The organism is Pseudaquabacterium terrae (genome assembly GCF_013266755.1).
GTDB lineage: Bacteria > Pseudomonadota > Gammaproteobacteria > Burkholderiales > Burkholderiaceae_C > Pseudaquabacterium > Pseudaquabacterium terrae.
Genome location: NZ_JABRWJ010000005.1, coordinates 225999 through 282476, shown reverse-complemented (window position 1 = coordinate 282476; position 56478 = coordinate 225999). Strand labels below are relative to the sequence as shown.

Annotated in this window: 50 protein-coding genes (2 of these 50 running past the window's edge); 35 read left to right on the top strand and 15 right to left on the bottom strand. The window is 69.6% G+C overall.

Features of this window, described 5'->3' with window-relative positions:
* Both HLB44_RS17280 and HLB44_RS17275 read right to left on the bottom strand, forming a co-directional pair.
* Positions 1-153, bottom strand: the start of a protein-coding gene (locus HLB44_RS17280) for an SET domain-containing protein-lysine N-methyltransferase (RefSeq protein ID WP_173124753.1). It extends 270 nt beyond the left edge of the window; 153 of the gene's 423 nt are visible here — the first part of the coding sequence; the start codon lies at positions 151-153; its stop codon lies beyond the left edge, outside the window.
* Entirely contained in the window at positions 150-695 is a 546-nt protein-coding gene (locus HLB44_RS17275) for a peroxiredoxin (protein ID WP_173124751.1), read from the bottom strand. The genes HLB44_RS17280 and HLB44_RS17275 overlap by 4 nt, the downstream gene beginning before the upstream one ends.
* A gap of 145 nt (positions 696-840) precedes the next feature.
* Here HLB44_RS17275 and HLB44_RS17270 point away from each other — a divergent pair, with 145 nt between their 5' ends.
* Positions 841-2421, top strand: a complete 1581-nt coding sequence (locus HLB44_RS17270) for a phospholipase D family protein (RefSeq protein ID WP_246312320.1) — start codon at positions 841-843, stop codon at positions 2419-2421.
* Between the two features lie 4 nt (positions 2422-2425).
* On the opposite strand, the gene queF is transcribed toward HLB44_RS17270, so the two are convergent.
* Positions 2426-2887, bottom strand: a complete 462-nt coding sequence (gene queF / locus HLB44_RS17265; protein ID WP_246312319.1) for a preQ(1) synthase — start codon at positions 2885-2887, stop codon at positions 2426-2428.
* A 150-nt stretch (positions 2888-3037) separates the two neighbouring features.
* Between queF and smc the strand changes: the two genes are divergently transcribed.
* The 4 genes from smc to HLB44_RS17245 all read left to right on the top strand — a co-directional run bounded on the left by smc (position 3038) and on the right by HLB44_RS17245 (position 10647).
* Complete coding sequence (gene smc / locus HLB44_RS17260; RefSeq protein WP_173124747.1) at positions 3038-6556, top strand: chromosome segregation protein SMC; 3519 nt, start codon at positions 3038-3040, stop codon at positions 6554-6556.
* Between the two features lie 2 nt (positions 6557-6558).
* Complete coding sequence (locus tag HLB44_RS17255) at positions 6559-7602, top strand: cell division protein FtsZ (protein ID WP_173124745.1); 1044 nt, start codon at positions 6559-6561, stop codon at positions 7600-7602.
* A 91-nt stretch (positions 7603-7693) separates the two neighbouring features.
* On the top strand, positions 7694-9859 hold the full coding sequence (locus tag HLB44_RS17250) for a putative bifunctional diguanylate cyclase/phosphodiesterase (protein WP_173124743.1): 2166 nt from the start codon (positions 7694-7696) through the stop codon (positions 9857-9859).
* 50 nt (positions 9860-9909) lie between these two features.
* On the top strand, positions 9910-10647 hold the full coding sequence (locus HLB44_RS17245) for a substrate-binding periplasmic protein (protein ID WP_173124742.1): 738 nt from the start codon (positions 9910-9912) through the stop codon (positions 10645-10647).
* A gap of 15 nt (positions 10648-10662) precedes the next feature.
* Here HLB44_RS17245 and HLB44_RS17240 read toward each other — a convergent pair whose 3' ends face one another.
* Positions 10663-13266 (bottom strand): M1 family metallopeptidase, encoded by a 2604-nt coding sequence (locus HLB44_RS17240; protein ID WP_173124740.1) that lies wholly within the window; start codon positions 13264-13266, stop codon positions 10663-10665.
* 42 nt (positions 13267-13308) lie between these two features.
* Here HLB44_RS17240 and ligA point away from each other — a divergent pair, with 42 nt between their 5' ends.
* From ligA to HLB44_RS17225, 3 genes are all read left to right on the top strand, one after another.
* A complete protein-coding gene (gene ligA, locus HLB44_RS17235; protein WP_173124738.1) occupies positions 13309-15342 on the top strand; it encodes an NAD-dependent DNA ligase LigA in 2034 nt (677 codons plus the stop codon).
* Positions 15343-15396: 54 nt separating this feature from the next.
* Entirely contained in the window at positions 15397-15936 is a 540-nt protein-coding gene (gene def / locus HLB44_RS17230; RefSeq protein ID WP_173124736.1) for a peptide deformylase, read from the top strand.
* Positions 15937-16031: 95 nt separating this feature from the next.
* Complete coding sequence (locus tag HLB44_RS17225) at positions 16032-17954, top strand: DUF6600 domain-containing protein (protein ID WP_173124734.1); 1923 nt, start codon at positions 16032-16034, stop codon at positions 17952-17954.
* Positions 17955-18000: 46 nt separating this feature from the next.
* Here the strand turns inward: HLB44_RS17225 and HLB44_RS17220 are convergent, their stop codons facing one another.
* On the bottom strand, positions 18001-18663 hold the full coding sequence (locus HLB44_RS17220; RefSeq protein ID WP_246312318.1) for an arylesterase: 663 nt from the start codon (positions 18661-18663) through the stop codon (positions 18001-18003).
* On the opposite strand from HLB44_RS17220, the gene HLB44_RS17215 reads away from it, so the two are divergent.
* Complete coding sequence (locus tag HLB44_RS17215) at positions 18662-19333, top strand: ABC transporter ATP-binding protein (protein WP_173124730.1); 672 nt, start codon at positions 18662-18664, stop codon at positions 19331-19333. The genes HLB44_RS17220 and HLB44_RS17215 overlap by 2 nt on opposite strands.
* Here the strand turns inward: HLB44_RS17215 and HLB44_RS17210 are convergent.
* Entirely contained in the window at positions 19326-19619 is a 294-nt protein-coding gene (locus HLB44_RS17210; RefSeq protein WP_173124728.1) for a hypothetical protein, read from the bottom strand. The two genes, HLB44_RS17215 and HLB44_RS17210, sit on opposite strands and share 8 nt — an antisense overlap.
* A 117-nt stretch (positions 19620-19736) precedes the next feature.
* Between HLB44_RS17210 and HLB44_RS17205 the strand changes: the two genes are divergently transcribed.
* Complete coding sequence (locus HLB44_RS17205; protein ID WP_173124726.1) at positions 19737-20636, top strand: LysR family transcriptional regulator; 900 nt, start codon at positions 19737-19739, stop codon at positions 20634-20636.
* 34 nt (positions 20637-20670) lie between these two features.
* On the opposite strand, the gene HLB44_RS17200 is transcribed toward HLB44_RS17205, so the two are convergent.
* The 4 genes from HLB44_RS17200 to msrB all read right to left on the bottom strand — a co-directional run bounded on the left by HLB44_RS17200 (position 20671) and on the right by msrB (position 22982).
* Positions 20671-21483, bottom strand: a complete 813-nt coding sequence (locus HLB44_RS17200) for a peptidylprolyl isomerase (RefSeq protein WP_173124724.1) — start codon at positions 21481-21483, stop codon at positions 20671-20673.
* 89 nt (positions 21484-21572) lie between these two features.
* Positions 21573-21845 (bottom strand): BolA family protein, encoded by a 273-nt coding sequence (locus HLB44_RS17195; RefSeq protein WP_173124722.1) that lies wholly within the window; start codon positions 21843-21845, stop codon positions 21573-21575.
* Between the two features lies 1 nt (position 21846).
* Positions 21847-22509, bottom strand: a complete 663-nt coding sequence (locus HLB44_RS17190; RefSeq protein WP_173124720.1) for a septation protein A — start codon at positions 22507-22509, stop codon at positions 21847-21849.
* Between the two features lie 29 nt (positions 22510-22538).
* On the bottom strand, positions 22539-22982 hold the full coding sequence (gene msrB / locus HLB44_RS17185; protein WP_173124718.1) for a peptide-methionine (R)-S-oxide reductase MsrB: 444 nt from the start codon (positions 22980-22982) through the stop codon (positions 22539-22541).
* Between the two features lie 143 nt (positions 22983-23125).
* On the opposite strand from msrB, the gene HLB44_RS17180 reads away from it, so the two are divergent.
* The 8 genes from HLB44_RS17180 (at position 23126) to HLB44_RS17145 (ending at position 31717) form a co-directional block, all read left to right on the top strand.
* On the top strand, positions 23126-24778 hold the full coding sequence (locus tag HLB44_RS17180) for a 3-(methylthio)propionyl-CoA ligase (protein WP_281375183.1): 1653 nt from the start codon (positions 23126-23128) through the stop codon (positions 24776-24778).
* A gap of 146 nt (positions 24779-24924) precedes the next feature.
* Positions 24925-26130, top strand: a complete 1206-nt coding sequence (locus HLB44_RS17175; RefSeq protein ID WP_246312317.1) for a branched-chain amino acid ABC transporter substrate-binding protein — start codon at positions 24925-24927, stop codon at positions 26128-26130.
* Between the two features lie 140 nt (positions 26131-26270).
* Positions 26271-27227 carry a branched-chain amino acid ABC transporter permease gene (locus HLB44_RS17170; protein ID WP_217283727.1) on the top strand — a complete coding sequence of 319 codons (957 nt, stop codon included), beginning with the start codon at positions 26271-26273 and terminating at the stop codon, positions 27225-27227.
* Between the two features lie 2 nt (positions 27228-27229).
* A complete protein-coding gene (locus HLB44_RS17165) occupies positions 27230-28534 on the top strand; it encodes a branched-chain amino acid ABC transporter permease (protein WP_173124712.1) in 1305 nt (434 codons plus the stop codon).
* The gene (locus HLB44_RS17160; RefSeq protein ID WP_173124710.1) at positions 28531-29322 is read left to right on the top strand and encodes an ATP-binding cassette domain-containing protein; all 792 of its coding nucleotides are present in this window, start codon (positions 28531-28533) and stop codon (positions 29320-29322) included. Before HLB44_RS17165 ends, HLB44_RS17160 begins: the two co-directional genes overlap by 4 nt.
* A gap of 18 nt (positions 29323-29340) precedes the next feature.
* Positions 29341-30036, top strand: coding sequence for an ABC transporter ATP-binding protein (locus HLB44_RS17155; RefSeq protein WP_173124708.1), 696 nt, complete (start codon positions 29341-29343; stop codon positions 30034-30036).
* A gap of 20 nt (positions 30037-30056) precedes the next feature.
* Positions 30057-30896 carry an SDR family oxidoreductase gene (locus HLB44_RS17150; protein ID WP_173124706.1) on the top strand — a complete coding sequence of 280 codons (840 nt, stop codon included), beginning with the start codon at positions 30057-30059 and terminating at the stop codon, positions 30894-30896.
* Positions 30893-31717: an IclR family transcriptional regulator gene (locus HLB44_RS17145; protein WP_173124704.1), complete on the top strand. Its 825-nt coding sequence runs from the start codon at positions 30893-30895 to the stop codon at positions 31715-31717. The genes HLB44_RS17150 and HLB44_RS17145 overlap by 4 nt, the downstream gene beginning before the upstream one ends.
* On the opposite strand, the gene HLB44_RS17140 is transcribed toward HLB44_RS17145, so the two are convergent.
* Genes HLB44_RS17140 through HLB44_RS17125 form a run of 4 tightly spaced genes read right to left on the bottom strand, consistent with a single transcriptional unit; the run spans position 31700 to position 37208 of the window.
* Positions 31700-33403, bottom strand: a complete 1704-nt coding sequence (locus HLB44_RS17140; RefSeq protein WP_173124702.1) for a long-chain-fatty-acid--CoA ligase — start codon at positions 33401-33403, stop codon at positions 31700-31702. The genes HLB44_RS17145 and HLB44_RS17140 overlap by 18 nt on opposite strands.
* Positions 33404-33427: 24 nt before the next feature.
* On the bottom strand, positions 33428-34633 hold the full coding sequence (locus tag HLB44_RS17135) for an acyl-CoA dehydrogenase family protein (protein ID WP_173124700.1): 1206 nt from the start codon (positions 34631-34633) through the stop codon (positions 33428-33430).
* Between the two features lie 14 nt (positions 34634-34647).
* Complete coding sequence (locus HLB44_RS17130; RefSeq protein WP_173124698.1) at positions 34648-35409, bottom strand: enoyl-CoA hydratase-related protein; 762 nt, start codon at positions 35407-35409, stop codon at positions 34648-34650.
* 14 nt (positions 35410-35423) lie between these two features.
* Positions 35424-37208 (bottom strand): acyl-CoA dehydrogenase, encoded by a 1785-nt coding sequence (locus tag HLB44_RS17125; protein WP_173124696.1) that lies wholly within the window; start codon positions 37206-37208, stop codon positions 35424-35426.
* A gap of 147 nt (positions 37209-37355) precedes the next feature.
* Here HLB44_RS17125 and trkA point away from each other — a divergent pair, with 147 nt between their 5' ends.
* The 14 genes from trkA to HLB44_RS17055 all read left to right on the top strand — a co-directional run bounded on the left by trkA (position 37356) and on the right by HLB44_RS17055 (position 53639).
* Positions 37356-38771: a Trk system potassium transporter TrkA gene (gene trkA / locus HLB44_RS17120; RefSeq protein ID WP_173124694.1), complete on the top strand. Its 1416-nt coding sequence runs from the start codon at positions 37356-37358 to the stop codon at positions 38769-38771.
* Between the two features lie 79 nt (positions 38772-38850).
* On the top strand, positions 38851-40305 hold the full coding sequence (locus HLB44_RS17115; protein ID WP_173124692.1) for a TrkH family potassium uptake protein: 1455 nt from the start codon (positions 38851-38853) through the stop codon (positions 40303-40305).
* A gap of 135 nt (positions 40306-40440) precedes the next feature.
* Positions 40441-42546, top strand: coding sequence for a 3-hydroxyacyl-CoA dehydrogenase NAD-binding domain-containing protein (locus tag HLB44_RS17110; RefSeq protein WP_173124690.1), 2106 nt, complete (start codon positions 40441-40443; stop codon positions 42544-42546).
* A 21-nt stretch (positions 42547-42567) separates the two neighbouring features.
* A complete protein-coding gene (locus HLB44_RS17105) occupies positions 42568-44076 on the top strand; it encodes a M20 family peptidase (RefSeq protein ID WP_173124688.1) in 1509 nt (502 codons plus the stop codon).
* On the top strand, positions 44073-45248 hold the full coding sequence (locus HLB44_RS17100) for an acetyl-CoA C-acyltransferase (protein ID WP_173124686.1): 1176 nt from the start codon (positions 44073-44075) through the stop codon (positions 45246-45248). The genes HLB44_RS17105 and HLB44_RS17100 overlap by 4 nt, the downstream gene beginning before the upstream one ends.
* A 6-nt stretch (positions 45249-45254) precedes the next feature.
* Positions 45255-47078: an acyl-CoA dehydrogenase gene (locus HLB44_RS17095; RefSeq protein ID WP_173124684.1), complete on the top strand. Its 1824-nt coding sequence runs from the start codon at positions 45255-45257 to the stop codon at positions 47076-47078.
* Positions 47078-47290: a hypothetical protein gene (locus tag HLB44_RS17090; RefSeq protein ID WP_173124682.1), complete on the top strand. Its 213-nt coding sequence runs from the start codon at positions 47078-47080 to the stop codon at positions 47288-47290. Before HLB44_RS17095 ends, HLB44_RS17090 begins: the two co-directional genes overlap by 1 nt.
* Position 47291: 1 nt before the next feature.
* A complete protein-coding gene (locus HLB44_RS17085) occupies positions 47292-48083 on the top strand; it encodes an SDR family oxidoreductase (RefSeq protein WP_173124680.1) in 792 nt (263 codons plus the stop codon).
* Positions 48083-48559 carry a PaaI family thioesterase gene (locus tag HLB44_RS17080; RefSeq protein WP_173124678.1) on the top strand — a complete coding sequence of 159 codons (477 nt, stop codon included), beginning with the start codon at positions 48083-48085 and terminating at the stop codon, positions 48557-48559. Before HLB44_RS17085 ends, HLB44_RS17080 begins: the two co-directional genes overlap by 1 nt.
* Entirely contained in the window at positions 48556-49575 is a 1020-nt protein-coding gene (locus HLB44_RS17075) for an NADP-dependent oxidoreductase (RefSeq protein WP_173124676.1), read from the top strand. The genes HLB44_RS17080 and HLB44_RS17075 overlap by 4 nt, the downstream gene beginning before the upstream one ends.
* Positions 49576-49583: 8 nt before the next feature.
* On the top strand, positions 49584-50036 hold the full coding sequence (locus HLB44_RS17070) for a GNAT family N-acetyltransferase (protein ID WP_173124674.1): 453 nt from the start codon (positions 49584-49586) through the stop codon (positions 50034-50036).
* A 94-nt stretch (positions 50037-50130) separates the two neighbouring features.
* The gene (locus HLB44_RS17065) at positions 50131-51795 is read left to right on the top strand and encodes an isovaleryl-CoA dehydrogenase (RefSeq protein ID WP_173124672.1); all 1665 of its coding nucleotides are present in this window, start codon (positions 50131-50133) and stop codon (positions 51793-51795) included.
* A 9-nt stretch (positions 51796-51804) separates the two neighbouring features.
* Positions 51805-52734, top strand: coding sequence for a glutathione S-transferase family protein (locus HLB44_RS17060; RefSeq protein WP_173124670.1), 930 nt, complete (start codon positions 51805-51807; stop codon positions 52732-52734).
* A complete protein-coding gene (locus tag HLB44_RS17055; protein WP_173124668.1) occupies positions 52731-53639 on the top strand; it encodes an SDR family oxidoreductase in 909 nt (302 codons plus the stop codon). Before HLB44_RS17060 ends, HLB44_RS17055 begins: the two co-directional genes overlap by 4 nt.
* Here the strand turns inward: HLB44_RS17055 and HLB44_RS17050 are convergent.
* Entirely contained in the window at positions 53636-54970 is a 1335-nt protein-coding gene (locus HLB44_RS17050; protein ID WP_173124666.1) for an HDOD domain-containing protein, read from the bottom strand. The genes HLB44_RS17055 and HLB44_RS17050 overlap by 4 nt on opposite strands.
* A 142-nt stretch (positions 54971-55112) precedes the next feature.
* Between HLB44_RS17050 and HLB44_RS17045 the strand changes: the two genes are divergently transcribed.
* The 3 genes from HLB44_RS17045 to HLB44_RS17035 all read left to right on the top strand — a co-directional run.
* Positions 55113-55391, top strand: a complete 279-nt coding sequence (locus tag HLB44_RS17045) for a phosphopantetheine-binding protein (protein WP_217283701.1) — start codon at positions 55113-55115, stop codon at positions 55389-55391.
* Positions 55392-55483: 92 nt separating this feature from the next.
* On the top strand, positions 55484-56125 hold the full coding sequence (locus HLB44_RS17040) for a COG4648 family protein (RefSeq protein WP_173124651.1): 642 nt from the start codon (positions 55484-55486) through the stop codon (positions 56123-56125).
* A protein-coding gene (locus HLB44_RS17035; protein WP_246312316.1) for an AMP-binding protein crosses the window boundary here: on the top strand, positions 56122-56478 show its 5' portion. Its footprint extends 1032 nt past the window's final position; the window shows 357 of its 1389 coding nt (coding positions 1-357); it begins with the start codon at positions 56122-56124; the stop codon falls past the right edge of the window. The genes HLB44_RS17040 and HLB44_RS17035 overlap by 4 nt, the downstream gene beginning before the upstream one ends.

Genomic DNA, 56478 nt, shown 5'->3' with positions numbered 1-56478 from the left:
GCGCCCTTCGGCGACGCTGATCGATTCGCCGCGGATCTCGCCGATCTTCTTCTGCGGCGGGATGTCCTCGGCCGCGAAGACGCCGAACCCGTCGATCGCGCTTTTTCGAACCGCGACGTCGAACTTTTGATAGGCCGGGCGGGCCGGATTCACTGCTTCTTCTGCGCCACCCAGCCCTTCAGCGCCGCCATCGTGTTCGCCACGTGCCGCAGCGGATTCAGGCTGGTGAACTGGTAGACGATCTTGCCGTCCGGCGAGATCACGTACGAGGTGCGGTTGGCGTAGTCGGGTTTCAGCGCCAGCACCGCGTCGTAGGACTTCATCACGCTCTGGTCGACGTCGGCGCCGACGGCGAACTTGTTGCGGCACTCGGTGGTCGAGAACTTCTTCAGCGTCTCGATGTCGTCGTGCGAGACGCCGATCACCGTGGCGCCGAGGGTGCGGTACTCGTCGGTCGCCTCGGCAAACTTGTTGGCCTCGATCGTGCAGCCGACCGAGAACGCGGCCGGAAAGAAGTACAGCACCACCGGGCCCTTCTTCAGTGCCTCGGTGAGGTGGAACTTCGTGACGCTGCCGGCCAGAGACGAGTCGATCGCGAAGTCCGGCGCCTTGTCGCCGATGTCGAGCGCCGCCTGGGCGGGCGCGGTCAGTGCCGCGAGCGCGGCGACAACCACGGTGACGAGCGATTGCTTCATTGCGTATCCTTGGCGCCCTTTGGGGAACGGGGCGATCACGTTGGTCATGCCGGGAAGCACGGACATTACATCGGCTATTGCATCGGCCTGTGCATCGGCTTTTGCAGGCAGTGCCGCAAATGATACGCAGCCGCGCGGCGATCGGTTGCGGGCACGGGCATTCGCGGCGCTGTGCGCGCTGCTGCTGCTCGTCGTGCTCGGCGGCTGCTCGTCCTTGCCGCAGCACGTCGAGCGGCCGCTGTCGACCGCCTTGCCGGCGACCACCGCGTCGACGCTCGGCCGCATCGCCGCCGATTCGTCGCCCGACCGCTCGCTGACCGGCTTCCGGCTGCTGCCGATCGGCTCGTTCGCGATCGACACGCGGCTGCAGCTGATCCGCCGCGCCGAGCGCTCGATCGACGTCCAGTACTACCTGATCCAGGACGACGAGACCGGCCGCTACCTGCTGCGCGCGCTGCGCGACGCAGCGCAGCGCGGCGTGCGCGTGCGGCTGTTGATGGACGACCTCTACACCTCGGGCGCCGACCTGCTGCTGCTCGGCCTGGACGCGCATCCGAACATCGAGCTGCGGCTGTTCAATCCGTTCACCGTCGGCCGCGGCGCGTTCACGACGCGTTTCCTGTTCGCGCTCAACGAGTTCAGCCGCGTCAACCGCCGCATGCACAACAAGCTGCTGATCGCCGACGGCGCGATGGCGGTGACCGGCGGGCGCAACATCGCCAACGAGTACTTCATGCGCCACGAGCAGGCGAACTTCGTCGACCTGGACACGTTCCTGACCGGCGCGCTGGTGCCGCTGCTGCAGGAGCTGTTCGACAGCTACTGGAACAGCGAGGTGGTGTACCCGGCGCGCGCGGTGATGCGCAGCGACTTGCCGCCCGAGCTGCTGCGCCGGCAGTTCGAGGCGATGACCGGGCCTGAGGGCACGCCGCCGCCCGAGCCGCCGCCGGTCAACGACGTGCTCGGCTACGGCCCGATCGGCGAGGACCTCGATGCCGGCCGGCTCGGGCTGGTGTGGGCCGATGCGGCGGCGTATGCCGATCCGCCGGCGCGCGACAAGGGCCTGGGCGCCAGCTACGGCCTGGTGCCGCTGGAGGACATCGACTCGGTGCGCTCCAACGTCGTCGAGCTGATGCGGCGCGCGCGCAGCGAGGTCGTGCTGACCTCGCCCTACCTGATCCCGGGCCAGCGCGGCCTGGAATTGATGGAGGCGATGCGCCAGCGCGGCGTCACGGTGCGGGTGCTGACCAATTCGCTGGCCGCCACCGACGAGCCGCTGGCCCACAGCGGTTACCGGCGCTACCGGCCGGCGATGCTCAAGCTCGGCGTCGAGCTGCACGAGCTGAGCCCGCTGCGGATGAGGCGCACGTCTCGCCTGGGCATGTTCGATTCGACGCAAGGGCGGCTGCATGCCAAGACCGCGGTGATCGATCGCCGCCAGGTCTTCATCGGCTCGATGAACTTCGATCCGCGCTCGGAGAAGCACAACACCGAGATGGGCATCTTCATCAACAGCCAGCAGCTCGCGCGCGAGGTGCTGCGGCTGATGGACCTCGACAAGCTGCAGGCCTCGTGGCGCGTCGTGCTCGATGCCGACGGCCGGCTGCGCTGGCTGGCGCAGGACGACGAGAAGGAGATCGTGCTGACCAACGAGCCCGAGGCGACCTTCTGGACCCGCTTCTGGCTGAACCTGCTGGCGCCGCTGGCGCCGGAGGAGTTGTTGTAGCGCGCTACAGCAGCCCGCGCTCCATCGGCATGCTGGGCAGGTCGACCGCCGGCTGCGGCTTCCAGCCCTTGCGGCGGTGCTCGGCGATCACGTTGGTGTAGATGCCGCCGCGCACGTACCATTTGGCCGTTATGCGGATGAAGCGCGGCTGGCTCGCCTTGACGATGTCGTCGAGGATGGTGTTGGTCACCTTCTCGTGGAACGCGCCCTCATTGCGGTAGCTCCAGAAGTACATCTTCAGGCTCTTCAGCTCGATGCACAGCTCGTCGCAGATCATGTCGATCGTGAAGTGCGCGAAGTCGGGCTGGCCGGTCAGCGGGCAATGGCAGGTGAACTCGGGCACCTGGAACTGGATCACGTAGTCGCGCTCCGGCGCCGGGTTGGCGAAGACGTGCAGCTCCTTGCTCGGGGCGCTGGGCGGGTTCGGGGGCATCGGGCGCTCTTTCAGCGCGGGTTTCTTCGCCATGGCGGTGGGTCTTTCGAGAGGGGCGCGATGGTATCATCCGGCCCGCTTTGCGGTCCGGTCGGTCCGCAATAAATCCATACAAATCAACCACTTGCGGATACTTGACGGCGGCGCCTCGAGCCGCTGCCGACAGGCCGGAAGGCCTCGTGCATGCGCCTGAACCAGATCAAGCTCTCCGGCTTCAAGTCCTTCGCCGAACCCACCACCTTCCAGCTGCCGGGCCAGCGTGTCGGCGTGGTCGGTCCCAATGGCTGCGGCAAGTCCAACATCATGGACGCGGTGCGCTGGGTGCTCGGCGAGAGCAAGGCCAGCGAATTGCGCGGCGAGTCGATGCAGGACGTGATCTTCAACGGCTCGGGCAACCGCAAGCCGGCGAGCCGCTCCAGCGTCGAGCTGGTCTTCAGCAACGAGGACGCGCGCGCCGGCGGGCAGTGGAACCAGTTCGCCGAGATCGCCGTGAAGCGCGTGCTGACGCGCGACGGCACGTCCAGCTACTTCATCAACAACCAGCCGGTGCGCCGGCGCGACGTGCAGGACGTGTTCCTCGGCACCGGCCTCGGGCCGCGCGCCTACGCCATCATCGGCCAGGGCACGATCAGCCGCATCATCGAGTCGCGGCCCGAAGAGCTGCGCATGTTCCTCGAGGAGGCCGCCGGCGTCTCGAAGTACAAGGAGCGCCGCCGCGAGACCGAGAACCGGCTGAAGGACACGCGCGAGAACCTGACCCGCGTCGACGACATCCTGCGCGAGCTGAACAACAACCTCGACAAGCTGGAGAAGCAGGCCGAGGTCGCGAGCCACTACCGCGGCCTGCAGGACGAGGGCACGCGCAAGCTGCACCACCTGTGGTTCCTGAAGCAGCGTGACGCGGCGACCGAGGAAGAACGCGTCAAGCAGGCGGTGTCCGAAGCGACCAACGCGCTCGAAGCGCGCTTGGCCGAGCTGCGCCACGTCGAGGCCGAGCTGGAGACGATCCGCCAGGCGCACTACGGCGCCAGCGACAAGCTGCATGCGGCGCAGGGTGAGCTGGCGCAGGCCTCGCTCGAAGTCAGCCGGCTCGAGGAGCGCATCCGCTATGTTGTCGAAGGCCGGCAGCGCGTCGCGCAGCGGCTGGCCGACCTGAAGGCGCAGACGGCGCAATGGGACGAGCGCAAGGGCGCCGCCGAGGCCGAGCTGGAAGACATCGCCGCGCAGATCGAGGCCGCCGACGAGCAGGCCGCGACGCTCGCCGCGCAGGCCGAGGAAGAATCGCTGCGCCTGCCCGACGCCGAGGAGGCCGTGCGCAACGCGCAGTCGCGGGCCAACGAGCAGCGTGGCAAGGTCGCCGAGGTGCAGCAGCAGATCCAGGTGCTCGCGGCCGACAGCCGCAACATCGACGAGCAGGCGCGCGGCCTGCGCACGCGGCGCGACCGGCTGGCCGCCGAGGGCAAGACCCTGGCGACGCCGGACATGAAGCGGCTCGCCGAGCTGCGCACGCTGGAAGCCGCGGCGACCGAAGCCCAGCAGATGGCCGACGCCCGCCTGCACGAGCTGCAGGAGCAGGCGCCGGCGCTCGACGAGCAGCGCCGCGCGCAGCAGGATCTCGTCAACACCGAGGCCCACAAGCAGGCCGACACGGCCGCCCGCCTGGCCGCGCTGCGCGCGCTGCAGGAGAAGGTGCAGACGGAGGGCAAGCTCAAGCCCTGGCTCGCCAAGCATGGGCTGGAAAGCCTGCAGGGCCTGTGGACCAAGGTCCACATCGAGACCGGCTGGGAGACGGCGCTGGAGAGCGCGCTGCGCGAGCGGCTCAATGCCCTCGAAGTCGGCCGCATCGAAACCGTGCGCGCCTTTGCCGACGACGCGCCGCCGGCCAAGCTCGCCTTCTACACGCCGCCGCAGGCCGCGATCAGCAATACGCACCTGACGCTGTCGCCGCTGTCGACGCTGCTGCGCCTGGGCGACGCGGGCCTCACCGCGCTGCTCAACGATTGGCTCGAAGGCGTCTATACCGCTGGCAGCATCGACGAGGCCCTCGCCAACCGCGGCAAGCTGACGCACGGCGAGGTCATCATGACCCGCGAGGGCCATGCGGTCGGCCAGTTCTCGGTCACCTTCTACGCCCCCGATTCCGAGCAGGCCGGCATGCTGGCGCGCGCCCAGGAGATCGAGAACCTGGAGCGCCAGTCGCGCGCGCAGGCGCTGATCACCGACGAGGCGCGTGGCGCGCTGGTGCGCATGGAAGCGGCGTACACCGAATCGGCGCAGCGGCTGGTCAGCGCGCGGCGCGAGGCCGGCGAGACGCAGACGCGCGCGCACCAGTTGCACGTCGAGCTGTTGCGCCTGCAGCAGCAGGCCGAAGCCACCAGCCAGCGCCGCGGCCAGCTCGACGAGGAGCTGGCCGAGGTCGACGCCGCGCTCGAAGGACTCGAAGAACGCCGCATGACCGGCGAGGCGCGCTTCGAAGAACTCGACCTGCAGCTGGCCAACACCCAGGAGCGCCACGCCGAGCTCGACGAGGCGGTGATCGGCGCCGAACGCCGGCTGTCCGATGCCCGCGAGCAGCTGCGCGCGCTCGAACGCCAGGCCCAGGAGTCGCAGTTCCAGGCCCGCGCACTCGCCGCCCGCCGCGGCGAGCTGCAGCGCTCGATCGAGACCGCGGACGCCCAGGCGGCGAGCAACGCGCAGACCGGCGAGCAGCTCGAGATGGAGCTCGGCTCGCTGAACGACAGCGCCGCGCAGGCCGGCTTGCAGGACGCGCTGGCGCTGAAGACCGAGCGCGAACAGGCGCTGGGTGCGCAGCGCAGCGAATACGACGACCTGTCGGCCAAGCTGCGCCACGCCGACGAGCAGCGCCTCGGCTTCGAGCGCAGCCTCGAGCCCTTGCGCGAGAAGATCACCAAGCTGCAGCTCGAAGCCCAGGCCGCGCAGCTCGGCGGCGCGCAGTACCTCGAGCAGTTGACCGCCGCGGCGGTCGACATGGAAGCGCTGGCGGCCGACGTCGCCGCCAACAACGTCAAGCTCTGGGGCCTGCAGGGCGAGATCGACCGCATCAACCGCGACATCGCCGCGCTCGGCGCGGTGAACCTGGCCGCGCTCGACGAATTGACCGCGGCGCGCGAGCGCAAGACCTTCCTCGATGCGCAGAACGCCGACTTGAACGAGGCGATCAGCACCCTCGAAGACGCGATCCACAAGATCGACCTCGAGACGCGCGACCTGCTGGCCAAGACCTTCAACCAGGTCAACGAGCATTTCGGCCGCATGTTCCCGTCGCTGTTCGGCGGCGGCACCGCGAAGCTGCAGATGACGGGCGACGAGATCCTCGACGCCGGCGTGCAGGTGATGGCGCAGCCGCCCGGCAAGAAGAACTCGACGATCCACCTGCTGTCCGGTGGCGAGAAGGCGCTGACGGCGATCGCACTGGTGTTCGCGATCTTCCTGCTGAACCCGGCGCCGTTCTGCCTGCTCGACGAGGTCGACGCGCCGCTGGACGACGCCAACACCGAGCGCTACTCGAAGCTGGTCACCGAGATGTCGCTGAAGGGCACGCAGTTCCTGTTCATCAGCCACAACAAGATCGCGATGGAGATGGCCGAGCAGCTGATCGGCGTGACGATGCAGGAGCAGGGGGTGTCGCGCATCGTCGCTGTCGACATGGAAGCAGCGGTCAGCATGGCGGAGGCGGTCTGAACATGAGCCTGATGGCGGCGCTGGCGATCGTCGGGGCGCTGGTGCTCGCGGCGGTCATCGCGCATGGCGCGTGGAGCGCGCGCAAGGCCAGCCCGCGCCGCGCTGAAGGCCCGGTCGATGGTCCGCGTGTCGAGCCGACGCTGCATCAGCAGCACGCCAACGACCCCGGCATCGTGCTCGACCCCGGTGCCTTGCCGGAGCTGAAGCCGCCGCCGCGCCGCGCCAGCGCGCGGCTCGACCCGCTGATCGACGCGATCGCGCCGATCACGCTCGAGGCGCCGGTCAGCGGCGAGCTGGCGCTGACGCACCTGCCGCCGTCGCGCCGCGCCGGCACCAAGCCCTTCCTGATCGAAGGCCTGAACGCCGAGACCGGCGACTGGGAGCTGCCGGCCTCGGGCCAGCGCTACGGCGAGTTCCAGGCCGGTGTGCAGATGGCCAACCGCAGCGGCGGGCTGAACCAGATCGAGTTCTCCGAGTTCGTGCAGAAGCTGCAGGGCTTTGCCGATGGCGTCGGCGGCATGGTCGAGGTGCCCGACATGATCGATGTCGTCAACCGCGCGCGCGAGCTCGATGCCTTCGCCGGCGAGCACGACGCGCAACTCGCGGTGACCCTGCGCGCCAACGGCGCCGCCTGGTCGGTCGGCTATGTGCAGCAGTGCGCCGGCCGGCGCGGCTTCGTGCCCGGCGTGCTGCCGGGGCGGCTGGTGCTGCCGTCGGCCGAGGACGGCGCGCCGCCGCTGCTGGTGCTGGGCTTCGATGCGCAGGCCGCATTGGCCGAGGATCCGAACATCGCCGCGGTGCGCGAGGTCACGCTGTCGCTCGACGTGCTGCAGACGCCCGAGGTCGCCGAGCCGTTCCCGGCCTGGCACGACGCCGCCCGCACGCTGGCCGCGGACATGGATGCCGCGATGGTCGACGACCAGGGCCGCACGATCACGCTGCACGCCTTCGCCGCGATCGGCGAGGACCTGAAGATCCTGTACCGCAAGCTCGAAGCGCGCGACCTGGCGGCGGGATCGACGGCAGCGCGGCGCCTCTTCAGTTAGCCAGCCAACTGAAATGTGAAAAAAGTGGTACCCGCCGGTGCGGGGGCCGGGCCAGAGGTCAATCCCGGCGCCGGGCGGCCGAACACCGTCCATGACGATTGCGCAATCACCCGGGGCCGACCTCAGCGTCGAGCAGCGCCTCGACCTCGCCGAGCAGGCCCTGCGCCAGAGCCGCCGCGTGCTCGACGTGATGTTCGAGACGATGGAAGAGGGCGTCAGCGTCTTCGACGGCGAGCTGCGGCTGGTGGCGGTGAACCAGCGCTTTCGCGCGCTGTTCGATTTCCCGGCGGAGCTGTACCGTGCCGGCACGCCCTTCGAGGCCTTCGTGCGCTGCAACGTCGAACGCGGCGACTACGGCCCCGGCGATGCGGACCAGCAGGTGCGCGAGCGCGTCGAGCAGGCGCGGCGCTTCGAGCCGCACCGCTTCGTGCGCGAGCGGCCCGACGGCACGATCCTCGAGGTGCGCGGCCGCCCGCTGCCCGGCGGCGGCCTGGTGACGGTGTATGCCGACATCACGCAGCAGGCGCGTGCCGAGCGGGCGCTGCGCGCGAGCCAGCGGGTGCTCGAGAACACCTTCGAGCACATGGACCAGGGCATCAGCATCTTCGATGCCGGGCTGCATGCGCTCGGCATGAACCGCCGCTTTCGCGAGCTGCTCGACTTTCCGGAATCGCTGTGCCGGCCCGGCACCCCCTTCGAGGCCTTCATCCGCTACAACGCCGAGCGCGGCGACTACGGGCCGGGTGATGTGGACGAGCAGGTGCAGGCGCGGGTCGAGCAGGCCCGGCGCTTCGAGCCGCATCGCTTCGAGCGCGAGCGACCCGACGGCACCGTGCTCGAGATCCGCGGCCTGCCGCTGCCGGGCGGTGGCTGCGTATCGATCTACACCGACATCACGCAGCGCGCGCGGGCCGAGCGCGGGCTGCGCGACAGCGAAGCGCGTTTTCGCTACCTGGCCACGCACGACGGCCTGACCGGCTTGCCGAATCGCACCTGGTTCGGCGATCTGCTGACGCAGGCGATGCATGCCGCGCGGCGCTACCAGCACACGCTGGGCGTGCTGTTCATCGACCTCGACCGCTTCAAGCTCGTCAACGACACGCTCGGCCACGGGGCCGGCGACGCGCTGCTGGGCGAAGTCGCGCAGCGGCTGAAGACCTGCCTGCGCGCGAGCGACGTGGTCGCCCGGCTCGGCGGCGACGAATTCGTCGTGCTGCTGCCGGAGCTGCCGCACCCGGACGACGCGGCGATCGTCGCGCGCAAGATCCTCGACACCGTGCTCGAGCCGATCGTCGTGCAGCAGCAGGCCTGCCGTGTCACCGCGAGCGTCGGCATGGCACTGTTCCCGCAGGACGCGCAGGACGAGGCGACGCTGATGAAATGCGCCGACATCGCGATGTACCAGGCCAAGGAAGAGGGCAAGAACACCTTCCAGCGCTACGCGCCGCAGGTCCGCACGCACACGCTCGAGCGGCTGACGCTGGAAACCCAGCTGCGCAGTGCGCTGGCGCGCAACGAGTTCAGCCTGCACTACCAGGCGCGGCTGAACCTGAAGACCAATGCGATCACCGGCGTCGAGGCGCTGCTGCGCTGGAACAACCCCGAGCTCGGCTCGGTGCCGCCGGCGCAGTTCATCCCGGTGGCCGAGCAGACCGGGCTGATCGTGCCGATCGGCAAGTGGGTGCTGCGCACCGCGTGTGCGCAGAACCGGGCCTGGCAGCACGAAGGTCTGCCGCCGATGTGCGTCTCGGTCAACCTGTCGGCGCGCCAGTTCCAGCACGAGGACCTGCTGGCCGACCTGGCCGAGGCGCTGCGCGACAGCGGGCTCGCCCCCGAGCAGCTGGAGCTCGAGATCACCGAGGGCATGGTGATGCACAACGTCGAGCGCGCGCTGGCGCAGCTGCGCGCGATCAAGCAGATGGGCGTGCGCATCGCGATCGACGACTTCGGGACCGGCTATTCGTCGCTGGCGCAGATCAAGCGCTTCCCGGTCGACTCGCTGAAGGTCGACCGCTCGTTCATCCGCGATGTCTCCAGCGACAGCAAGGACCGTGCGATCACCGAGGCGATCATCGCGATGGGCCGCACCCTGCGCCTGACGGTGGTGGCCGAAGGCGTCGAGACGCTGGAGCAGCAGACGGTGCTGCGCGAGAACGGCTGCGACGAGATCCAGGGCTACTACTTCAGCAAGCCGGTGCCGCCGCGCGCGGTGAGCGCGCTGCTGTGGCGGCATGCCGCGGAGGCGGCCACCGCCTGACCCGGACCGGGGTCTTGCCAGCGGGCCCTGCGCAGGACTCCAATGGCGCGATGAAGCGCTGTGCCGTCTGCACGCTGCTGCTACTGCTGCTCGCGGCGGGCGTGGCCTGCGCGCAAGCGACGCTGTTGCTGACCACCGAGGAGTCGCCGCCGTACAACCTGCGCCAGGGGCAGGAGATCGGCGGCAGCAGCACCGAGAAGGTCCGCGAGCTGATGCGGCGCGCGCGCCAGCCGCACCGCATCGAGCTGTTGCCGTGGAAGCGCGCCTACGAGCTGGCGCTCGAGCAGCCCGACACCTGCGTCTACTCGACCACCCGCACCAGCGAGCGCGAGGGGCTGTTCAAGTGGGTCGGGCCGATCGCCTTCAACGAGTGGGTGCTGTTCGGGCGCAGCGAGGGCGGCATCCGGCTCAGCACGCTGGAGGATGCGCGGCCCTACGTGATCGGCGCCTACCTCGGCGACGTGCGCGAGGAGTACCTGCGCTCTCGGGGCTTTCGCGTCGAATCGGTGCCGAGCGACGCGCAGAACCCGCGCAAGCTGGCGATGGGGCGCATCGACCTGTGGGTGTCGGGGCGCTACGACGGGCCGCTGCTGATCGCCGAGGCGGGCTTGACCGGCAGCGTCAAGGCCTTGCTGACCTTCCAGCGCACCGAGCTCTACCTGGCCTGCAACCGGCAACTGCCCGATGGGCTGATCGGCGAGCTCGGCCGTCATGCGGCGGCGCTGTGGCGCGAAGGGCTGGCGGCGGCGATCGATGCCCGCTACGAGCGCGCCGCGACGCCGCGCTGACGGGCCCGGTCGGTCTCACGCCGGCGCGCCGGCCTGGTGCGCCCGCCAGGCCGCGCACAGCCGCACCGCTTCGAGCGTCTGCGCCAGCGTGCGGCTGCCGCCCGCGTAGCGCGGCGCGTGGCGCGCGAAGGCGCGCTCGATGCGCTCGGCGTCGCCCGTGCTGCACGACTGGTTCAGGTAGCTCGGCAACCACGCGGGTTCGTCGCGGCCCATGCGGCGCGCGAGCTGCGCATGGCGGCCGCTGAGGAAGGGCAGCAGCCCGTCGCGCAGCGACGGTGTCTCGTTGTGCGCGGCCAGCACCGCATGGCCGACTTCCTGGTAGTCCAGCGCCGGATCGAGCAGCAGCTCACGGGCGCGTTGCGCGAGCACCGGGGCGCGGAAGTGGCCGAGCGCGGCGAACAGCTCGATGCGCTCGCTGCCGTCGCTGGAGCGGCGCGCGGCGCTCAGCATCGTGTCGAACAGCGCGGCGTCGCCGTCGATCGCGGCGGCGGCCAGCAGCGACGAGCGGTTGCGGCCGATCGGCAGCGGCTGGCCGCGCAGCCAGGCCTGGGCGTGCAGGCCCGCGGCGGCGCGCAGCACAGAGTCGGCGCCCAGGTCGGCGACCAGCGGCACCAGCAGCGCGCGCAGCTGCCGCTGGTCCTCGCCGTCGGCATCGGCTTCGAGCCAGCCGAGCGCGCGTGCCCGTTCGCCGAAGGCGCGCTGCCAGCGCGCGGCGCTGGCGACCGGATCGAGCGCCGCGGCGACCGGCTGCGCCTGCAGCAGCACGCGCGCCGCCTGCTCGACCACCGCGCGGTCGGCATGACGCGCAAAAGACTCGGCCATGGCCAGCAGCTCGGCCAGCGGCAGCTCGCCGGCTTCGCTCAGCGCCGCGGCGTCGTCGAGGCCGGCGAGCACCTCGGCCGCGGGCAACTGCGGCAGCGCCATCAGCCGGCGCAGCGCCGCCGGCTCCTGCGCCACGCGGTAGTAGCCGATGCCGCCGGCGTTGGCCTGCACCCAGGCCGGGCAGGCGGCGTCGGGCAGGTTGATCGTCTCTTCGGCCGCCTGCAGCAGGTGGCGCGTCAGGCCGCCCGGCGTGCGGATCAGCATCGGCAGCTGCCAGCGCGCCGCGCCGGCGGCTTCAGCCGCGCCCAGCGGCTGCAGGCGCGATTGGGCGAGCCGCAGCCGCGGCCGTTCGCCATCGCACTGCAGCTGCACGGCGACGCGCGCCATGCCGGGCTGGCCGATGAAGCTGCGCAGCGCGGCCGGCAGCGCCGGGTCCTGCTGGCCGAGCGCAGCGAAGAAGTGATCGGCGCTTGCGCTGCCCCAGGCGTGGCGATTGATGTAGCGGCGCACGCCGTCGCGAAAGCGCTCCGGCCCGAGCCACTGCTCGAACATCGCCAGCACGACCTGGCCCTTCTCATAGGTGATCGCATCCCACAGGTGGGCGAAGTCGTCGTCGCTGCCCACCGGCTGCTGCACGCGGCGCGTCGACGGCAGCCGGTCGCTGCGCATCGCGCGTGCACGCGCCGCCTGCAGGTGCTCACCACCCTCGTCGGGTATCAGCTCGGCGGTGATGCGCTCGCCGAGCCACGAGGCGAAGGACTCGTTGAGCCACAGGTCGTCCCACCAGGCCATCGTCACCAGGTTGCCGAACCACTGGTGCGCGATCTCGTGCGCGGCGAAACCGATGTAGTTGCGCTGGAACGCGGCGTCCGGTGCGCGGCCGGGCGATGGCGCGTTCAGCAGCAGCGGCAGCGCGAAGGTCACCAGCCCCGGATGCTCCATCGCGCCGAAGCTGCCGGGCACGCTGAGCCCCAAGTTGTCGAGCTTGGTGAACGGGTAGGGCTGGCCGAAATAGTCTTCCAGCCGCTCGACGATGCGCGCGGTGATGCCGGCAGCGAAGGCGGCTTCGGCGGCGCGGCCTCGCGGCGTGATGAAGCGCACCGGCACCGGGCCGGCCGGTGGGGCATCGAGCACATCGAACGGCCCGACGCCGAAGGCCAGCAGGTAGCTCGGCAGCGGCGGCGTCGGCTCGAAGACGATGCGCTTGAAGCCGGGCGCCGCGGCTTCCTCGCGCTGCACCGGCATGTTGGCGAAGGCCTGCAGCGCCTGCGGCACCGTCAGCGTCAGTGACCACGGCAGCTTCCAGCCCGGCTCGTCGAAGAGCGGGAAGGCCAGGCGCGCGCCGATCGGCTGGAACTGCGTGTAGGCGTACCAGTCGCCGCCGTCCAAGCGCCGGAACAGGCCGTTGAATTCCTTGTCCTGCAGCCGGCCGCTGAAGGCCAGGCCGAGCAACGCGCGGCCGGCCGGGACGGCTTGAGCGAAGCGCAGCTCGATGCGGTCGCCGCCGATCGCCTGCACCCGCGCGGCATGGCGGCGCGCGCCGAGCTCGACCCACGCGCTGCGCACCTGCAGCTCGCGCGCATGCATCACGATGCTGCGCTGCGGCTGCTTCAGCTCGATCGTGATCTCGACCTCGCCGCTGTGCGTCGGCCGCGCCGGGTCGACCGTCAGCGCGAGCTGGTAGGCCAGCGGCCGCACGCCCTCGGGCAGGCGCACCGGCGCCGGTGCGGCGGCGACCATCAGGCTGCAGCACAGCAGCAGGCAGGCAGCGGCGAATCGTCGGATCAAGTCGGCCATCGGCGGCTGGGGCAGGGCAATCGGCCACTCTACACTGCACCGATGTCTCGGAATCCCACTCGCCGCGCCGCCGAATTGCGCGACCTGATCGACTACCACGCGCAGCGTTATTACGTGCTCGACGAGCCCGAGATTCCGGACGCCGAGTACGACAAGCTGTTCCAGGAGCTGCAGGCGCTCGAGGCCGCGTTTCCCGAGCTGGCGACGCCCGATTCGCCGACGCAGCGCATCATCGGCGCGGTGCTCGAAGGCCTGCAGCCGGTGCGCCATGCGGTGCCGATGCTGTCGATCGAGACCGAGCGCGACACCTCCGAAGCCGCGGCGCGGCGCTTCGATGCCCGCGTGCGGCGCGCGCTCGAACTGGCCGACGATGCGCCGCCGGTGGCCTATTCGGCGGAGCTGAAGTTCGACGGCCTGGCGCTGAACCTGCGCTACGAGGCCGGCGTGCTGGTGCAGGCCGCGACGCGCGGCGACGGCGAGACGGGCGAGGACGTCACGCACACCATCAACACCATCCGCGAGATCCCGAAGCGGCTCAAGGGCGCGGCGAAGACCAGCGTGATCGAGGTGCGCGGCGAGGTCTACATGCGGCGCGACGGCTTCGAGCGGCTCAACGAGCAGCAGCGCGAGAAGGGCGAGAAGACCTTCGTCAATCCGCGCAATGCGGCGGCCGGCGTGGTGCGCCAGCTCGATGCGCGCATCGCAGCGAAGCGGCCGCTGTCGTTCTTCGCCTACGGCCTGGGCGAGGTGCGCGACTGGAGCGCGCCGCCGACGCACAGCGCGACGCTGCAGGCGCTGGCCGATTTCGGCGTGCCGGTGAATGCCGAGCGCGAAGTGGTTCTCGGCGCCGACGGCCTGGTGGCCTACCACGCGCGCATCGGTGCGCAGCGCGACGCGCTGCCCTTCGACATCGACGGCGTGGTCTACAAGGTGAACCAGCGCGCGCTGCAGGAGCGCCTGGGCTTCAAGACGCGCGAGCCGCGCTGGGCGCTGGCGCACAAGTACCCGGCGCAGGAGCAGCTGACGTTGCTGCGCGGCATCGAGGTGCAGGTCGGCCGCACCGGCAAGCTGACGCCGGTGGCCAAGCTCGAGCCGGTGTTCGTTGGCGGAACGACGGTCAGCAATGCGACGCTGCACAACGTGTTCGAGCTGCGCCGCAAGGACGTGCGCATCGGCGACACGGTGATCGTGCGCCGCGCCGGTGACGTGATCCCCGAAGTGGTCGGCCGCGTGCCCGGCGAGCGCCAGGGTCACGTGCCGAATTTCCGCATGCCGCGGCAGTGCCCGGTCTGCGGCAGCGCGGTGATGCGCGAGAAGGGCGGCATCGACCACCGCTGCACCGGCGGCCTGTTCTGCGCCGCGCAGCGCAAGCAGGCGCTGCTGCATTTCGCCGGCCGCCGCGCGATGGACATCGAGGGCCTGGGCGACAAGCTGGTCGACCAGCTCGTCGATGCCGGGCTGATCCGCACGCTGCCCGAGCTCTACAAGCTCGGCGTCGCGAAGCTGACCGCGCTCGAACGCATGGGCGAGAAGAGCGCGCAGAACCTGGTCGCCAACTTGGAGCGCAGCAAGCAGACGACGCTGCAGCGCTTTCTCTACGCGCTCGGCATCCGCCAGGTCGGCGAATCGACGGCGCGCGACCTGGCGCGCCACTTCGGCGGCATCGATCGTCTGATGGAGGCCTGCGAAGAACAGCTGCTCGAAGTGCCCGACGTCGGGCCGATCGTCGCGCGCAGCATCCATGCGTTCTTCGACCAGCCGCACAACCGCGAGGTCGTCGAGCAGCTGCGCGCGGCCGGCATCGCCTGGGACGAGCACGACGGCAAGGCGGCCCAGGCCGGCCCGCAGCCGCTGGCCGGCAAGACGCTGGTGCTGACCGGCACGCTGCCGACCTTGAGCCGCGACGAGGCCAAGGCGCTGATCGAGGCGGCCGGCGGCAAGGTGTCCGGCTCGGTGTCGAAGAAGACTCACTGGGTGGTCGCAGGCGACGAGGCCGGCAGCAAGCTCGACAAGGCGCGGGAGCTCGGCGTCGAGGTGCTCGACGAGGCGGGCCTGAAGGCCTTGCTCGAAGGATGAGCGGCCAGGCTCGACAATTGCCGTCCCCACTCTGACTGCAAAGGTGATGCCGGCATGGCGATTCGCGAGATCCTGAAGATGGGCGACGAGCGCCTGCTGCGCGTCGCGCAGCCGGTGCGCGAGTTCGGCACGCCCGAGCTCGACGCGCTGGTGGCCGACCTGTTCGACACGATGGCCGCGGCGCAGGGCGCCGGGCTGGCGGCGCCGCAGATCGGCGTCGACCTGCAGCTCGTGATCTTCGGTTTCGAGCGCAACGAGCGTTACCCCGAGGCGCCGCCGGTGCCGCAGACGGTGCTGATCAATCCGGTGATCACGCCGCTGTCCGATGCGCTCGAGGAGGGCTGGGAGGGCTGCCTGTCGGTGCCGGGGCTGCGCGGTGTCGTGCCGCGTTTTGCACGCATCCGCTACACCGGCTTCGATGCACGGGGCCAGCGCATCGAGCGCGAGGCCGAGGGCTTCCATGCGCGGGTCGTGCAGCACGAATGTGATCACCTGATCGGCCGGCTCTACCCGACGCGCATGACCGACCTGCGCAAGCTCGGTTTCACCAGCGTGCTCTTCCCGGACCTCGACGCAAGAGCCGGCGACGATTGATCGCCGTGTAAAGAAGTTCGACGCCGCGGCCCGCCGGTCAGCGCTCGCCGCGCGGCCGGCGTTGTGCCGCTATGAGCTGCCTAGGAGCCACGTCGATGAACGCTGCCTGGATCAACCGCGCCCGGTCGTTCCTGCTGGCCACGCTGGTGGGCGTGGTGCCCTTGTGCGCTGCAGCACAGAACACCGTCGACGAACCCGACTGGCCGGGCCGCGTCGGCCGGCTGGTCGAAGTGCAAGGCAGCGCCCGCCTGCTCGACCGGGGCGACCGCCAGTGGATCGCCGCCACGCCGAACTACCCGCTGACCAGCGGCGATCACCTGGTCACCGACCCCGGCAGCCGGCTCGAGCTGAGCATCGGCTCGACGCAGGTCCGGCTCGACAGCGCCACCGAGCTGCAGTTGCGGCGCATCGACGACCACGGCGTGGTGTTGCAGCTCGACCAGGGCAGCGTCGCGCTGCGCATCAGCTCGGCCGAGCTGGCCGCGCAGGTCGAGGTGGTGACGCCCGAGGGTCGCTTCCGCCCGCGCGAGCCCGGCCACTACCGCATCGATCGCCAGAACGAGGCCAGCCACGCCACTGCCTGGCGCGGCACGCTGCGCTTCGAAGGCCGCGAGCAGGCCGAAGGGCGCGAGCACATCCTGATCGTCGGCCGCGGCCAGCATGCCGAGCTGTGGCTGCAGGGGCCGTCGCAGCGGCTGCAGCAGCGCTGGCTGGAGACCGAGCGCGACGCCTTTTCGGAATGGGTGGCGCAGGACGAGCGCGCCTACGAGCGCAGCGAGACCGCGCGCTACGTGTCACCCGAGATGACCGGCGCGGAAGACCTCGACCAGCACGGCCGCTGGCAGACGCACCCCGAGTACGGCGGCGTCTGGATCCCGACGGCGGTGCCGGTCGACTGGGCGCCGTACCGCAGCGGCCACTGGGCCTGGATCGCCCCGTGGGGCTGGACCTGGGTCGATTCGATGCGCTGGGGCTTCGCGCCGTTCCACTACGGCCGCTGGGTGCACTGGGGCCGCCGCTGGTGCTGGGTGCCGGGGCAGCGTGTCGCGCGGCCGGTGTTCTCGCCGGCGCTGGTCGCCTGGGTCGGCGGCTCGCATGGCTCGATCGGCGTGACGATCGGCGGGCCGGTGGGCTGGATTCCGCTCGGACCGCGTGACGTCTACCACCGCTGGCACGGCCGCAATCACGACGGTTGGCGCGACGGGCGCCGCGATGGACGCCGCGACGACCGCCACGATGACCGCCGCCGCGACGGCCGCGTGCCGACCGGCCCGATCATGTACACCAACCAGGGCGTGCCGGGAGCGGTGACGACGGTGGCGCCCGATGCGTTCTCGCAAACTCGGCGTGTCGTGCCGGTGGTCGGCCGGCATCACGAGGACGGCGGCCGGTCGCTGCCGACGCGCGGCCGGGAGCCGACCTCGCCGCTGATGGCGATCGCGCCGCCGGCGGCGCCGGCCGGGCGCACGCTCGCACCGCAGTTTCCGGCGCCCAGCGCAGTTCCGCAGCCGGCGCCGATGACGGCGCCGCCGGTGGCGGTCATGCCGCAACGGCCCTCCGGCCCACCGGTGCAGACCGAGCACCCGCTGCGGCGCGACGGCGCGGTGCAGCGCGGCGCGCAGGCCGATCGCGACGACGAGCCGACCGCTGCCCGGCCACAGCCCGGCCGGCGCGGCGAGCCGCAGCTCGTGCATCCCGGCCATCGGGCCGCCGTGCCCCAGGCGCAGGCACCGGCGCCGCAGCCGGTGGCCGCGCCTCGGCCGGCACCGCAGCCAGCGCCGCAGCCCGCAGCGGCGCCGCCGGTGGTCGTCCAGGCGCCGCCGGCCGCCGCGCCGGCCGCACCGCCCGCAGCGCTGATGCGCGCCCCCGCGCCCTCGCCGGTGCTGACGCCGCGCGGCGAAGCACCGCGCGGCCAGCAAGCGGCTCAGCCGGCGCCGCGCGAGTCGCGCGACGAAGAGCGCCGCCAGCGCGCGCCCGAGCAGCGCGGGGGCATGCGCGAGCGCACGCAGATCCAGTAAGCCTCGTTCAGCCGATTCCGGGTCGCCCGGGTCCGCGGTGTCGGGGTCAGCGCACCCAGGGCTTCAGCACCGGCCAGACATTGGCCAGCATGCGCGGGTGCGCTTCGGCGGTGGGGTGGATGCGGTCGGGCTGGAACAGCCGCTCCGGCTGCGGCCCATCGGTGACGCCTGCGAGCAGGAACGGCACCAGCGCCGCGCCTTCCGCGCGCGCGACGCTCTCGAACAAGGCCGCGAAGTCCTGCGTGTAGCGGGCGCCGTAGTTCGGCGGCACCTGCATGCCGACGATCAGCACCTTCGCGCCGGCGGCCTTGCCGGCGCGGGCCATCGCCTGCAGGTTGTCGCGCGTCATCGCCAGCGGCAGGCCGCGCAGCGCGTCGTTGCCGCCGAGCTCGATGACGAGGTGGCTCGGCTTGTGTGCTTTCAGCAGCGCGGGCAGCCGCGAGCGGCCGCCGGAGCTGGTGTCGCCGCTGATGCTGGCATTGACCACGCTGGCGGGCAGTTTCTCGTCGGCGAGCTTGCGCTCCATCAGCGCGACCCAGCCGCTGCCGCGGGCCAGGCCGTACTCGGCCGACAGGCTGTCGCCGAGCACGACGATCGTGCGCGCCGGTGCGGCGCACCACGCTCCCTGTGCGGCGGCCGCCAGCGCGAGCACGCTACAGTGCCGCAAAAATCCGCGCCGCGCGCCGTACCGCGCCCATCCATCCTTCATGACCGATCCCATCATCGCCGTCGATCACGTCACCCGGCAGGTGACCGATTCCACCGGCACGCTGACGATTCTCCACGACATCGATTTCACGCTGCGGCCGCGCGAGTCGACGGCGATCGTCGGCGCGTCGGGCTCGGGCAAGAGCACGCTGCTGGCGATCATCGCCGGGCTCGACCTGCCGACCGCGGGCACCGTGCGCCTGGCGGGCACCGATCTCTTCACGCTCGACGAGGATGCGCGTGCCGCGCTGCGCGCACGCCAGCTCGGCTTCGTATTCCAGAGCTTCCAGCTGCTCGGCCACCTGAGCGCGCTGGAGAACGTGATGCTGCCGCTCGAATTGCTCGGCCGCAACGATGCGCGCGCGAAGGCCAGCGAGATGCTCAAGCGCGTGGGCCTGGGCGAGCGGCTGGCGCATTACCCGCGCACGCTGTCCGGCGGCGAGCAGCAGCGCGTCGCGCTGGCGCGCGCCTTCGTCGTCGAGCCCGCGGTGCTGCTGGCCGACGAGCCGACCGGCAGCCTCGATTTCGCGACCGGCGAGCGCGTGATGGAGCTGATGTTCGAGATGAACCGCGAATCGGGCACGACGCTGGTGCTGGTGACGCACGACAGCGGCATTGCCGGGCGCTGCGACCGGCAGCTGCACATCGAGGCCGGGCGGCTCGTCAACTGACCGAGGCCGCGCGGGGCGCCGCCGTGATCAGGCTGTGCGCTTCGTGCAGCGTGCGCTTCGGATGCACGCCCGGCGGCAGGTGCGGCGCGACGCACCGGGCGAAGAAGCGATCGGCCTCGGCCTTCGAGCGCCACACTTCGACGACGCGCCACTGCCCGTCGACGACATAGGCGCTGTGCAGCACGAAGCCGTCGGCCTGCCGCGCCAAGTCGGCCAGCGCGTTCAACATGCCGTCGTAGCCGGCTTCGGTCTGCCCGCGGACTTCGACGTTGACGATGACGGCCATGGCTTGCTCCGTTGGATGGGATGCGCCGATCGTCGCGGCGCGGCGCGGCGGTGTCGATTGCCCACCGCCGCACAGCCCTTGTGCGCAGATCCCCGGGCCGGTTCTAGACTGCAGCGCATGCCTGCCGCCGACGAGCTCGACTGGAACGATCTGCGCTACTTCCTGCGTGCGATCGAGTCGGCCACGCTGTCCGGCGCTGCGCGGGCGATGGGGGTCGACCACAGCACGATCGGCCGGCGGCTGTCGGCGCTGGAACGTGCGCTCGGTGCGCCGCTGGTGATCCGTGCGCCCGATGGCTTGCACCTGACGCCGCTGGGCGAGCGCTTGGCGCCGCTGGTCGAACAGGTCGAGCGCGCCGTGCTCGCCGTGCAGACCGGCGCAGCAGCCAAGGACGCGCGCGTGCGCCTGGCCATGCCGACCGGATTCACGAAACTGCTGAGCGCCAACCTGGCACGCCTGCGCACGGCGTATCCGCGGCTGGCGCTCGAATTGCTGGCCAGCGCGCGCATGGTCGACTTGAAGAAGGGCGAAGCGGAGCTCGCGATCCGCTCCGGTCCGGTCGGCGACGAGGACCTGATCGCGCGGCCGCTGTGCGAATCGGGCTGGTCGCTCTACGCGTCGCCGGCTTACCTGGCGCGCCGCGGCGTACCGGCCGATGCGGACGATCTGCGCGGCCACGACGTCATCGGCTACGACCTGGTGCTGGCCGACGTGCCGGCCGCGAAATGGCTGGAGCTGCACATGACGGGCGCGACCCTCGTGCTGCGCAGCCGCGAGATGACGGACATGCTGGCGGCCGCGTTGAGCGGCGCCGGCCTCGCGTTGCTGCCCTGCCTGATCGCCGATGACGATGCCGGCCTGCAACGCGTGACGCCCCGGGTGCTGGCGACCCGCGAGCTGCTGCTCGTCTATCCGCGTGAAGCGCGTCTTGCGCCGCCGGTGCAGGCGGTGATCGGCTTCGTGATCGAGGTGATGCGGGAAAACGCCGCGCGCATCGGCGGCACGGCGGCCGGCTGATCGACCCGGCCGCCGGGCGGCCGGGGAGCGCGGATTACTGCGCCGTGAACTTGTAGTCGGTCTTGGCGCCCTTGCGCAGGTCGTCCTGGTACTTCTGCAGCTTGACCTGGGCGATGCGCTGCAGGATCTGCGGCTTCACCGCGTCGAACTCCGGGAACTGCGCGTCGCGGGTGTCCTCGAGGCGGATGATGTGCCAGCCGAACTGGCTCTTCACCGGCGCTTCGGTCATCTCGCCCTTCTTCAGCGCGGTCATCGCCTTGCCGAACTCGGGCACGTAGTTGTCGGGCTTGGCGAAGTCGAGGTCGCCGCCGTTCTGGCCGGAGCCCGGATCCTTGGACTTCTCCTTGGCCAGGTCCTCGAACTTGGCGCCGGCCTTGATCTTGGCGATCAGTTGCTTGGCCTCGTCCTCGTTCTCGACCAGGATGTGGCGCGCGCGGTACTCGGTGCCGCTGGCCTGGGCCTTGAACTTGTCGTACTCGGCCTTGGCTTCGGCGTCGCTGACCGGATTCTTCTTCTTGAAGTCCTCGAACAGCTCGCGAATCATGATGCTCTGGCGCGCCAGTTCCATCTGCGCCTTGTAGTCCGCGTTGGTGGCGATGCCCTTGCGCTCGGCTTCCTGCGCGAAGATCTCGCGCAGCACGACCTGGTCCTTGGCCTGTGCCTGCAGTTCCGGCGTCACCTGCTGGCCGGCGCGCTGCGCCTGCTGCACCAGCATGTCGAGCCGGGCCTTCGGCACGGCCTTGCCGTTGACGACGGCGATGTTCTGGGCCTGGGCGGCCAGCGGCAGCAGCAGGGCGGCAGCGGCAGCAGCGATTGCTGCGCGCACGGCAGAAGGCTTGGCGATCATGGCGTTGGAAGGTCTTTCGGGATATTGCGGCGCCGGATGCGGCTGCGCGGGGAGGAAATGCGGCGGGGAGGGGCTTGCGGCGGCGGCTTTCAGGCTTCTTCCGGCGAGCGCGCCTCGATGGCCAGCGCGTGGATGCCCTGGGGGATCACCCGGCGCAGGGCATCATACACGAGGCGATGTCGGGCAATTCTGCTCAGGCCGGCCATGCGCTCGCTGACGATCTTGACCGTCAGATGCGAGCCTTCGCGGGCGCCGGCATGGCCGGCATGCAGGTGGCTGTCGTCGATGACTTCGAGGCTTTGCAGCGGGGACAACGCCTCGCGCAGCACGCGCTCGACTTCTGCGGCGGTGACGTGCGGCATGTCAGGAGCTTTCGGGACTCTTGGCCGTCGCGCCTTCGGGGGAAGCGGGTTCGTCCTCGATGTACTTGGCCAGGTAGAAGCCCTGCGCCAGCGTGAAGGCCAGCATCAGCCCGACGCCGCCGAAGAGCTTGAAGTTGACCCAGGCGTCGCGGCTGAAGCTGTACGCGACCCACAGGTTCAACAGGCCCATCAGCCCGAAGAAGGCGATCCACGCGACATTGAGCCGGCGCCAGACATGCTCGGGCAGCGTGATCTGCTCGCCCAGCATCAGCCGCAGCAGGTTGCGGCCGAAGACCATCTGGCTGATCCAGAACGACAGGCCCATCGCCCAGTACAGGCCGCTCGGCTTCCACTTGATGAAGGTGTCGTTGTGGAACCAGATCGTCAGGCCGCCGAGCACGACGACCAGGCCCAGGCTCAGCCACAACATGAAGTCGACCTTCCTGCCACGTGCCTTGAGCCAGCCGACCTGGGTCAGCGTGGCGATGATGACGACGACGGTGGCCAGCATCACCGGCGCATCGTCGGTGCGCACCTGGCCGCCGGCGACCAGGAAGCCCAGGTGCTCGGTGGCGAAGGCCGCCGCGGCATCAGGGTAAGCGCCGGCGATCTTGTACGCGGCGAAGAACAGGATGATCGGGAGGAAGTCGAACAGCAGCTTCATGCGGCGGGGAGTGTAGGGGGCTGGGGCGGTCAGGGTTTCGGAACGAAATCGATCGCCGCCGAATTGATGCAGTAGCGCTCGCCGCTCGGCTCGGGGCCGTCTTCGAAGACGTGGCCCAGGTGCGTGCCGCACTTCGCGCAGCGCACCTCGACGCGGGTCATGCCGAGGCTGGAGTCGACGATGCGCTCGATGCGCCCGGGCTCGATCTCCTTCCACCAGCTCGGCCAGCCGCAGCCGGCGTCGAACTTGTGCTCGCTCTCGAACAGCGCCTGGCCGCAGCCGATGCAGCGGTAGGCGCCGTTGTCCCAGTGGTCCCAGTACTTGCCGGTGAAGGCGCGTTCGGTCGCCGCATGGCGCGCGACCTGGTACTGCATCGGGTCGAGCTGCGCACGCCATTCGGCGTCGCTCTTGCGCACCGGGTAGCGCGGGTCGTCATGGTCGGGCACGGGTTCGGAGCGGTTGAAGAGCTTCATGGCGAGCAACGGGCCTCCAGGCAAGCGGCATGCCTCCAATGGTAGGGGCGGCCCGATTGTCGTCCGCATGACAAGGGGGGAGCATCGGCCGTGACAGCATCCGACCCCGTTGTGAGTTCAATCCAAAACCGATGGAGACCGCCATGCCAGCCTTGATGGGCCAGATGATGCAAATGCCGTTGTTGATCTCGTCGCTGGTGCGGCACGCGGCGCGCCATTCGGGCGATACGGAGATCGTCTCGAAGCGCGTCGAAGGCGACATGCATCGCACCACCTGGGCCGAGGTCGAGCTGCGTTCGCGCAAGCTGGCGCAGGCGCTGCAGCGGCTGGGGCACCGCAGCGGCGACCGCATCGCCACGATGGCGTGGAATGGCTACCGGCACCTCGAGATCTACTACGGCAGCTCCGGCTCGCAGCTGATCTGCCACACGATCAACCCGCGCCTGTTTCCCGAGCAGATCGCCTGGATCGCCAACGACGCAGCCGACGGCGCATTGTTCTTCGAGCTGAACTTCCTGCCGCTGATCGAGAAGCTGGCTGCGCAGCTGCCGACGGTGAAGCACTTCGTGCTGATGACAGCTCGCGCCCACATGCCGGCGCAGACGGCGATTCCGAACCTGCTGTGCTACGAGGAGCTGGTCGAGGCCGAGGACGGCGACTACCGCTGGCCGAGCTTCGACGAGAACACGGCGTCGAGCATCTGCTACACCTCGGGCACGACCGGCAACCCCAAGGGCGCCGTCTACAGCCACCGCTCGAGCGTGCTGCATGCCTACGCCGCGGCGCTGCCCGATGCGATGGACTGCTCGGCCGCCGACGTCGTGCTGCCGGTGGTGCCGATGTTCCACGTCAACGCCTGGGGCCTGCCGTATGCCGCCGCGCTGGTCGGCTGCAAGCTCGTGATGCCCGGGCCGCACCTCGACGGCAAGTCGCTGTACGAGCTGTTCGAGCAAGAGAAGGTCAGCTTCTCGGCCGGCGTGCCGACGGTGTGGCTGGGCTTGCTGACCTATGCCAAGACCAACGCGCTGAAGTTCTCGACCTTCAAGCGCACGGTGATCGGCGGCTCGGCCTGCCCACCGGCCATGATGAAGACGCTGCAGGATGACTTCGGCGTCGAGGTGATCCACGCCTGGGGCATGACCGAGCTGTCGCCGCTGGGCACGCTGTCGAAGCTGAAGTCCAAGCATGCATCGCTGCCGCGCGACGCCCAGCAGAAGCTGCTGGAGAAGCAGGGCCGCGCGATCTATGGCATCGACATGGCGATCATCGACGACGACGGCCGCGCACTGCCGTGGGACGGCGCGGCCTCGGGCAACCTGGTGGTGCGCGGGCCATGGGTCATTGCGAGTTATTTCGGCCAGTCCGGCCAATCGCCGCTGCTGACGGTGGATGGCGAGCCGGGCTGGTTCCCCACCGGCGACGTCGCGACGATCGATGCCGACGGCTTCATGCAGATCACCGATCGCTCCAAGGACGTCATCAAGTCCGGCGGCGAATGGATCAGCTCGATCGATCTCGAGAACATCGCGATGGCGCATCCCGCGGTGCACGAGGCCGCGGTGATTGCGGCGCGGCATCCGAAGTGGGACGAGCGGCCCTTGCTCGTCGTCGTCAAGAAGCCTGACGCGCAGGTGACACGCGACGAGCTGCTCGGCTTCTACGAAGGCCGCATTGCCAAGTGGCAGATTCCGGACGACGTGGCCTTCGTCGCCGAGCTGCCGCACACGGCGACCGGCAAGATCCAGAAATTGAAGTTGCGGGAGCAATTCAAGGAGCATCGACTGCCGGGTGTGTGAGCGAGCTGTCTCTGGGGCGACAGCTCGTGTGGGGTAGTCCCTGAAGCGCGAGGACCATGCCTTCCGGTACCTTCTCGCGCTGGTTGCAGTGCATCAATTTGTCGGAGACGGACATGCGGAATTCGAAGAGTTTGGCCAGTATTGCGATGGCGGCGATGCTCGTGGTGGGCGCTTCGGCGGCTCATGCGCAGAAGGACGAGACGGTGAAGATCGCCTGGATCGATCCGCTGTCGGGCCTGATGGCCCCGATCGGGCAGAACCAGCTGAAAAGCTTCCAGTACTCCGCCGAGCGCGCGAACAAGGGCAACCCGGCCGGCGTGAAATTCGAGATCGTGCCGTTCGACAACAAGTTGAGCCCCGCGGAAAGCCTCAACGTGCTGAAGGCGGCGATCGATCAGGGCGTGCGCTACATCCTGCAAGGCGCCGGTTCCGGCGCTGCGCTGGCGTTGTCCGATGCGGTGGCCAAGCACAACGAGCGCAATCCCGGCAAGGAAGTGGTCTACATCAACTACGCCGCGGTCGACCCCGATCTGACCAACAGCAAGTGCAGCTACTGGCACTTCCGCCTCGACGCCGACACGTCGATGAAGATGGAAGCGCTGACGACCTTCATGAAGGACCAGAAGGACATCCAGAAGGTCTACCTGCTGAACCAGAACTACGCCCACGGCCACCAGGTCGCGCGCTACGCGAAGGAGAACCTGCAGCGCAAGCGGCCGGACATCCAGATCGTCGGTGAAGACCTGCATCCGCTGGCGCAGGTGCGCGACTTCGCGCCCTACGTCGCGAAGATCCGCGCCTCCGGCGCCGACACGGTGGTCACGGGCAACTGGGGCTCGGACCTGTCGCTGCTGGTCAAGGCCGCCGATGCGGCCGGTTTGAACGTCAAGTTCTACACCTACTACGGCGCCGCACCGGGCACGCCGACGACCCTGGGTCCCGGCGCCGCCGGCAAGGTGTACCAGGTCGGCTACGCGACCGACAGCGCCACCGGCGACCAGCGCAAGATCATGGACGAGTTCCAGGCGCGCTTCAAGGAAGACTGGACGACCCGTGCCAGCGAGCATGCGATCGGCTTGCTGTCCAACGCAATGGCCAAGGCCAAGAGCACCGATCCGGTGAAGGTCGCCGCGGCGATGGAAGGCCTGAAGTTCAAGAGCTTCAACGGCGAAGTCGAGATGCGCAAGAGCGATCACCAGCTGCAGCAGCCGGTGTACATCGCGGTGTGGCAGAAGGCCGACGCCAAGAACAACTACAGCGCCGAGAACACCGGCCACAACTTCGCGCTGGTCAAGGCCTACGACCCCTACGTGGCCTCAACGCCCACGTCGTGCCAGATGAAGCGTCCTTGAGTTTCGCTTTCGTTTGAACGAGGCGGGCCCGGCGGAACACTCCGACGGGCCCTTTCTTCGATGACGACAGTGCGGAGAGGCCGGTGGACCAAGTCCTGATCAACACCTTGAACGGCGTCAGCTCCGGGCTGCTGCTGTTCATGCTCAGCTCCGGGCTGACGCTGATCTTCAGCATGATGGGCGTGCTGAATTTCGCGCACGCCAGCTTCTACATGATCGGCGCGTACTTCGCGTACACGCTGACCGGGCTGGTCGGCTTCTGGCCGGCGCTGCTGCTGGCGCCGCTCGCGGTGGGCCTCGCAGGTGCCGGCTTCGAGCGCACGGCGCTGCGCCGCGTGCACGCGTTCGGCCACGTGCCCGAGCTGCTGATCACCTTCGGACTGACCTATGTCGTGCTCGAGGTCGTGCAGCTGATCTGGGGCCGCACGCCGCTGCCCTTCGATCCGCCGGCGTTGCTCGCCGGCGCGGCGTTCACCGTCGTGCAAGGCGCCGACGGGCTGTCGATCGTGCTGGGCACTGCGCCCGAAGCGCTGTGCAAGGTCGCCCAGTGCTCGCGCTTCCCGATGACCCGCGCCTTCATGATGCTGGTCGCGCTGCTGATGCTGCTGGCGCTGTGGCTGCTGCTGACGCGCACGCGCATCGGACTCGTGATCCAGGCGGCGCTGACACATCCGGAAGCGGTGGAATCGCTCGGCCACAACGTGCCGCGTGTCTTCATGCTGGTCTTCGGCAGCGGCTGTGCGCTGGCCGGGCTGGCCGGCGTGATCGGCGGCATCACCTTCGTCACCGAGCCGGCGATGGCCGGTGTCGTCGGCTCGATCATCTTCGTCGTGGTGGTCGTCGGCGGCATGGGCTCGCTGGTCGGCGCCTTCGTCGCGTCGATCCTGATCGGCCTGATCCAGACGCTGCCGCTGACCGTCGACAAGTCGTTTGCCGATGCGATCAACGCGATGGGTGGCCAGATCGGCCCGTCGACCCCGGGCTGGCCGCTGCTGCGCATCACGCTGTCGCAGGCGGCGCCGATCCTGCCGTACCTGCTGCTGGTGCTGATGCTGATCTTCCGGCCGAAGGGCCTGCTCGGCACGCGCGAAGGTTGACCATGCACGTTCACGAGACTCGTCCGCACGTCCACTTTCGCCCCATCAACGTCGGCCGCTGGCTGATCTGGGGCGGCTTCGCGCTGATCCTCGCCGTGGCGCCGCTGCTGTGGACCAGCAGCTTCGCGCAGACGATGCTGTCGCAGATGGGCATCGCGATCATCGTCTGCCTGGCGTACAACGTGCTGCTCGGCCAGGGCGGCATGCTGAGCTTCGGCCATGCGGTGTACAGCGGCCTGGGCTCCTTCCTCGCCATTCACACGCTGAACCTGGTGACCGCGGGCACGCTGAACCTGCCGGTCAGCCTGGTGCCGATGGTCGGCGGGCTGGCGGGGCTGTTCTTCGCCGCGGTGCTCGGCTACGTGACGACCAAGAAGTCCGGCACCACTTTCGCGATGATCACGCTCGGCATCGGCGAGCTGGTGTGGTCGATGTCGCTGATGATTCCGGAGTTCTTCGGCGGCGAAGGCGGCATCTCGGGCAACCGTGTGATCGGCAAGCCGGTGCTGGGCATCACGTTCGGCCCGCAAATCCAGCTGTACTACCTGATCGCGATCTACTGCTTCATCTCCACCGCCTTGATGTACGCGCTGACGCGCACGCCGCTCGGCCGCATGCTGAATGCCGTGCGCGACAACCCCGAACGCGTCGAGTTCATCGGCTACAGCACGCAGACCGTGCGCTACCTCGCGTTCATGGTCGCCGGCTTCTTTTCCGGCATCTCGGGCGGGCTGGCGGCGCTGAACTTCGAGATCGTCACCGCCGAGGTCGTCGGCGCGGCGCGTTCGGGCGCCTACCTGCTGTTCGTCTTCCTCGGCGGCGCCACCTTCTTCTTCGGCCCGATCATCGGTGCGGTGCTGATGGTCATTGCGCTGGTGCTGCTGTCGGAGCTGACGCAGGCGTGGCTGCTGTACCTGGGCATCGTGTTCCTGTTCATGGTGATGTATGCGCCCGGCGGCATCGCCAGCCTGATCATGATGAACCTGCGGCTGGCGATGTTCGGCAAGCTCAGGCGGGTCTGGACCTCGTACCTGGCGCTCGGTGGCGCGGCGCTGATCGCCTTGATCGGCGCCGCGGCAATGATCGAGATGATGTACCACCTGCAGCTGAACGCGGCGCTCGGCCCGAAGATGAACTTCCTCGGCGCGACGCTGAACGCTGGCAGCCTCGACAGCTGGTTCGGCGCGGTCTTCGTGATGCTGACCGGCATGCTGATGTTCGAGCTCACGCGCCGCAGCTTCAGCCGCGAGTGGGGCGTGATCCAGGAAGAGATCGAGAAGGAAATCAAGCGGAGGGAGGCCCTGTGAGCGCGTTTGCAGTCGAGCTGCGCGACCTGCGCAAGAGCTTCGGCAAGACCGAGATCATTCGCGGCGCCAACCTGGCGGTGAAGGCGGGCGAGCGGGTCGCGATCATCGGGCCGAACGGCGCCGGCAAGTCGACGCTGTTCAATCTCATCAGCGGCCGCTTCGGGCCCTCGAGCGGCGAGATCCTGCTCGATGGCCAGCGCATCGACGGCATGACGCCGTTCCAGATCAACCGCCGCGGCCTGTCGCGCAGTTTCCAGGTCAGCAACCTGTTCACGCGGCTGTCGGTGTTCGAGAACCTGCGCTGCGCGGTATTGTGGTCGCAGGGCTACCGCTACGCCTTCTGGAAGTTCCTGGCCGACGCGCACGACGCGAATGACCGCGCCGAGGAAGTGCTGGCGATGATCAAGCTCGAGCGCCGGCGCGACCACCTGGCGATGAACCTGACCTATGCCGAGCAGCGTGCGCTGGAGATCGGCATCACGATCGCCGGCGGCTCCAGCGTGATCCTGCTCGACGAGCCGACCGCCGGCATGAGCAAGAGCGAGACCAAGCGCTTCATCCAGCTGATCCGCGAGGTCACCGCCGGCAAGACGCTCTTGACCGTCGAGCACGACATGGGCGTGGTCTTCGGCCTGGCCGACAAGATCGCGGTGCTGGTCTACGGCGAGGTGATCGCCTTCGACGTGCCCGATGCGGTGCGCGCCAATCCGCGCGTGCAGGAGGCCTACCTCGGCTCGGTGCTGGCCGATGCGCAGGCGGCCGAAGCCGCCGCGCCGGCCGGGCACTGAACCCGGAGAACTCGAGCGATGCTGAAACTGCACGACCTGCACGCCTTCTACGGCAAGAGCCATGTGCTGCACGGGGTCAACTTCGAGGTCCCGCCGGGCGAGATCGTCGCGCTGCTCGGGCGCAACGGCTCGGGTCGCTCGACCACCGTCAAGAGCATCATGGGCCTGGTCGAGGGCCAGGGCTCGATCACCTGGCGCGACCAGCAGATCCTCGGCCAGCAGGCCTACGAGATCGCGCACCTCGGCATCGGCTACGTGCCGGAGAACCGCGACATCTTTCCGAAGCTCACCGTGCACCAGAACCTGATGCTCGGCCAGAAACGCGGCGCCAAGCAGCCGCGCTGGGGCTTCGACGACATGTACGGGATGTTCCCGCGGCTGAAGGAACGCCAGCACACGGAGGCCGGCGTGCTGTCCGGCGGCGAGCAGCAGATGCTGACGCTGTGCCGCACGCTGATGGGCGACCCCGACCTGATCATGATCGACGAGCCGACCGAAGGCCTGGCGCCGAAGATCGTCGAGCTGGTCGCCGAATACCTGCGCGAGCTCAAGCGCCGCGGCATCTCGGTGCTGCTGGTCGAGCAGAAGCTGACGATCGCTTTGGAAGTCAGCGAGCGCTGCCTGGTGATGGGTCACGGGCAGATCGTCTTCGAGGGCACGCCGACCGAGCTGAAGGCCAACGCCTACGTGCGCAAGGAGTGGCTCGAGGTCTGAGAGGCGTCAGGAGTACCCCGATGGTGATCGATCAGTTCTTCCCGCCCACGCTGTTCCAGGGCAAGACGGTGTTCATCACCGGCGGCGGCAGCGGCATCAACCTGGGGGTGGCGCGCCACTTCGCCGCGCTCGGCGCACAGCTGGCGATCTGCGGCCGCACGCAGGACAAGCTGGACACCGCGGCGCGTGAATTGCGCGAGCTCAACGCCCACACCGGCGGCCGCGTGCTGCCGGTGGTGGCCGACGTGCGCGATGCCGCAGCGCTCGACGCGGCGTTCGAGCGCACGAAGGCCGAGCTCGGCCCGATCGACGTGCTGGTCTGCGGCGCCGCCGGCAACTTCCTGTGCCCGGCCGAGGCGCTGAGCCCGAACGGCTTCCGCACGGTGATCGACATCGACCTGCAGGGCGCCTTCCAGTCGTCGCGCGGCGCCTTCGAGCAGCTGAAAGCCACCCGCGGCTGCCTGCTCTTCATCTCCGCCGGCCAGGCCTTCGTGCCGCAGGCCTACCAGTTGCACGTGGCCGCCGCGAAGGCCGGCATCGACATCATGATGAAGAACCTGGCGGTCGAATGGGGCCGCCACGGCATCCGCGCCAACAGCATCGTGCCGGGGCCGATCGAGGGCACCGAGGGGCTGAAGCGGCTGTCGAACCCGGCCTTCGACGAGGTCAACAAGAAGTCGATCCCGCTGCGCGCCTACGGCACGCCGGACGACATCGGCCAGGCCGCCGTGTTCCTGGCCTCGCCGCTGGCACGCATGATCACCGGCCAGGTGATCGGCGTCGATGGCGGCTCGAACCTGGTCGGCTCGGCGCTGTGGAACGAGCAGGTCGAATCGCTGCCGCTGCGCGCGAAGGCATGACGAAGAAGAAGCCCGAGCTGCCCGAGGTTCCGCCCGAGACCGAAGCACAGCGCAACGATCCCGATTTCGTCACCGCCGTCGCGCGCGGCTTCGCGATCCTGCGCTGCTTCAAGCGCGGTGAACGCGCGCTCGGCAACAAGGACCTCGCCACGCGCACCGGCATGCCGCGCTCGACGATCGCGCGGCTGACGCACACGTTGACGGAGCTCGGCTACCTCGACTTCCAGCCGTCGATCGAGAAGTACTCGCTCGGCCTGGCGGTGGTGCAGTTCAGCGTCAACTACCTCGCCGGGCTCGACGTGCGCGAGATCGCGCGCCCGCTGATGCAGCAGTTGGCCACCGACATGCGCGCCACGGTCACACTGGCTGCGCCGCAGGCCGAGCACATGGTGTTCCTCGAAGTCGTGCACGGCAACCCGACCTTCGCGCTGCGCGTCGGCGTCGGCGAACGCGTGCCGCGCGGCACCACCGCGGTCGGGCGCGCCTGCCTGGCGGCCTTCGATGCGGCCGAGCGCGAGCGGCTGATGGCAGCGGCGCAGAAGGCGGTCAGGAAGGACGACTGGCCGCTGGTCAAGCGCGACTACGAAGCGGCGTTCCGCGACTACGCGCGCCACGGCCTGTGCCTGTCGCTCGGCGACTGGAACAAGGACGTGCACGCGGTGAGCGTGCCGATGCTGTCCGGCGACGGCCGCCGCGTGATGGCCTTCAGCTGCAGCGTGCCGGCGCGCCAGCTCGCCAAGGACCAGTTGATCAGCGAGGTCGGGCCGCGCCTGATGCAGCTGCGCGACCGCGTCAACCAGGCGTTAGGCGGACAGTTCTGACCCACTCGTCGCCGCTTCGCGGCTGCGCCTGCGCTGCTCCTCCTCGACCAGCATCTTCTTCGACAGCTTGCCGACGGGCGTCTTCGGCAGCTCGGCGCGCAGCTCCAGCTGCTGCACCATCTCGTGCCGACCGAGCTTGTCGGCGAGAAACTGCTTCAGCTCGTCGAGCGCGAACGCCGCCGCACCGTGGCGCAGCTTGACGAAGGCCTTCGGCGACTGGCCGCGGTAGGCATCGGGCACGCCGATCACGCAGACCTCGGCGACGGCCGGGTGCTCGTAGATCGCTTCCTCGATATTGCGCGGGTAGACGTTGAAGCCGCTGCACAGGATCATGTCCTTGCAGCGGTCGACGATGAAGACGAAGCCGTCCTCGTCCATGCGGCCGACATCGCCGGTGCGCAGGTAGCCGTCGGCGGTGAAGGCCGCGGCGCTGGCCTCGGGCCGCTTCCAGTACCCCTGCATCACGTTCGGGCCTTGGATGCAGATCTCGCCGCGCTCGCCCAGCGGCAGCTCGCGCGCCGGGTCATCGATGTCGACGATCTTGATGCGCACACCCGGCACCGGCAGCCCGCAGGAGCCCGGCTTGCGGCGGCCGAAGGCGGGCGTGAAGGTGCCCGTCGGCGCGGTCTCGGTCATGCCCCAGCCTTCGCCGAGGCTGCAGCCGGTCAGGCGCTGGAACTGCTGAGCCACCTCCAGCGGCAGCGGCGCACCGCCCGAGCCGCAATGGCGCAGCGCGCGCAGATCGAAGCGGGCGATGTCCGGATGGTCGACGATCGCCGCGAACATCGTCGGCACGCCGGGGAACACGGTGATAAGCCGCTCCGACAAGACCTCCAGCGCGGTATCGACCTCGAAGCGCAGCTGCAGCACCAGCTCGGCGCCGATCATCAGGCCGAACAGCATGTCGGCCACCAGCGCATAGATGTGGAACAGCGGCAGCACCACGAGCACGCGCTCGCTGCCCAGGTCCAGCATCTTCGGCCGGCCGTTGACGATGGCCCACATCTGGCCGCACGCGGCGCTGAGGTTGGCATGCGTGAGCATCGCGGCCTTCGGCTCGCCGGTGGTGCCGCCGGTGTACTGCAGCACGGCGATCGCCGCGTCGGGCCGCAGCGGGTAGCGCTCGTAGTCGCCGCTGTTGGCCAGCAGGTCCTCGAAGTGCAGGTGCCGGCCATCGCCGGGGAGGGCGGCAGGCCGCGCCGGCGACGTGTCACCGCTGAACTCGGCGAGGCCGCCCACCACCGCGCAACGCAGCGGCGTGTGGGTGAGCAGCCGCTCGACGACGTCCCGCAGCGCCGGCATGTCGAGCGTCACCATGATCTCGGTGCGGCTGTCCTCGACCTTGTGCTCGATCACCCGCTCGACATCCAGCGGCGAGTAGTTGACGACGGTGCCGCCGGCCTTCAGCACGCCGAAGAAGGCGATCAGGTAGTGCGGCGTGTTCGGCAGGTAGAGCCCGACATGCACGCCCGGGCCGACACCCAGGCGCCGGAAGCCGACGGCCGCGCGGTCGCACAGCGCCTTCAGCTCGCGGTAGGTGAAGCTGCGGCCCTGGAAGTGCAGCGCCGGCAGCCCCGGCCAGCGCGCGGCCGCGCCGTCCAGGATCTGCGGCACGCTGCCGAGCTCGAGCGCGGCGTCCCAGCGCACGCCCTCCGGGTACGACTTGATCCACGGATGCTCTGCCATCGTCGTCTCCTGGTTCAGTCGTTCTCAGCGATACCGCGCGAGCTCGAGCTTGGCGATCTGGTTGCGGTGCACCTCGTCCGGCCCATCCGCGAAGCGCAGCGTGCGCACCTGCGCGTAGTCGTAGGCCAGCGGAAAGTCGCTCGACAGACCGCCCGCGCCGTGCAGCTGCATCGCCCAGTCGATCACCTGGCAGGCCATCGCCGGGGCGGCGACCTTGATCATGCCGATCTCCTTCAGCGCCGCCTTGTTGCCGACGCGGTCCATCATGTCGGCCGCCTTCAGCACCAGCAGCCGCGCCTGGTCGATCAGGATGCGCGATTGCGCGATGCGCTCCAGCGTCACGCCCTGCTCGGCCAGGCGCTTGCCGAAGGCCTCGCGCTGCACGCTGCGCTTGCACATGAATTCGAGCGCGCGCTCGGCCATGCCGATCGCCCGCATGCAGTGGTGGATGCGGCCGGGCCCGAGGCGGCCCTGCGCGATCTCGAAACCGCGGCCTTCGCCGAGCAGCAGGTTCGAGGCCGGCACGCGTACTTTGTCGAATATCAGCTCGGCATGGCCGTGCGGCGCGTCGTCGTAGCCGAACACCGTCAGCGGCCGCACGACGGTGACGCCCGGCGTGTCGCGCGGCACGATGATCATCGACTGCTGGCGGTGCCGGTCGGGGTGGTTCGGATCGGTTTTGCCCATCACGATGAACAGCGCGCAGCGCGGATCGACGGCGCCCGAGGACCACCACTTGCGGCCGTCGATCACGTACTCGTCGCCGTCGCGGGTGATCGAGCATTCGATGTTGGTGGCGTCGCTCGAGGCCACGTCCGGCTCGGTCATCGCGAAGCAGCTGCGGATCTCGCCGGCCAGCAGCGGCTCGAGCCAGCGCTGCTTGTGCTCTGCGCTGCCGTAGCGTTCCAGCAGCTCCATGTTGCCGGTGTCGGGTGCCGCGCAGTTGAAGACCTCGGCCGACCACAGCACGCGGCCCATCACTTCGCACAGCGGCGCGTATTCCAGATTCGTCAGGCCGGCGCCGCGCGCCGATTCGGGCAGGAACAGGTTCCACAGACCCTGCGCCTTCGCCACGGCCTTCAGCTCCTGCACCACCGGCAGCACCTTCCAGCGCTCACCCTGCGCGACCTCGCGCGCATGCCGCTGCTCGTTGGGGTAGATGTGCTCATCCATGAACGCGCTGACGCGCGCCACCAGTGCCTTTGTCTTGTCCGAGTATTCGAAGTTCATTGGGGGGGCTCCAATCAGAAGGCGAAGCGCGGTGCGCGCTTGTGTACGAAGGCGCTCAGCGCTTCCTGCGCGGCGGGCCGGCCGAGCAGCGCATGGAACTCGTGCGCTTCGTCGACCAGCGCCTGCTCCAGCGCCGGCAGCAGGCGGCGGCGCAGCAGGCTCTTGCAGGCGCGCACGGCCTCCGGCGGCCGGGCGACGAGCTGCGCCGCGGCGGCCAGTGCATGGGCTTGCAGCTCGGGCGCCGGCACGACCCGGTTGACCAGGCCCCAGTCGCAGGCGCGCGCCGCGCTGATCGGCTCGCCCGACAGCAGCAGCTCGGCAGCGCGCCGCCAGCCGACGATCAGCGGCAAGGCCAGGCTCGACGCCGCTTCGGCGCACAGGCCGAGCTTGGTGAAGGGCAGCGAGAAGCGCGCGTTGTCGGCGGCGATCACCAGGTCGCAGTGCAGCAGCAGCGTGGTGCCGATGCCCACCGCGTCGCCGGCCACCGCGGCGATCAGCGGCTTCTCGGCCTGCATCAGCGCGCGCAGGAACTGGAACACCGGCGCGTCCAGGCTCTGCACCGGCTGGTGCAGGAAGTCGCCGCCATCGTTGCCGCTGGTGAAGACCTCGGGCAGCCCGCGCAGCAGGATCACGCGCACCGCGGGGTCGGCCTCGGCCGCGCGCAGCGCGTCGGCCAGCGCGGCGTACATCTCCACCGTCAACGCGTTCTTCTTCTGCGGCCGGTTGAGCTGGATGTGCTGCACGCCATCGTGCAGCTCGGTGTGGATGTGGGACATCGTTGGCCTCCGGTTCACAGGCAGGTGTCGTCGAGCTCGACCAGGCCGGCGTCGAGGCTGCGCAGCAGCGTGTGCTGCGGCGCGGTGCGCGGCAGCTCATGGCTGAAGAAGTGGCGCGCGGCGGCGAGCTTGCCGCGGTAGAAGCGGGCTTCTGCGTCGTCGGGGTGATTGCGGTGCGGCTGCGCAATCACCGCCTGGCGCAGCCACAGCCAGGCCACCAGCGTGTGGCCGAAGGCCTCGAGGTAGACGCTGGCGTTGGCCAGCGCGAGTTGCGGCTGCGCCGGCAGCGCGGCGAGCAGCGTGGCGGTGGTGTGCGCCAGCTCGTGCCAGGCGCGTTCGAGCTGGGTCGCGTGTGCCGCCAGCGTCTCGTCATCCAGCGCGCGCGTTTCGGCCACCGTGCGTAGCATCGCCGTGCCCAGCAGCGCCAGCGCCGCGCCACCTTCGGCCCCGACCTTGCGGCCGAGCAGGTCGAGCGCCTGGATGCCGTCGGTGCCTTCGTGGATCGAGTTCAGCCGGTTGTCGCGCAGCAGCTGCTCGACCGGGTACTCACGCGTATAGCCGTAGCCGCCGTGCACCTGGATGGCCAGCGAGTTGGCCAGCACGCCCTGCGTCGAACACCAGGCCTTGATCACCGGCGTCAGCAGGTCGAGCTGCAGGCGCGCCTGATGGCGTTCCGTCGCGTCCGGATCGAGCTCGGCGCGGTCGGCCAGCAGCGAGGCGTGCAGGCACAGCGCGAGGCCACCTTCGGCCACCACCTTCTGCGCCAGCAGCATGCGCCGCACGTCGGCGTGGCGCACGATCGGCACCGGCGGCGAGCGCGGGTCGGGCGTGGCGCGGCCCTGCATGCGTTCGCGCGCATAGGCCAGCGCGTGCAGGTAGCCGGCATAGGCCAGCATCGTCGCCGAGATGCCGACGTTGATGCGCGCCTCGTTCATCATCTGGAACATGCAGGCCAGGCCCTGGTGCGGCGGGCCGAGCAACTCGCCGATGCAGTCGCCGCGCTCGCCGAAGTTGAGCATCGTCGAGGTCGTGCCGCGGCTGCCCATCTTGTGGATCAGCCCGGCCAGCGCGACATCGTTCGGCGTGCCGTCGTCGCGCCGCTTCGGCACGATGAAGAGCGAGAGGCCCTTGACGCCGGGTGGCGCATCGGGCAGCCGTGCCAGCACCAGGTGCACGATGTTGTCGCTGAGCTCGTGGTCGCCGGCGGTGATGAAGATCTTCTGCGCGCGGATGATGTAGCGGCCGTCGGCGCGCGGTGTTGCGCTGGCGCGGATCTCGGCCAGCGACGAGCCGGCCTGCGGCTCGGTCAGCACCATCGTGCCGAAGTGCCGGCCGTCGAGCAGCGGCGGCAGCCAGCGCGCGCGCTGCGCGGCGCTGCCGAAGGCGTGGACCATGTTGGCCACGCCTATCGTCAGCGTCGCATAGGTGTCGGTGGCGACGTTGGCGCTCTTGAACAGCGCCCAGCAGGCGTTGGCCACGGTGCGCGGCAGCTGCATGCCGCCGTCCTCGTGGTCGTGGGTGGCGGCCAGGAAGCCGGCGTCGACGAAGGCCCGCAGCGCCGGCGCCACCTCGGGCGGCAGCACCACGCGGCCGGCCTCGATGCGCGGTTCGTCGCTGTCGGAACGCTGCCGATGCGGCGCGTAGCGCTCGGTGGCGATGCGCAGCGCGCTGTCGATCGCCGCGTCGAAGGTCTCGCGGCTGTGCTCGGCAAAGCGCGGCAGCTGCGTCAGGGTCTCCACCGCGAGCAGCTCGTGCAGCAGGAACTGGAGGTCGCGGCGATCGATCAGCTGGCTGCGCATGTTCGGGCTTAGTTCCGTGTATCGGAATCAATTTCCGTTGATGGCGCTAGCGTAGGGCATTCGTTGCCGACCGGGCGACGCGCAGGTGACACGGCAGCGCCGGCAATCCCGATGGCGCGTTCATGCCATCTCCTTATGATCCCGGCCATGAACATCATCATTCTTGGCGCCGGCCGTGTCGGCGAGAGCGTGGCCGAGAGCCTCGCCTCCGAGAAGAACGACATCACCGTCATCGACACCGATCCGCAGCGCCTGCGTGATCTGCAGGACCGGCTGGACCTGCGCGGTGTGCCGGGTAACGGCATCCAGCCCTCGGTGCTGGCCAGCGCCGGCGCGCGCGATGCCGACATGCTGATCGCCTGCGCGCCGCAGGACGAAACCAACCTGGTGGCCTGCAAGGTCGCGCAGCGCATCTTCGGCATTCCGATGCGCATCGCGCGGCTGCGTTCGCAGGAGTTCATCGACGCCGCCGACCTGCTCGGCGACGACAACTTCGCCGTCGACGAGGTGATCTGCCCCGAGGCCTCGGTGACCAACACGATCCGCAAGCTGATCGACTACCCCGAGGCGCTGCAGGTGCTGGAGTTCGCCGATGGCGCGGTCAGCCTGATCGCCGTGCGCGCGGTGACCGGCGGCCCGCTGGTGCGGCACGTGATCTCCGAGCTGCCGCAGCTGGTGCCGGACCTGGAGATGCGCTTCGTCGCCATCTACCGCCGCACCGAGCAGGGCCAGGACCGGCGCGTGATCTGCGACGGCGGCACGCGCATCGAGCCGGGCGACGAGGTCTTCGTGCTCGCCGCCACAGCCAACATTCGACGGGTGCTGGACGCGCTGCGCCAGCGCGACCGGCCGGTGAAACGCGTCTTCATCGCCGGCGGCGGCCGCATCGGCCTGCGCCTGGCGCGCGCGATCGAGGCCGAGATCCGCCTGAAGATCATCGAGCCCAACCTGCAGCGCTGCGAGTACCTGACGACCCAGCTCGAGAGCGATGCGCTGGTGCTCAACGGCGACTCCACCGACGAGGAGCTGCTGGAGCGCGAGAACATCGACGAGTGCGACCTCTTCATCGCCGTGACCAGCGACGACGAGGACAACATCATGAGCTGCCTGCTCGCCAAGCGCATGGGTGCGCGGCGCGTGCTGGCGCTGATCAACCGGCGCGCCTATGCCGACCTGGTGCAGGGCACGCAGATCGACATCGCGCTGTCGCCGGCGCAGACGGTGATCGGCGAGCTTCTGGCGCACGTGCGTCGCGGCGACGTCGAGGCGGTGTACAGCCTGCGCCGCGGTGCCGCCGAGGCGCTGCAGGCGGTGGCGCGCGGCGACCGCAAGACCTCGCGCGTGGTCGGCCGGCGCATCGAGGAGATCCCGCTGCCCAAGGGCGCCGAGATCGGCGCCATCGTGCGCAAGGTGTCCGAGCGCGAGGGCGAGCGCCGCGTGATCATTCCGCACCACGACACGCTGATCGAGCGCGACGACCAGATCATCGCCTTCGTGCCGAGCAAGCGCATGGTGCGCGAGGTCGAGAAGCTGTTCCAGGTCAGCGCCACCTTCCTGTTCTAGATGAGGCCCCCAAGCTCGCTGCGCTCGCTGCCCCCCGAGGGGGCGCGTCAGTGGCTTCGGGCGGCCGGGCGCCACTGACATGTCGCCGCTCGCAGTCGTCGCGCTCGTCGGCCGCATGGTGGTGCTGTTCGGCCTGTTGATGGTCGTGCCGCTGGCTTTCGCCTGGTTCGACCACGACGCCGGCGAGCGCGCATTCGCGGTGACGATCGTGGTCACGCTGCTGGCCGGCGGCGCGATGTCGCTGGCGACCGGGCGCTACCGGCGCGAGCTGCTGCCGCGCGACGGCTTCCTGCTGGTCACGCTGACCTGGGTGCTGCTGCCGGCCTTCGGCGCGCTGCCGCTGTGGCTCGCGCTGCCGGGGCTGAGCCCCACCGACGCCTATTTCGAGGCCGTGTCCGGCCTGACCGCCAGCGGCGCGACGGTGCTGTCGGGCCTCGATGCGCTGCCGCTGAGCGTGAACGTCTGGCGCTGTTTCATGATGCTGATCGGTGGCCTGGGCATCATCGTGCTGGCGGTGGCGATCCTGCCGCTGCTGGGTGTCGGCGGCGCGCAGCTGTTCAAGGTCGAGATGAGCGGGCCGATGAAGGACCACAAGCTGACGCCGCGCATGGCCGAGACGGCGCGCGGGCTGTGGATGGTGTACTTCGCGCTGGCGATCGCCTGCTTCTTCGCCTACCGCCTCTGCGGCATGGACTGGGCTGACGCCTTCATGCACATGTGCACGACGATGGGGCTGGGCGGCTTCTCGTCGCACGACGCGAGCTTCGGCCACTGGGATTCGCCGCTGCTCGAAGCGGTGGCGGGGCTGTTCATGCTGCTGGCAGGCATCAACTTCGCGCTGTACTTCATCGCCATCCGGCAGCGCTCGTGGCGCATCGTCTGGCGCGAGCTGGAAGTTCGCGCCTACCTGTTCACCGTGCTCGCCACCGCGCTGCTGGTGACCGGCCACCTGCTCGCCAACCAGGTCTACCCGAGCGCCGTCGAGGCGTTGCGCCACGCCGCCTTCCACGTCGTGTCCTTGGCGACGACCACTGGCTACGCCTCGCGCGACTACGGGCTGTGGCCGCTGTTCCCGGCCGTGCTGATGCTGCTGGTCGGTTGCTTCGCCACCTGCGCCGGCTCCACCGGCGGCGGCATCAAGATGCTGCGCCTGCTGCTGCTGCTGAAGCAGGTGCACCGCGAGCTGGTGCGCGTGGTGCACCCGAATGCCGTCAACCCGGTGGTGATGGCGGGCAACATCGTCGGGCCGCGCGTGATGCACGCGGTGGTCGCGTACATGATGATCTATGGCGCGACGCTGGTGATCCTGACCCTGCTGCTGCTGGCGTCCGGGCTGGAGCCGGTGACCGCGCTGAGCGCGGTGGTCGCCAGCGTCAACAACATCGGGCCCGGTCTGGGCGCGGTCGGGCCGGCCGGCAATTTCGGCGTACTGTCGGACTTCCAGACCTGGGTCTGCACGCTCGGCATGCTGCTCGGACGGCTCGAGCTGCTGAGCGTGCTGGTGCTGCTGTCACCACAGTTCTGGCGCCGCTGATCGGCCTAGGGTTTGTACCAGCGACCCTGCGCTTGTCGCTCCAGGGACATCGGCCGAGGATGGGGCCTACCTAGAATCGAACGATCGTGCTTTTCCACCGGTTTCACTTTTCTTCAACATGTTGAAGGGGGCCCCATGAGCGCCAGCTACGAGATTCGCGATGGCATCGCCGTCATCACGCTGAACAACCCGCCGGTCAACGGCCTCGGCTACGACACGCGGCGCGCGGTCGTCGACGGCCTGGAGCGTGCGCAGGCCGATGCGGCGGTCAAGGCGGTGGTGATCACCGGCGCCGGCAAGGCTTTCTCGGGCGGCGCCGACATCCGCGAGTTCGGCTCGCCGAAGGCCACCGCTGAGCCGAACCTGCTGAGCCTGATCCGCGCGCTCGAGCTGAGCTCGAAGCCGATCGTTGCCGCGATCCACACCGTCTGCATGGGTGGCGGGCTCGAGCTGGCGCTGGGGTGCCACTACCGCGTCACCGCGCCCGGCGCGCAGATCGCGCTGCCCGAAGTGAAGATCGGCCTGGTCCCGGGGGCAGGCGGCACGCAGCGCCTGCCGCGCGTGCTCGGCCTCGAGACGGCGCTGAACATCATCGTCAGCGGCGAGCCGGTGAAGAGCGAACTGCTCGCGTCGCTGCCGGGCCAGAAGCTCTTCGACAAGGTGATCGACGGCGACCTGATGGCCGGCGCACTGGCTTTCGCGAACGAAGTGGCCGCGGCCCATGCCGGCGGCAAGCCGCTGCCGTTGGTGCGCGACCTGAAGGTCACGCATCCGAACCCCGACGGCTTCATCCAGTTCTCGCGCAACACCGTCAAGGCGATGAGCAAGAACTTCCCGGCGCCGGCGAAGTGTGTCGACGCCGTCGAGATGTCGATCAAGCGCAAGTTCGACGAGGGCATGCAGGGCGAGCGCGAGATCTTCACCTCGCTGATGTTCACGCCCGAGTGCAAGGCGCTGCGCCATGCCTTCTTCGGCGAGCGCGCCGCGAGCAAGATCCCCGACGTGCCGGACGACACGCCGCAGCGCGAGATCAAGCAGGTGGGCGTGATCGGTGCCGGCACGATGGGCGGCGGCATCAGCATGAACTTCCTGAACGCCGGCATCCCGGTGACCATCCTCGAGACCAAGCAGGAAGCGCTCGACCGCGGCGTCGCGACGATCCGCAAGAACTACGAGGCGCAGGTCAAGAAGGGCAAGCTGAAGCAGGACAAGTACGAGCAGCGCATGGCGCTGCTGAAGACGACGCTGAGCTACGGCGACCTGAAGGACGCCGACCTGATCATCGAAGCGGTGTTCGAGGAGATGGGCGTCAAGGAAGCGGTGTTCAAGCAGCTGGACGAAGTGGCCAAGCCGGGCGCGATCCTGGCCTCGAACACCTCGACGCTCGATGTCGACAAGATCGCCGCGTTCACGAAGCGGCCGCAGGACGTCGTCGGCATGCACTTCTTCAGCCCCGCCAACGTGATGAAGCTGCTGGAAGTGGTGCGCGGCAAGGCCACGGGCAAGGACGTGCTGGCCACCGTGATGTCCATTGGCAAGAAGATCAAGAAGACCTCGGTCGTCTCCGGCGTCTGCGACGGCTTCATCGGCAACCGCATGATCGAGCAGTACAGCCGCCAGGCCGGCTACCTGCTCGACGAAGGCGCGACGCCGCAACAGGTCGACAAGGCGGTCGAGAAGTTCGGCTTCGCGATGGGCCCGTTCCGCATGGGCGACCTGGCCGGCAACGACATCGGCTGGGCGATCCGCAAGCGCCGCGCGCAGGAACGGCCCGGCATGCGCTACAGCAAGACCGCGGACCTGCTGTGCGAGATGGGCCGCTATGGCCAGAAGACGCAAGCCGGCTGGTACGACTACCAGGCCGGCAAGCGCGATGCGATCCCGTCGGCCAAGGTCGAGCAGATGATCGCCGACTACCGCAAGGAGCAGGGCATTGCGCCGCGCAAGATCAGCGATGAAGAGATCGTGCAACGCCTGGTCTTCGCGCTGGTCAACGAGGGCGCCAAGATCCTCGAGGAGGGCATCGCCAACAAGGCCAGCGACATCGACATGGTCTACCTCACCGGCTACGGCTTCCCGCTGCACCGCGGCGGCCCGCTGTGTTACGCGGACACGCTCGGCCTCTTCAACGTCGTCTCGGCGATGAAGCGCTTCGCCGCGAACCCGCACGACGACGCGTCGTTCTGGCAGCCGGCGCCACTGCTGGCGAAGCTGGCGGCCGAAGGCAAGAGCTTCAGCTAACGTCTGAAGCGGGCGTCAGCGATGCTCAAGCGCGCACTGCTCGGCCTCGTGGCGCTGATCGCGCTGCTGGTGGTCGTGCTGGCGGTGAACACCTGGCGCCAGGGTTCACGCCAGCTCGACGTGCCGGCCGTGCAGGGCCTGGTGGTCGACGAGGGCGCGGTGGCCGCTTCGCTGGCGGTGGCGATTCGCGCGCGCACGATCTCGTCGCTCGACGATCCGTCGCTGAACGCCGACCAGTTCAAGCTGCTGCACGAGCACCTGCAGGTGCGCTATCCGAAGCTGCACGCCACGCTGCAGCGCGAGGTGATCGGGGGCCTGAGCCTGCTCTACACCTGGCGCGGCAGCGATGCGGCGGCACCCGGCATCGCGCTGATGGCGCACCAGGACGTCGTGCCGGTGGCCCCAGGCACCGAGGACGACTGGCAAGCTCAACCCTTCGGCGGCGAGGTGATGGACGGCTTCGTCTGGGGCCGCGGCTCGTGGGACGACAAGGGCAACCTGATCGCGCAGCTCGAGGCGGTCGAGGCGCTGGTCGCTGCCGGCTTCAAGCCGCAGCGCTCGATCTACCTGGTGTTCGGCGCCGACGAGGAAGTCGGCGGCGAACGCGGCGCGCTGCAGATCGCGAAGCTGCTGCAGCAGCGCGGCGTGAAGCTCGACTTCGTGATCGACGAGGGGCTGCTGATCACGCACGGCCTGCTGAAGGGGCTGACGCCACCGGCGGCGCTGGTCGGCGTCGCGGAGAAGGGTTACCTGTCGATGCAGCTGCAGGCCAAGGCGACGCCCGGCCACTCGTCGATGCCGCCGCCTGAAGCCGGGCGCTCGGCGATCGCGCAGATGAGCCGGGCGCTGGTCAAGCTCGATCAGCAGCCGATGCCCGCGTCGATCGGCGGCATCGCCGGCGAGATGTTCGATGCGGTGGCGCCCGAGATGTCGGGCTTCCCGCGCGTGGCCTTGAGCAACCGCTGGCTGTTCGGCCCGGTGCTGCGCGGCCAGCTCGAGCAGGCGCCGAGCACCAACGCGCTGCTGCGCACGACGACGGCGCTGACCATCGTCAACGCCGGCAACAAGGACAACGTGTTGCCCGGCCGCGCGGAAGGCGTGGTCAACTTCCGGCTGCTGCCGGGCAGCACGATCGAGAGCGTCACCGAGCATGTGCGGCGCGTCATCGCGGACGACGGCATCGAGCTGAAGGTTCTGCCCGGGTCCAGCAACCCGTCGGCCGTCGCGTCGACCAGCTCGCGCGGCTACCAGGCCATCACCCGCACGATCCGCGAGCTCTTTCCCGGCACCGTCGTCGCGCCCGGGCTGATGCTCGGGGGCACCGATTCGCGCCATTTCCAGGCGCTGTCGCCGAACATCTTCAAGTTCTCGCCGGTGCGCGCCGGCCCCGAGGACCTGAGCCGCTTCCACGGCACCAACGAACGCATCGCGCTGACCAACCTCGCCGAGCTGGTCCGCTTCTACCACCGCCTGCTGCAACAGTCCGCAGGCCCGCCGTCATCCAAATCCACCGAAGGAGCCTCACCATGAGCAACGCCGTCATCGTTTCCACCGCCCGCACACCGCTGACGAAGAGCTGGAAGGGCGCCTTCAACATGACGCACGGCGCCACGCTGGGCGGCCACGCAGTGCAGCACGCGGTGCAGCGCGCGGGCATCGACCCGGGCGCGATCGAAGACGTGCTGATGGGCTGCGCCAACCCCGAAGGCGCGACCGGCGCCAACATCGCGCGCCAGATTGCGCTGCGCGCCGGCCTGCCCATCACCGTCGGCGGCGTCACCGTCAACCGCTTCTGCTCCAGCGGCCTGCAGACCATCGCGATGGCCGCGCAGCGCATCATCGCCGGCGAGGGCGATGTCTACGTCGCCGGCGGCGTCGAGAGCATCTCGTGCGTGCAGCAGGAGATGAACCAGCACATGCTGGCGGACTCGTGGTTGAAGCAGCACAAGCCCGAGATCTACTGGAACATGCTGCAGACGGCCGAGAACGTCGCCAAGCGCTACAACATGGCCAAGGAGCGCATGGACCAGTACGGCGCCGCCAGCCAGCAGAAGGCCTGCGCGGCGCAGGAAGCGCGCCTGTTCGATGCCGAGATCGCGCCGATCACCGTGACCGCCGGCGTCGCCGATCCGGTGATGGGGCTGCGCAGCAAGGAAGTCACCGTCAGCGCCGATGAAGGCCTGCGCCCGGGCACGACTTACGAAGGCATCAAGGACATCCGCTCGGCGATCCCCGGTGGCGTCGTGACGGCGGGCAATGCCAGCCAGTTCAGCGACGGCGGCGGCGCCTGCGTGCTGGTCAGCGACACCTATGCACAGCAGAAGGGGCTGAAGCCCATCGGCCGCTTCCTCGGCTTCGCGGTCGCCGGCTGCGAGCCCGACGAGATGGGCATCGGCCCGGTGTTCGCCGTGCCCAAGGTGCTCAAGAAGCTCGGCCTGCAGGTCAGCGACATCGACCTGTGGGAGCTGAACGAAGCGTTCGCGGTGCAGGTGCTGTACTGCGCCGACACGCTGGGCATCCCGATGGACAGGCTCAACGTCAACGGCGGCGCGATCGCCGTCGGCCACCCCTACGGCGTCAGCGGCCAGCGCCTGACCGGCCATGCGCTGATCGAGGGCAAGCGCCGCGGCGCGAAGCGCGTCTGCGTGACGATGTGCATCGGCGGCGGCATGGGCGCCGCGGGCATCTTCGAAGTGCTCTGACCCGCGATGCGGCGGACGATCGACTTCCTGCTCGGCGACTGGCTCGGGATCGCTGAGCTGCTGGAACGCCCGCGCTTCGCGGACCATTCGCGCGAGACCTTCGCCCAGGTGCTCGACACCTGCGAACGCATCGCGCGCGAGAGGTACGCGCCCTTCAACCGCCTGGTCGACACCGAGGAGCCACGCTTCGACGGCGAACGCGTGATCCTGCCGCAGGCCACGCATGCGGCCTGGGCCGCGTATGCCGAGTCCGGCATGCTCAGCGCATCGCAGGACCAGAACATCGGCGGCATGCAGCTGCCCTATACCGTGGAAGCCGCGGCCAACGGCTTCTTCGGCAAGGCCTCGGTCAGCATCGGCGGCGGGCTGTTGACGGTCGGCAACGCGAACCTGCTGATGGCGCATGGCACCGCGGCGCAGAAAGAAGTCTTCGCGCTGAACGAGTTCAGCGGGCGCTGGTGCGGCACGATGTGCCTGTCCGAGCCTCAGGCCGGGTCGAGCCTGTCGGACGTCGCGACGCGCGCCGAGCCCGACGGCGCCGACTTCGAAGCCGATCCACTGGGCCCGCGCTTTCGGCTCACCGGCAACAAGATGTGGATCTCGGCCGGCGAGCACGAGCTGACCGAAAACATCGTCCACCTGGTGCTGGCGAAGATCCCGGGCCCGGACGGCAAGCCGGTGCCGGGCACCAAGGGCATCTCGCTGTTCGTCGTGCCGAAGAAGCTGGTGAACACCCGCGGCGAGTTGACCGGCGAACGCAACGACGTCGCGCTGGCGGGCCTGAACCACAAGTGCGGCTGGCGCGGCACGACGAACACGCTGCTGAACTTCGGCGAAGGCAAGTTCACCCCGGGCGGCAAGCGCGGCGCCATCGGCTACCTGGTCGGCCGGCCGGGCGAGGGCCTGCGCTGCATGTTCCACATGATGAACGAGGCGCGCATCGGCGTCGGCATGGCGGCGACGATGCTCGGCATGGCCGGCTACGAGGCCTCGCTGGACTACGCGAAGCAGCGGCCCCAGGGCCGGCCGGTCACCGAAGGCGGCAAGAAGGCCGACGCGCCGCAGGTGCCGATCATCCAGCACGCCGACGTCAAGCGCATGCTCTTGGCGCAGAAGTCGTACGCCGAAGGCGCGCTGGCGCTGGAGCTCTACTGCGCGCGGCTGGTCGACGAGCAGCACACCGGCGAGGCGGACAGCGCGCGCGAGGCCGCACTGCTGCTCGAGGTGCTGACGCCGATCGCCAAGAGCTGGCCGAGCGAATGGTGCGTGGAAGCCAACAGCCTGGCGATCCAGGTGTTGGGCGGCTACGGCTACACGCGCGACTTTCCCGTCGAGCAGTACTGGCGCGACAACCGCCTGAACATGATCCACGAGGGCACGCACGGCATCCAGGCGCTGGACCTGCTCGGCCGCAAGGTCGTGATGGACGGCGGCGCCGGGCTGAAGCTGGTCGCCGGCCGCGTCAATCGGACGATAGAGCGGGCGCTGCAGGTCGACCACCTTGCCGACCACGCGAGTGCGCTGGCCGCGGCGCTGCAGCGCCTCGGCGCGGCGACGAAGGCGGCCTGGGCCAGCGGCGTGCCGGAAGAGGCGCTGGCCAACGCGACGCCCTACCTGCAGGCCTTCGGCCACCTGGTGCTGGCGTGGATCTGGCTCGATGTCGGCCTGGCGGCGCGCGAGCGCCTGGCGGCCGACGACGCCTTCTTCCGCGGCAAGCTGCAGGCCTGCCGCTACTTCTTCGACTACGAGCTGCCGAAGATCGACGCCTGGCTGGCGGTCGTCGCCAGCCGCAACCCGACCTGCCGCGAGATGCGCGAGGAGTGGTTCTGATGTCCGACAAGACCATCGCGCGGGTCGAGCTCTGGATCTGGATCCTGCTCTACGGCGGCCTGCTGGCGCTGGTGTTCGGCCTGGCGGTCGAGCGCCGGGATTTTCCGCTCGGCTGGTCGATCGTCGTCGGCGGCGGCATCGCCGCGGCCACCGGAATCTTCCTGATCTTCCTGCGCTCGCGCATGAAAACAGATAACAGACAAAGGACATGACATGAGCACCCCCGTGCAATCCCTCTTCAACCTCGAAGGCCGCATCGCGCTGGTCACCGGCGGCTCGCGTGGCCTCGGTCTGCAGATCGCCGAGGCGCTCGGCGAAGCCGGCGCGAAGGTCATGCTGACCTCGCGCAAGGCGGGTGACCTCGAAGAGGCCGCCGCCCACCTGTCGCAGCGCGGCATCGACGCGCGCTGGATCGCGGCCGACGCCGCCGACCCCGACGACGCGCGCCGCGTCTGCAGCGAAACGCTGGAGCGTCTGGGTCCCGTCGACATCCTCGTCAACAACGCCGGTGCCGCCTGGGGCGCGCCGGCCGAGGACCATCCGCTCGAGGCCTGGGACAAGGTGATGAACCTGAACATCCGCAGCCTGTTCGTCTTCGCGCAGGCGATCGGCAAAGCCTGCATGATCCCGCGCCGTTACGGCCGCATCATCAACGTCGCGTCGATCGCCGGCCTCGGCGGCAACCCGCCAGGCATGGAGACCGTGGCCTACAACACCAGCAAGGGCGCGGTGGTCAATTTCACCCGCGTGCTGGCGGCAGAGTGGGGCGAGCACGGCATCACCGTCAACGCGCTGGCGCCCGGCTTCTTCCCGAGCAAGATGACGCGCGCCACCCTCGACCGTTTCGGCGAGGACGCGCTGGCTGCACACGCGCCGCTGAAGCGCCTGGGCGACGACGACGACCTGAAGGGCGCGGCGCTGCTGTTTGCGTCGGCCGCCGGCAAGCACATCACCGGGCAGATCCTGGCGGTGGATGGCGGCGTGTCCTGCATTTCCGGCGGCTGATGAGCAAGCCGGCCCGGATTCCGTTCCCGGTCCGCATCCCGTTCGTCGAGAAGCTGGGCCTGGAGCTGCATGCCTTCGGCGACGGCCAGGCCGAGCTGCGCTGCGACCTGCACGAGGCGCTGCTGAATTCGTGGGAAGTCGCGCACGGCGGCGTCGTGATGACGATGCTCGACGTGGCGATGGCGCATGCCGCGCGCAGTGGCCATGGCGGTGGCCCCGCGACCGGCTCCGGCGTCGCGACGATCGAGATGAAGACCAGCTTCATGCGCCCGGCCGAAGGCGCGCTGCGCGCGGTGGGCAAGCTGCTGCACCGCACGGCGACGATGGCCTTCTGCGAAGCCTCGCTGTTCGATGAACACGGCGCGCTGTGCGCGCAAGCCACCGGCACCTTCAAGTACTTGCGCGGCCTGCCGGCGCGCGGCCGCGTGACGAGCCAAACTCCGACCTCCGACCCTCTTCCGAAAGACACGCCATGAGCCTCGTCAACAAGCAGGTGCTGCTCGCCTCGCGGCCAAGCGGCGAAGCCGCGGCCGACAACTTCCGCATCGTCGAGACGCCGGTCCCCGAGCTGAGCGATGGCCAGGTGCTGGTGCGCAACCACTACCTGAGCCTCGACCCGTACATGCGCGGCCGCATGAACGACAGCAAGAGCTACGCGCAGCCGCAGGCGCTCGACACGGTGATGCTCGGCGGCACCGCAGGCGTTGTGGCGGCATCGAAGAACCCGGCCTTCCAGGTCGGCGACAAGGTCGTCGGCATGGGCGGCTGGCAGGACTACGTGATCATCGATGCCAGCCAGCGCGGCATGCTGCGCACGGTGGACACGACGCACATCCCCCTGTCGGCCTACCTCGGCGCGGTCGGCATGCCCGGCGTCACGGCCTGGTACGGCCTGGTGAAGATCATCGCGCCGAAGGCCGGCGAGACGGTGGTCGTCAGTGCCGCCAGCGGCGCGGTCGGCAGCGTCGTCGGCCAGCTGGCGAAGGCGCGCGGCTGCCGCGCGGTCGGCATCGCCGGCGGCGCCGACAAGTGCGCGTACGTGGTGAACGAACTCGGCTTCGACGCCTGCATCGACTACAAGGCGCAGGTCGGTGTCAAGGAGCTGTCGGCGGCGCTGAAGCAAGCCTGTCCCGACGGCATCGACGGCTACTTCGAGAACGTCGGCGGCACGATCCTCGATGCGGTGATGCAACGCGCGAACGCCTTCTCCCGCATTGCCCTGTGCGGAATGATCAGCGGCTACAACGGCGAGCCGATCCCGATGGCCGCGCCACAGCTGCTGCTGACCAACCGCATGAAGCTCGAGGGCTTCATCGTCAGCGAGCACATGGAGGTCTGGCCCGAGGCGCTGACCGAGCTCGGCACGCGCGTGGCGACCAAGCAGCTGAAGTACCGCGAGTCGATTGCCGACGGCCTCGCCGCAGCGCCGGAAGCCTTCCTCGGCCTGCTCAAGGGCAAGAACTTCGGCAAGCAGCTGGTGAAGCTCGTCTGATCGCAGCGATGGGCCTGAACTGGACCTGGTGCCGTTTCGCCGCGCTCGACGGCGACAGCGTCTACGACATGCTCGCGCTGCGCAACCGGATCTTCGTCGTCGAGCAGAACTGCGCCTACCTCGACCCCGACGGCCTCGACCGCGACAGCTGGCACCTGCTCGGCCGCGATGCGCAGGGCGTGCTGCGCGCCTACCTGCGCGTCGTCGACCCGGGATTGAAGTTCGACGCGCCGTCGATCGGTCGCGTCGTGCTCGATGCCTCGCTGCGCGGCAGCGGTGCGGCCGACGAGCTGCTGCGCGAAGCGCTCGTGCGCTGCGACACCACGTGGCCCGGCCGCGGCAACCGCATCGGCGCGCAGGCTCATCTGCAGCGCTTCTACGGCCGGCACGGTTTTGCGAGCGTCGGCGACGAGTACGACGAAGATGGCATCCCGCACGTCGAGATGTGGAGGCAGCCGTGAACATGAATTGGCGGGCCGAGCGCCGGGCCGCTCCCAAGCCGGCCCGCATCCCCTCGGGGGATCGGCCGATGTACTCATCGGACGAGGGGCGGACATGACCCACGAGGTCTTCAACCAGAGCACGCCGCTGGCGGACGTGAATCTCTTCAGCGGCAACCAGCCGCTGCAGGACGCGCTGCGCTTCAACGCGCCGGCGCTGGACACGACGCGGCTGGTCGCGCTCGGCGCCGAGATGGGCTCGGCGGCGATGCAGGCGCATGCGCGGCTGGCGAACCAGCATCCGCCGCTGCTGCACACGCACGACCGCGTCGGCCGCCGCATCGACTCAGTGGAATTCCATCCGAGCTACCACGTGCTGCTCGGCGCCGCGCTGCGCCATGGGCTGCACGGCACGCCGTGGTCGCTGGGCGCCGGCGGGCACCTCGAGCGCGCCGCCGGCTTCATGCTGTTCACCGAGGCCGAATCATCGGTGCTGTGCCCCGTGTCGATGAGCTACGCGGTGACCCCCGCGCTGCGCAGCCACGAAGCGCTGTACGCCGACTGGGGGCCGAAGATCACCAGCACGCAGTACGACCCGCACTTCGCGCCCTGGCATGCCAAGAGCGCGGTGACGCTGGGCATGGGCATGACCGAGAAGCAGGGCGGCTCCGACGTGCGCGCGAACACCACGCGCGCCGAGCCCGACGGCACCGACCGCTGGGGTGCGCGTTACCGCCTGACCGGCCACAAGTGGTTCTTCTCGGCGCCGATGTGCGATGCCTTCCTGGTGCTGGCGCAGACCGCCGGTGGCTTGAGCTGCTTCTTCCTGCCGCGTCTTTTGCCTGATGGCAGCATCAATGCGCTGCAGATCCAGCGCCTGAAGCACAAGCTCGGCAACCACGCCAATGCGAGCTCCGAGGTCGAGTTCCACGGCGCCGCCGCCTGGCTGATCGGCGAAGAGGGCCGCGGCGTGCCGCAGATCCTGTCGATGGGTGCATTGACGCGGCTCGATTGCGCGCTCGGCACCGCCGGGCTGATGCGGCAGGCCTTGAGCATCGCGCTGCACCACTGCGAAGAGCGGCGCGCGTTCGGCAAGCGCTTGATCGAGCAGCCGCTGATGAAGAACGTGCTGGCCGACCTGGCGCTGGAGAGCGAAGCGGCCACCGCGCTGGCATTGCGCCTGGCGCGCGCGGTCGACCGCACCGAGAACGGCAGCGAGGAGCACGAGGCCGGGAATCGGAATGACAGCCATGAGGCTGTCATGCGCCGCGTGCTGACGCCGATCGCGAAATTCTGGATCTGCAAGCGCGGCAGCCACCTGGCGCAGGAAGCGATGGAATGCCTCGGCGGCAATGGGTATGTCGAGGCCGACGGTGAAGGCGTGATGGCGCGCATCTACCGCGAGATGCCGCTGAATTCGATCTGGGAAGGGGCCGGCAACATCATGGCGCTCGACTTGCTGCGCGCGCTGCGCGGCGGTCCGGTGGCCGAGGCGCTGCGCGACGAGGTGGCACCCGCGCGCGGTGCGCACGCGGCCTTCGATGCGGTGCTCGAGCGCGTGCTCGACGGCCTGGACGGTGTCACCGAGGAGACCGAGGCGCGGCGCCTGGCGCGCGACACTGCCCTGGTGATCCAGGCGGCGCTGCTGCGGCAGCACGCGCCCAGCGCGGTCTTCGGCGCCTTCTGCACGGCGCGGCTGCAGCAGGGCTCGGATGTCTTTGGCGCGCTGCCCTCGGGCTGCGGGCTCGACGCGATCATCAGCCGCGCACAACTGCATTGAGGGCCGACCATGAGTGACTTGATCCTCCACCACTATCCGAACTCGCTGTTCTCCGAAAAGATCCGGCTGATCTTCGGCGCCAAGGGCCTGGCCTGGCGCTCGGTGCTGATCCCGGCGGTGATGCCCAAGCCCGACGTGGTCGCGCTGACCGGCGGCTACCGCAAGACGCCGTTCCTGCAGGTCGGCGCCGACATCTATTGCGACACCGCACTGATCGCCCGGCTGCTCGAACAACGCCAGCCGCAACCGACGCTGTACCCGCGCACGGCGCCGCTCGCGGTGCCGTTCGCGCAATGGGCGGACTTCACCTTCTTCTGGTGCGCGACGACCTGGACGATGCAGCCGGCCGGCGCGGCGGCGCTGCTCGGCGGCGGCAGCCCGGAGGTGATGAAGGCCTTCGCGATCGACCGCGCGGCGATGACCGGCAACATGACGCGCTTGACGCTGGCCGATGCGACGGTGCAGCTGAAGACGCATCTGGCGGCGATCGATGCGCAGCTCGCGCAGGGCGGGCCGTTCCTGTTCGGCGCCGAACTGACGATCGCCGACTTCTCGGTCGTGCACTCGATCTGGTTCATCCGCCGGCCCGGCACGGTCTCGCAGATCCTCGAGCCGTACACGGCGCTGAACCGCTGGTACGAACGCATGATGGAATTCGGCAACGCGACGCACGACAAGCTGTCGAGCACCGAAGCGCTGGCGATTGCCGCCGCGGCTACCGGCCATGCGCCGACCGCCGTCGAGCCCGGGCTCGGCTTCGAGCCCGGCCAACGGGTCAGCGTCTACGCCACCGACTACGCCAGCGACCCGGTCGCCGGCACGCTGGTCGGCCTGTCGGTCGACGAAGTCGTGCTCGAGCGCAACGACGAACGCGCCGGCACGCTGCACGTGCACTTCCCGCGCGCCGGCTTCCAGGTCAAGAAGGAAAAGCTGCAATGAACGAGTTCCAGGGCCGCACCGCGGTCATCACCGGCGCGGGTTCCGGCTTCGGCCTCGAAGCGTCGCGCATAGCCGCGCGCCGCGGCATGAACGTCGTGATGGCCGACGTGATGGCCGAATCGCTGCAGAAGGCCGCGGCCGAGATCGAGGCGCTCGGCGCCGCGGTGCTGCCGTTCCGGCTCGACGTGTCGAAGGCGTCAGAGGTCGAGGCGCTCGGCGCCGCGGTGAAGCAGCGTTTCGGCGCGCCGCACCTGGTCTTCAACAACGCCGGCATCTCCACCGGCGGGCTGATCTGGGAACAGACGGTCAAGGACTGGGAATGGACCGTCGGCGTCAACCTGATGGGCGTCGCGCACGGCGTGCGCGTGTTCACGCCGATGATGCTGGAAGCGGCCCAGGCCGATCCGGGCTACGAGGGCCACATCGTCAACACCGCGTCGATGGCCGGCATGGTCAACATGCCGAACATGGGCGCCTACAACGTCACCAAGCACGGCGTCGTGTCGATCAGCGAGACGCTCTACCAGGACCTGTCGCTGGTCACGAGCCAGGTGCACGCCCACGTGCTGTGCCCGTACTTCGTGCCCACCGGCATCATCCACAGCGACCGCGCGCGACCGGCCGACCTGCAGGACGAGACCACGCTGACACCGAGCCAGCGCGCGGCCAAGATCCTGGGCGAGAAGGCCGTGTCCAGCGGCCGTGTCACGGCCGCTGACGTTGCGCAATATGTCTTCGACGCGGTCGAGGCCCGGCGCTTCTACATCTTCAGCCACCCGACGCCGAAGGCGCTGGCCCCGGTGCAGACGCGGCTCGAGGACGTGATGCAGCAGCGCAACCCGACCGATCCGTACAAGGACCGCCCGGAATTCCGCCAGCAACTGCAGGACGCGCTGCGCGGCTAAACGGGGGGCTTGCCGGCGCTGCTGGCGAACAGCCAGGCCTTGGCCGACAGCAGCAACACCTGCGGCAGCCCGCCGTAGGCCGCCGCCATCTCGGCCGCCTCGACCAGGTCGCCCTCGTCGAGCACCTCGGCCAGCGTCAAATACTCGACCCACGGCCCCTGGCGTTCCAGGAGCGCGGCCGCCGCTTGGCGGTGCAGCTGCAGCGAGGCCAGCGCGTCGACCAGCCGCGTCTGCAGCAGCTGCGGCAGCATCGACGCCAGCCCCAGCGTGAAGAGCGCGCCGGCCGGCGTTTCGCCGCGGGACTCGGCCAGCAGCTCGAAGAAACGCGCGCGCGCCAGCGCCATCGACTGCAGCGCCGACGACACCGGCCGCGCCGGCGCCTGGCGCACCAGCAGCACCGAGACCCAGCGGTAGAGCTCATTGCGGCCGAGCAGCGCCACGGCCTGTTCGATCGAGCCCAGCTCCGCGCCGCCGGGTGACAGCGCTGCGCTGTTGAGCTGGCGCAGCAATCGGTAGCTCAGGCCGACGTCGGCCTTGATTGCCTTGACCACTTCGGCGGTGTCGGCATCCTGCGCGAGCTGGTTCATCAGCCGCAGCAGTTGCTGGGTCTGCGCGGGCAGGGCGCGCGCTTCCTTCGGCTCGCCAGCGCCGTCGATGGCGCAGCCGGCCAGCGCCGCGCCGGCGAGCAGCACGGCCTCGAGCGCGTCGAGGCCGGGCAGGTCGAGCACGATCAGCGGCAGCGCCGGCTGGCGTGCGCGCCACGAGCGCAGGCTGTCGACCAGCGCGGCGGTCGCGCCGTCGGACTGGAGCAGCACGAAGTCCGGCCGCGCGTCGGCGCCGAGGCCCGCGGGCGCCGCGTCCGGCCGCCAGCCGATGGCCGCGCCGCTGGCGCGCCAGCCGGAGATCAGCGTCGGCAGCCCCTCGATCGCCGCATCCTCGGCGTCGGCCGGTGCGAGCGCGATCTGCATGCCGGCCTGCAGCCGCGCGTCGTCGCCGGCGCGCACCAGCCAGACCAGGGGCAGCTCGCAGAATGCAACCTGGCCGCGCTGCGCTGTCAGACGCATCGCCGCCAGCAGCGCGGCGGTGCCGGCGCTGGCGGCGGCCGGATCGGCACGGCCGCGCAGGCGCTGCAGCGCCGCATCGGCGATGCGGAACTCGAAGCCGGCGATGCCACCCTGCGCCGAGACCAGCGGCCGGTGCGCGCCGACTGCCGCCGGCAGCATCGGCGCCGCCGCGGTGGCACGGGGCGCCGCCACTTCGCGCCGCGCGCCGCGCGGCGGGGGAGGGGCCGGCGCGCGGCCGAGCAGGCGGTCGAACCAGGATCGCAGCATGCCGGCAGGCTAGCGCATCGCATCGCCGGCGGGGCTGGGCAATGACCCCCAGGTGGGGCCCGACCCCCCGGTACAATCACCCGCTTCTCAGGAAGTCCCCCGCTTGTCGATCATGTCTGTTTCAGCCTCGTCCAATCCCTCGATGCCCGGCGCAGCGGCTGAACCCCACGCGCTGGAGCCGGAACTGGCGGCGCTGCTGGTCGAGGCGCTGAACCTCGAAGTGACACCGGCCGAGATCGACCCGACCGCGCCGCTGTACGGCGATGGCCTTGGCCTCGACTCGATCGACATCCTCGAGCTGGCGCTCGAGGTCTCGCGGCGCTACGGCTTCCAGCTGCGCTCCGACGACGAGAACAACCACCTGATCTTCCAGTCGCTGCGCAGCCTGGCGGGCCACGTCGCCGCGCACCGGACGGTCTGATGTCAGCCCCCAGCTCACTTCGTTCGCGGCCCCCGAGGGGCGCTCAGTCGGCTTGGGAACGGCCCGGCGCCGACTGACTGCCGAGGATCGGCGTGAGCTTGCGCCTGCTGCTGGGCCTCGGCGCAGTGGTGCTGTATGCGCTGCTGTCGCACCTGCTGATGCTGTACGCCGCCGACGCGCCGTGGGCCATCGCCGCGCTGTTCGGCCCGCTGCTGCTGCCGTGCCTGGCGCTGGCCTGGCGGCGCGGCCACTGGCCGGCGCTCACGGCCACCATCGCCGCGTTGATCGCGCTGATCCTGATCGTCGCTGCCGGCGGCCTCGGTGATGTGCGCCGGCTCTACCTGGCGCAGCACGCCGGCGTGCATCTTTCGCTCGGCATCGGCTTCGCCGCCAGCCTGCGCGGCCCCGGGCTGTCGGCGATCAGCCGCATCGCTCACCGGCTGCACGGCGGGCAGCTGACGCCGGCGATGCGCCTGTACACCACGCGGGTCACGCGGCTGTGGGTCGGCTACTTCTTCGGCATGGCCGCGCTGTCGGTCGTGGTCTTCGTCTGGGCACCGTGGTCGGCCTGGTCGCTGCTCGCCAACCTGCTCACGCCGCTGGCGATCGCGCTGGTCTTCGTCGGCGAGTACCTCGTGCGCTACCGGCTGCATCCGGAGTTCGAGCGCATCTCGCTGGCCGCCGCGGTGCGTGCGTTCCAGCAGCGCGACACCTCCGCCCCGCTCGGCCGATGAGCGCAGCTGCATCACAACTGCCGCTGCTGGCCGGCCATCACGCGGATTCGGTGCTGGCCTGGCGCGATGGCCGGCCGCGGACGGCCGCCCGCTACCTGGCTGACGTGTTGGCCTTCGCCGCCCGGCTGCCGGCGCGCGGCGCGGCGGTCAACCTGTGCAGCGACCGCTATGCCTTCGCGGTCGCCTTCGGCGCGGCGCTGCTGCGCGGCCGCACCAGCCTGTTGCCGCCGAACGCACGGCCCGAAACGCTGGCGGCGGTGCGCGCTGAACATGGTGCGCTGTTCGTCGTCGCCGACGATCCCGAAACGCGTGTGCCGGGCTGCGAGGTGCTGCTGCTGGCAATCGGCGACGCG

Bases quoted from the DNA above. Each gene is read 5' to 3' on its own strand.
- HLB44_RS17275 (WP_173124751.1), bottom strand. From the start codon at position 695: ATGAAGCAATCGCTCGTCACCGTGGTTGTCGCCGCGCTCGCGGCACTG.
- queF (WP_246312319.1), bottom strand. From the start codon at position 2,887: ATGGCGAAGAAACCCGCGCTGAAAGAGCGCCCGATGCCCCCGAACCCG.
- smc (WP_173124747.1), top strand. From the start codon at position 3,038: ATGCGCCTGAACCAGATCAAGCTCTCCGGCTTCAAGTCCTTCGCCGAA.
- HLB44_RS17255 (WP_173124745.1), top strand. From the start codon at position 6,559: ATGAGCCTGATGGCGGCGCTGGCGATCGTCGGGGCGCTGGTGCTCGCG.
- HLB44_RS17250 (WP_173124743.1), top strand. From the start codon at position 7,694: ATGACGATTGCGCAATCACCCGGGGCCGACCTCAGCGTCGAGCAGCGC.
- HLB44_RS17245 (WP_173124742.1), top strand. From the start codon at position 9,910: ATGAAGCGCTGTGCCGTCTGCACGCTGCTGCTACTGCTGCTCGCGGCG.
- HLB44_RS17240 (WP_173124740.1), bottom strand. From the start codon at position 13,266: ATGGCCGACTTGATCCGACGATTCGCCGCTGCCTGCCTGCTGCTGTGC.
- ligA (WP_173124738.1), top strand. From the start codon at position 13,309: ATGTCTCGGAATCCCACTCGCCGCGCCGCCGAATTGCGCGACCTGATC.
- def (WP_173124736.1), top strand. From the start codon at position 15,397: ATGGCGATTCGCGAGATCCTGAAGATGGGCGACGAGCGCCTGCTGCGC.
- HLB44_RS17225 (WP_173124734.1), top strand. From the start codon at position 16,032: ATGAACGCTGCCTGGATCAACCGCGCCCGGTCGTTCCTGCTGGCCACG.
- HLB44_RS17215 (WP_173124730.1), top strand. From the start codon at position 18,662: ATGACCGATCCCATCATCGCCGTCGATCACGTCACCCGGCAGGTGACC.
- HLB44_RS17220 (WP_246312318.1), bottom strand. From the start codon at position 18,663: ATGAAGGATGGATGGGCGCGGTACGGCGCGCGGCGCGGATTTTTGCGG.
- HLB44_RS17210 (WP_173124728.1), bottom strand. From the start codon at position 19,619: ATGGCCGTCATCGTCAACGTCGAAGTCCGCGGGCAGACCGAAGCCGGC.
- HLB44_RS17205 (WP_173124726.1), top strand. From the start codon at position 19,737: ATGCCTGCCGCCGACGAGCTCGACTGGAACGATCTGCGCTACTTCCTG.
- HLB44_RS17200 (WP_173124724.1), bottom strand. From the start codon at position 21,483: ATGATCGCCAAGCCTTCTGCCGTGCGCGCAGCAATCGCTGCTGCCGCT.
- HLB44_RS17195 (WP_173124722.1), bottom strand. From the start codon at position 21,845: ATGCCGCACGTCACCGCCGCAGAAGTCGAGCGCGTGCTGCGCGAGGCG.
- HLB44_RS17190 (WP_173124720.1), bottom strand. From the start codon at position 22,509: ATGAAGCTGCTGTTCGACTTCCTCCCGATCATCCTGTTCTTCGCCGCG.
- msrB (WP_173124718.1), bottom strand. From the start codon at position 22,982: ATGAAGCTCTTCAACCGCTCCGAACCCGTGCCCGACCATGACGACCCG.
- HLB44_RS17180 (WP_281375183.1), top strand. From the start codon at position 23,126: ATGCCAGCCTTGATGGGCCAGATGATGCAAATGCCGTTGTTGATCTCG.
- HLB44_RS17175 (WP_246312317.1), top strand. From the start codon at position 24,925: ATGGCGGCGATGCTCGTGGTGGGCGCTTCGGCGGCTCATGCGCAGAAG.
- HLB44_RS17170 (WP_217283727.1), top strand. From the start codon at position 26,271: ATGCTCAGCTCCGGGCTGACGCTGATCTTCAGCATGATGGGCGTGCTG.
- HLB44_RS17165 (WP_173124712.1), top strand. From the start codon at position 27,230: ATGCACGTTCACGAGACTCGTCCGCACGTCCACTTTCGCCCCATCAAC.
- HLB44_RS17155 (WP_173124708.1), top strand. From the start codon at position 29,341: ATGCTGAAACTGCACGACCTGCACGCCTTCTACGGCAAGAGCCATGTG.
- HLB44_RS17150 (WP_173124706.1), top strand. From the start codon at position 30,057: ATGGTGATCGATCAGTTCTTCCCGCCCACGCTGTTCCAGGGCAAGACG.
- HLB44_RS17145 (WP_173124704.1), top strand. From the start codon at position 30,893: ATGACGAAGAAGAAGCCCGAGCTGCCCGAGGTTCCGCCCGAGACCGAA.
- HLB44_RS17140 (WP_173124702.1), bottom strand. From the start codon at position 33,403: ATGGCAGAGCATCCGTGGATCAAGTCGTACCCGGAGGGCGTGCGCTGG.
- HLB44_RS17135 (WP_173124700.1), bottom strand. From the start codon at position 34,633: ATGAACTTCGAATACTCGGACAAGACAAAGGCACTGGTGGCGCGCGTC.
- HLB44_RS17130 (WP_173124698.1), bottom strand. From the start codon at position 35,409: ATGTCCCACATCCACACCGAGCTGCACGATGGCGTGCAGCACATCCAG.
- HLB44_RS17125 (WP_173124696.1), bottom strand. From the start codon at position 37,208: ATGCGCAGCCAGCTGATCGATCGCCGCGACCTCCAGTTCCTGCTGCAC.
- trkA (WP_173124694.1), top strand. From the start codon at position 37,356: ATGAACATCATCATTCTTGGCGCCGGCCGTGTCGGCGAGAGCGTGGCC.
- HLB44_RS17115 (WP_173124692.1), top strand. From the start codon at position 38,851: ATGTCGCCGCTCGCAGTCGTCGCGCTCGTCGGCCGCATGGTGGTGCTG.
- HLB44_RS17110 (WP_173124690.1), top strand. From the start codon at position 40,441: ATGAGCGCCAGCTACGAGATTCGCGATGGCATCGCCGTCATCACGCTG.
- HLB44_RS17105 (WP_173124688.1), top strand. From the start codon at position 42,568: ATGCTCAAGCGCGCACTGCTCGGCCTCGTGGCGCTGATCGCGCTGCTG.
- HLB44_RS17100 (WP_173124686.1), top strand. From the start codon at position 44,073: ATGAGCAACGCCGTCATCGTTTCCACCGCCCGCACACCGCTGACGAAG.
- HLB44_RS17095 (WP_173124684.1), top strand. From the start codon at position 45,255: ATGCGGCGGACGATCGACTTCCTGCTCGGCGACTGGCTCGGGATCGCT.
- HLB44_RS17090 (WP_173124682.1), top strand. From the start codon at position 47,078: ATGTCCGACAAGACCATCGCGCGGGTCGAGCTCTGGATCTGGATCCTG.
- HLB44_RS17085 (WP_173124680.1), top strand. From the start codon at position 47,292: ATGAGCACCCCCGTGCAATCCCTCTTCAACCTCGAAGGCCGCATCGCG.
- HLB44_RS17080 (WP_173124678.1), top strand. From the start codon at position 48,083: ATGAGCAAGCCGGCCCGGATTCCGTTCCCGGTCCGCATCCCGTTCGTC.
- HLB44_RS17075 (WP_173124676.1), top strand. From the start codon at position 48,556: ATGAGCCTCGTCAACAAGCAGGTGCTGCTCGCCTCGCGGCCAAGCGGC.
- HLB44_RS17070 (WP_173124674.1), top strand. From the start codon at position 49,584: ATGGGCCTGAACTGGACCTGGTGCCGTTTCGCCGCGCTCGACGGCGAC.
- HLB44_RS17065 (WP_173124672.1), top strand. From the start codon at position 50,131: ATGACCCACGAGGTCTTCAACCAGAGCACGCCGCTGGCGGACGTGAAT.
- HLB44_RS17060 (WP_173124670.1), top strand. From the start codon at position 51,805: ATGAGTGACTTGATCCTCCACCACTATCCGAACTCGCTGTTCTCCGAA.
- HLB44_RS17055 (WP_173124668.1), top strand. From the start codon at position 52,731: ATGAACGAGTTCCAGGGCCGCACCGCGGTCATCACCGGCGCGGGTTCC.
- HLB44_RS17050 (WP_173124666.1), bottom strand. From the start codon at position 54,970: ATGCTGCGATCCTGGTTCGACCGCCTGCTCGGCCGCGCGCCGGCCCCT.
- HLB44_RS17045 (WP_217283701.1), top strand. From the start codon at position 55,113: ATGCCCGGCGCAGCGGCTGAACCCCACGCGCTGGAGCCGGAACTGGCG.